General features: G+C 70.1%; 58 protein-coding genes (1 of these 58 running past the window's edge). 34 read left to right on the forward strand and 24 right to left on the reverse strand.

What is annotated here, in order from left to right; translation table 11 throughout:
- The first annotated feature begins 500 nt into the window (after nucleotides 1-500).
- The 4 genes from ASD35_RS09475 to ASD35_RS09490 are packed head-to-tail and all read left to right on the forward strand — an operon-like array spanning nucleotide 501 to nucleotide 4,322.
- Nucleotides 501-1,214, forward strand: a complete 714-nt coding sequence (locus tag ASD35_RS09475) for an ABC transporter ATP-binding protein (protein WP_056874695.1) — start codon at nucleotides 501-503, stop codon at nucleotides 1,212-1,214.
- A 31-nt stretch (nucleotides 1,215-1,245) separates the two neighbouring features.
- A complete protein-coding gene (locus tag ASD35_RS09480; protein ID WP_056874696.1) occupies nucleotides 1,246-2,442 on the forward strand; it encodes an ABC transporter substrate-binding protein in 1,197 nt (398 codons plus the stop codon).
- 18 nt (nucleotides 2,443-2,460) lie between these two features.
- On the forward strand, nucleotides 2,461-3,348 hold the full coding sequence (locus ASD35_RS09485; RefSeq protein ID WP_056874697.1) for a branched-chain amino acid ABC transporter permease: 888 nt from the start codon (nucleotides 2,461-2,463) through the stop codon (nucleotides 3,346-3,348).
- Entirely contained in the window at nucleotides 3,345-4,322 is a 978-nt protein-coding gene (locus tag ASD35_RS09490) for a branched-chain amino acid ABC transporter permease (protein WP_056874698.1), read from the forward strand. Before ASD35_RS09485 ends, ASD35_RS09490 begins: the two co-directional genes overlap by 4 nt.
- Here the strand turns inward: ASD35_RS09490 and ASD35_RS09495 are convergent.
- Nucleotides 4,261-5,166: a DMT family transporter gene (locus ASD35_RS09495; protein ID WP_056874699.1), complete on the reverse strand. Its 906-nt coding sequence runs from the start codon at nucleotides 5,164-5,166 to the stop codon at nucleotides 4,261-4,263. The genes ASD35_RS09490 and ASD35_RS09495 overlap by 62 nt on opposite strands.
- Before the next feature lie 101 nt (nucleotides 5,167-5,267).
- Between ASD35_RS09495 and ASD35_RS09500 the strand changes: the two genes are divergently transcribed.
- The 7 genes from ASD35_RS09500 (at nucleotide 5,268) to ASD35_RS09515 (ending at nucleotide 15,058) form a co-directional block, all read left to right on the forward strand.
- Entirely contained in the window at nucleotides 5,268-6,170 is a 903-nt protein-coding gene (locus tag ASD35_RS09500) for a helix-turn-helix domain-containing protein (RefSeq protein ID WP_056874700.1), read from the forward strand.
- A gap of 74 nt (nucleotides 6,171-6,244) precedes the next feature.
- The gene (locus ASD35_RS27100; protein WP_157275471.1) at nucleotides 6,245-6,397 is read left to right on the forward strand and encodes a hypothetical protein; all 153 of its coding nucleotides are present in this window, start codon (nucleotides 6,245-6,247) and stop codon (nucleotides 6,395-6,397) included.
- A gap of 72 nt (nucleotides 6,398-6,469) precedes the next feature.
- The gene (locus ASD35_RS09505; protein WP_056874701.1) at nucleotides 6,470-11,560 is read left to right on the forward strand and encodes an alpha-2-macroglobulin; all 5,091 of its coding nucleotides are present in this window, start codon (nucleotides 6,470-6,472) and stop codon (nucleotides 11,558-11,560) included.
- A complete protein-coding gene (locus ASD35_RS09510) occupies nucleotides 11,557-12,030 on the forward strand; it encodes an ORF6N domain-containing protein (protein WP_235538299.1) in 474 nt (157 codons plus the stop codon). Before ASD35_RS09505 ends, ASD35_RS09510 begins: the two co-directional genes overlap by 4 nt.
- Complete coding sequence (locus ASD35_RS27985) at nucleotides 11,916-12,176, forward strand: hypothetical protein (RefSeq protein WP_235538301.1); 261 nt, start codon at nucleotides 11,916-11,918, stop codon at nucleotides 12,174-12,176. Before ASD35_RS09510 ends, ASD35_RS27985 begins: the two co-directional genes overlap by 115 nt.
- Before the next feature lie 210 nt (nucleotides 12,177-12,386).
- A complete protein-coding gene (locus ASD35_RS26540) occupies nucleotides 12,387-14,171 on the forward strand; it encodes an AAA family ATPase (protein ID WP_162254441.1) in 1,785 nt (594 codons plus the stop codon).
- A gap of 11 nt (nucleotides 14,172-14,182) precedes the next feature.
- Nucleotides 14,183-15,058, forward strand: a complete 876-nt coding sequence (locus tag ASD35_RS09515; RefSeq protein ID WP_056874702.1) for a DNA adenine methylase — start codon at nucleotides 14,183-14,185, stop codon at nucleotides 15,056-15,058.
- 214 nt (nucleotides 15,059-15,272) lie between these two features.
- Here the strand turns inward: ASD35_RS09515 and ASD35_RS09520 are convergent, their stop codons facing one another.
- Entirely contained in the window at nucleotides 15,273-15,629 is a 357-nt protein-coding gene (locus ASD35_RS09520; RefSeq protein ID WP_082580056.1) for a type II toxin-antitoxin system VapC family toxin, read from the reverse strand.
- Between the two features lie 78 nt (nucleotides 15,630-15,707).
- Between ASD35_RS09520 and ASD35_RS09525 the strand changes: the two genes are divergently transcribed.
- The 9 genes from ASD35_RS09525 (at nucleotide 15,708) to ASD35_RS28390 (ending at nucleotide 23,490) form a co-directional block, all read left to right on the forward strand.
- Nucleotides 15,708-15,950 carry a type II toxin-antitoxin system Phd/YefM family antitoxin gene (locus ASD35_RS09525; protein WP_056874703.1) on the forward strand — a complete coding sequence of 81 codons (243 nt, stop codon included), beginning with the start codon at nucleotides 15,708-15,710 and terminating at the stop codon, nucleotides 15,948-15,950.
- Nucleotides 15,947-16,210: a Txe/YoeB family addiction module toxin gene (locus tag ASD35_RS09530; RefSeq protein WP_056874704.1), complete on the forward strand. Its 264-nt coding sequence runs from the start codon at nucleotides 15,947-15,949 to the stop codon at nucleotides 16,208-16,210. The genes ASD35_RS09525 and ASD35_RS09530 overlap by 4 nt, the downstream gene beginning before the upstream one ends.
- Before the next feature lie 82 nt (nucleotides 16,211-16,292).
- A complete protein-coding gene (locus ASD35_RS09535) occupies nucleotides 16,293-16,706 on the forward strand; it encodes a DUF4259 domain-containing protein (RefSeq protein WP_056874705.1) in 414 nt (137 codons plus the stop codon).
- A gap of 5 nt (nucleotides 16,707-16,711) precedes the next feature.
- Complete coding sequence (locus ASD35_RS09540) at nucleotides 16,712-17,095, forward strand: DUF5329 domain-containing protein (RefSeq protein WP_056874706.1); 384 nt, start codon at nucleotides 16,712-16,714, stop codon at nucleotides 17,093-17,095.
- 57 nt (nucleotides 17,096-17,152) lie between these two features.
- Nucleotides 17,153-17,452, forward strand: a complete 300-nt coding sequence (locus tag ASD35_RS09545) for a type II toxin-antitoxin system RelE/ParE family toxin (protein ID WP_056874707.1) — start codon at nucleotides 17,153-17,155, stop codon at nucleotides 17,450-17,452.
- Between the two features lie 3 nt (nucleotides 17,453-17,455).
- Complete coding sequence (locus ASD35_RS09550) at nucleotides 17,456-17,764, forward strand: addiction module antidote protein (protein WP_056874708.1); 309 nt, start codon at nucleotides 17,456-17,458, stop codon at nucleotides 17,762-17,764.
- 162 nt (nucleotides 17,765-17,926) lie between these two features.
- Nucleotides 17,927-20,377, forward strand: coding sequence for a penicillin-binding protein 1C (gene pbpC, locus ASD35_RS09555; RefSeq protein WP_082580057.1), 2,451 nt, complete (start codon nucleotides 17,927-17,929; stop codon nucleotides 20,375-20,377).
- A 38-nt stretch (nucleotides 20,378-20,415) separates the two neighbouring features.
- Nucleotides 20,416-21,573 carry a PleD family two-component system response regulator gene (locus ASD35_RS09560; RefSeq protein ID WP_056874709.1) on the forward strand — a complete coding sequence of 386 codons (1,158 nt, stop codon included), beginning with the start codon at nucleotides 20,416-20,418 and terminating at the stop codon, nucleotides 21,571-21,573.
- A 357-nt stretch (nucleotides 21,574-21,930) separates the two neighbouring features.
- A complete protein-coding gene (locus ASD35_RS28390) occupies nucleotides 21,931-23,490 on the forward strand; it encodes a methyl-accepting chemotaxis protein (protein WP_369819200.1) in 1,560 nt (519 codons plus the stop codon).
- A gap of 54 nt (nucleotides 23,491-23,544) precedes the next feature.
- Here the strand turns inward: ASD35_RS28390 and ASD35_RS09570 are convergent, their stop codons facing one another.
- Nucleotides 23,545-23,901 (reverse strand): helix-turn-helix domain-containing protein, encoded by a 357-nt coding sequence (locus tag ASD35_RS09570; protein WP_082580058.1) that lies wholly within the window; start codon nucleotides 23,899-23,901, stop codon nucleotides 23,545-23,547.
- A gap of 64 nt (nucleotides 23,902-23,965) precedes the next feature.
- Here ASD35_RS09570 and ASD35_RS09575 point away from each other — a divergent pair, with 64 nt between their 5' ends.
- Entirely contained in the window at nucleotides 23,966-24,526 is a 561-nt protein-coding gene (locus tag ASD35_RS09575) for a carboxymuconolactone decarboxylase family protein (protein ID WP_157275472.1), read from the forward strand.
- Nucleotides 24,527-24,551: 25 nt separating this feature from the next.
- On the opposite strand, the gene ASD35_RS09580 is transcribed toward ASD35_RS09575, so the two are convergent.
- A complete protein-coding gene (locus ASD35_RS09580; RefSeq protein ID WP_056874712.1) occupies nucleotides 24,552-25,403 on the reverse strand; it encodes a hypothetical protein in 852 nt (283 codons plus the stop codon).
- A gap of 72 nt (nucleotides 25,404-25,475) precedes the next feature.
- Here ASD35_RS09580 and ASD35_RS09585 point away from each other — a divergent pair, with 72 nt between their 5' ends.
- Nucleotides 25,476-25,811 carry a hypothetical protein gene (locus ASD35_RS09585; protein WP_056874713.1) on the forward strand — a complete coding sequence of 112 codons (336 nt, stop codon included), beginning with the start codon at nucleotides 25,476-25,478 and terminating at the stop codon, nucleotides 25,809-25,811.
- Nucleotides 25,812-26,272: 461 nt separating this feature from the next.
- On the opposite strand, the gene ASD35_RS09590 is transcribed toward ASD35_RS09585, so the two are convergent.
- The 3 genes from ASD35_RS09590 to ASD35_RS09600 all read right to left on the reverse strand — a co-directional run bounded on the left by ASD35_RS09590 (nucleotide 26,273) and on the right by ASD35_RS09600 (nucleotide 28,909).
- A complete protein-coding gene (locus tag ASD35_RS09590) occupies nucleotides 26,273-27,772 on the reverse strand; it encodes a YdiU family protein (RefSeq protein WP_056874714.1) in 1,500 nt (499 codons plus the stop codon).
- A gap of 64 nt (nucleotides 27,773-27,836) precedes the next feature.
- Nucleotides 27,837-28,502 carry a glutathione S-transferase family protein gene (locus ASD35_RS09595; RefSeq protein ID WP_056874715.1) on the reverse strand — a complete coding sequence of 222 codons (666 nt, stop codon included), beginning with the start codon at nucleotides 28,500-28,502 and terminating at the stop codon, nucleotides 27,837-27,839.
- Complete coding sequence (locus ASD35_RS09600) at nucleotides 28,499-28,909, reverse strand: DoxX family protein (RefSeq protein ID WP_056874716.1); 411 nt, start codon at nucleotides 28,907-28,909, stop codon at nucleotides 28,499-28,501. The genes ASD35_RS09595 and ASD35_RS09600 overlap by 4 nt, the downstream gene beginning before the upstream one ends.
- A gap of 88 nt (nucleotides 28,910-28,997) precedes the next feature.
- Between ASD35_RS09600 and ASD35_RS09605 the strand changes: the two genes are divergently transcribed.
- From ASD35_RS09605 to ASD35_RS09620, 4 genes are all read left to right on the forward strand, one after another.
- Nucleotides 28,998-29,870 (forward strand): LysR family transcriptional regulator, encoded by an 873-nt coding sequence (locus ASD35_RS09605; RefSeq protein WP_056874717.1) that lies wholly within the window; start codon nucleotides 28,998-29,000, stop codon nucleotides 29,868-29,870.
- Between the two features lie 94 nt (nucleotides 29,871-29,964).
- Nucleotides 29,965-32,187, forward strand: coding sequence for a cation-translocating P-type ATPase (locus tag ASD35_RS09610; protein ID WP_056874718.1), 2,223 nt, complete (start codon nucleotides 29,965-29,967; stop codon nucleotides 32,185-32,187).
- 49 nt (nucleotides 32,188-32,236) lie between these two features.
- The gene (locus tag ASD35_RS09615) at nucleotides 32,237-32,665 is read left to right on the forward strand and encodes a hypothetical protein (RefSeq protein ID WP_056874719.1); all 429 of its coding nucleotides are present in this window, start codon (nucleotides 32,237-32,239) and stop codon (nucleotides 32,663-32,665) included.
- On the forward strand, nucleotides 32,662-33,537 hold the full coding sequence (locus ASD35_RS09620; RefSeq protein ID WP_082580059.1) for a DUF2145 domain-containing protein: 876 nt from the start codon (nucleotides 32,662-32,664) through the stop codon (nucleotides 33,535-33,537). The genes ASD35_RS09615 and ASD35_RS09620 overlap by 4 nt, the downstream gene beginning before the upstream one ends.
- A 3-nt stretch (nucleotides 33,538-33,540) precedes the next feature.
- Here ASD35_RS09620 and ASD35_RS09625 read toward each other — a convergent pair whose 3' ends face one another.
- The 5 genes from ASD35_RS09625 to ASD35_RS09645 all read right to left on the reverse strand — a co-directional run bounded on the left by ASD35_RS09625 (nucleotide 33,541) and on the right by ASD35_RS09645 (nucleotide 37,470).
- Complete coding sequence (locus ASD35_RS09625; protein WP_056874721.1) at nucleotides 33,541-34,542, reverse strand: NADP-dependent oxidoreductase; 1,002 nt, start codon at nucleotides 34,540-34,542, stop codon at nucleotides 33,541-33,543.
- Nucleotides 34,539-35,381, reverse strand: a complete 843-nt coding sequence (locus ASD35_RS09630) for an oxidoreductase (protein WP_157275473.1) — start codon at nucleotides 35,379-35,381, stop codon at nucleotides 34,539-34,541. Before ASD35_RS09630 ends, ASD35_RS09625 begins: the two co-directional genes overlap by 4 nt.
- 120 nt (nucleotides 35,382-35,501) lie before the next feature.
- Complete coding sequence (locus tag ASD35_RS09635) at nucleotides 35,502-36,107, reverse strand: TetR/AcrR family transcriptional regulator (protein ID WP_056874723.1); 606 nt, start codon at nucleotides 36,105-36,107, stop codon at nucleotides 35,502-35,504.
- A gap of 56 nt (nucleotides 36,108-36,163) precedes the next feature.
- Nucleotides 36,164-36,553, reverse strand: a complete 390-nt coding sequence (locus ASD35_RS09640; protein WP_056874724.1) for a RidA family protein — start codon at nucleotides 36,551-36,553, stop codon at nucleotides 36,164-36,166.
- A gap of 53 nt (nucleotides 36,554-36,606) precedes the next feature.
- Nucleotides 36,607-37,470 carry a PD40 domain-containing protein gene (locus tag ASD35_RS09645; protein WP_056874725.1) on the reverse strand — a complete coding sequence of 288 codons (864 nt, stop codon included), beginning with the start codon at nucleotides 37,468-37,470 and terminating at the stop codon, nucleotides 36,607-36,609.
- Nucleotides 37,471-37,569: 99 nt separating this feature from the next.
- On the opposite strand from ASD35_RS09645, the gene ASD35_RS09650 reads away from it, so the two are divergent.
- Entirely contained in the window at nucleotides 37,570-38,433 is an 864-nt protein-coding gene (locus tag ASD35_RS09650; RefSeq protein ID WP_157275474.1) for a hypothetical protein, read from the forward strand.
- Between the two features lie 28 nt (nucleotides 38,434-38,461).
- Here the strand turns inward: ASD35_RS09650 and ASD35_RS09655 are convergent, their stop codons facing one another.
- Entirely contained in the window at nucleotides 38,462-39,166 is a 705-nt protein-coding gene (locus ASD35_RS09655; RefSeq protein ID WP_056874727.1) for a glutathione binding-like protein, read from the reverse strand.
- A 110-nt stretch (nucleotides 39,167-39,276) separates the two neighbouring features.
- Nucleotides 39,277-39,750, reverse strand: a complete 474-nt coding sequence (locus tag ASD35_RS09660) for a metal-dependent hydrolase (RefSeq protein ID WP_056874728.1) — start codon at nucleotides 39,748-39,750, stop codon at nucleotides 39,277-39,279.
- 54 nt (nucleotides 39,751-39,804) lie between these two features.
- Here ASD35_RS09660 and ubiA point away from each other — a divergent pair, with 54 nt between their 5' ends.
- Nucleotides 39,805-40,719 (forward strand): 4-hydroxybenzoate octaprenyltransferase, encoded by a 915-nt coding sequence (gene ubiA / locus ASD35_RS09665; RefSeq protein ID WP_056874729.1) that lies wholly within the window; start codon nucleotides 39,805-39,807, stop codon nucleotides 40,717-40,719.
- Nucleotides 40,720-40,846: 127 nt separating this feature from the next.
- Nucleotides 40,847-42,463, forward strand: a complete 1,617-nt coding sequence (locus tag ASD35_RS09670) for a S41 family peptidase (RefSeq protein ID WP_082580060.1) — start codon at nucleotides 40,847-40,849, stop codon at nucleotides 42,461-42,463.
- 42 nt (nucleotides 42,464-42,505) lie between these two features.
- On the opposite strand, the gene ASD35_RS09675 is transcribed toward ASD35_RS09670, so the two are convergent.
- The 5 genes from ASD35_RS09675 to proC all read right to left on the reverse strand — a co-directional run bounded on the left by ASD35_RS09675 (nucleotide 42,506) and on the right by proC (nucleotide 46,807).
- Nucleotides 42,506-43,540, reverse strand: a complete 1,035-nt coding sequence (locus ASD35_RS09675) for a Gfo/Idh/MocA family protein (protein ID WP_056874730.1) — start codon at nucleotides 43,538-43,540, stop codon at nucleotides 42,506-42,508.
- A complete protein-coding gene (locus ASD35_RS09680; RefSeq protein WP_056874731.1) occupies nucleotides 43,530-44,681 on the reverse strand; it encodes an HPP family protein in 1,152 nt (383 codons plus the stop codon). Before ASD35_RS09680 ends, ASD35_RS09675 begins: the two co-directional genes overlap by 11 nt.
- Before the next feature lie 128 nt (nucleotides 44,682-44,809).
- Entirely contained in the window at nucleotides 44,810-45,358 is a 549-nt protein-coding gene (locus ASD35_RS09685; protein WP_056874732.1) for a hypothetical protein, read from the reverse strand.
- 87 nt (nucleotides 45,359-45,445) lie between these two features.
- Complete coding sequence (locus tag ASD35_RS09690; protein ID WP_056874733.1) at nucleotides 45,446-45,976, reverse strand: chorismate lyase; 531 nt, start codon at nucleotides 45,974-45,976, stop codon at nucleotides 45,446-45,448.
- A gap of 9 nt (nucleotides 45,977-45,985) precedes the next feature.
- On the reverse strand, nucleotides 45,986-46,807 hold the full coding sequence (gene proC, locus ASD35_RS09695; RefSeq protein ID WP_056874734.1) for a pyrroline-5-carboxylate reductase: 822 nt from the start codon (nucleotides 46,805-46,807) through the stop codon (nucleotides 45,986-45,988).
- 103 nt (nucleotides 46,808-46,910) lie between these two features.
- Here proC and ASD35_RS09700 point away from each other — a divergent pair, with 103 nt between their 5' ends.
- Together ASD35_RS09700 and ASD35_RS09705 are read left to right on the forward strand one after the other, a co-directional pair.
- Entirely contained in the window at nucleotides 46,911-47,258 is a 348-nt protein-coding gene (locus ASD35_RS09700) for a hypothetical protein (RefSeq protein ID WP_056874735.1), read from the forward strand.
- 2 nt (nucleotides 47,259-47,260) lie between these two features.
- Nucleotides 47,261-48,268, forward strand: a complete 1,008-nt coding sequence (locus ASD35_RS09705; RefSeq protein WP_056874736.1) for a hypothetical protein — start codon at nucleotides 47,261-47,263, stop codon at nucleotides 48,266-48,268.
- On the opposite strand, the gene ASD35_RS09710 is transcribed toward ASD35_RS09705, so the two are convergent.
- Nucleotides 48,265-50,118, reverse strand: a complete 1,854-nt coding sequence (locus ASD35_RS09710) for an ABC transporter ATP-binding protein (protein ID WP_056874737.1) — start codon at nucleotides 50,116-50,118, stop codon at nucleotides 48,265-48,267. The genes ASD35_RS09705 and ASD35_RS09710 overlap by 4 nt on opposite strands.
- A gap of 143 nt (nucleotides 50,119-50,261) precedes the next feature.
- Between ASD35_RS09710 and ASD35_RS09715 the strand changes: the two genes are divergently transcribed.
- Complete coding sequence (locus ASD35_RS09715) at nucleotides 50,262-51,584, forward strand: S9 family peptidase (protein ID WP_082580063.1); 1,323 nt, start codon at nucleotides 50,262-50,264, stop codon at nucleotides 51,582-51,584.
- A gap of 19 nt (nucleotides 51,585-51,603) precedes the next feature.
- On the opposite strand, the gene ASD35_RS09720 is transcribed toward ASD35_RS09715, so the two are convergent.
- Genes ASD35_RS09720 through ASD35_RS26545 form a run of 3 tightly spaced genes read right to left on the reverse strand, consistent with a single transcriptional unit; the run spans nucleotide 51,604 to nucleotide 52,512 of the window.
- Nucleotides 51,604-52,020, reverse strand: coding sequence for a hypothetical protein (locus ASD35_RS09720; RefSeq protein ID WP_056874738.1), 417 nt, complete (start codon nucleotides 52,018-52,020; stop codon nucleotides 51,604-51,606).
- Nucleotides 52,021-52,056: 36 nt separating this feature from the next.
- Nucleotides 52,057-52,326: a DUF2277 domain-containing protein gene (locus ASD35_RS09725; protein ID WP_056874739.1), complete on the reverse strand. Its 270-nt coding sequence runs from the start codon at nucleotides 52,324-52,326 to the stop codon at nucleotides 52,057-52,059.
- Between the two features lie 12 nt (nucleotides 52,327-52,338).
- Nucleotides 52,339-52,512 (reverse strand): oxidoreductase-like domain-containing protein, encoded by a 174-nt coding sequence (locus ASD35_RS26545; protein WP_082580061.1) that lies wholly within the window; start codon nucleotides 52,510-52,512, stop codon nucleotides 52,339-52,341.
- A 34-nt stretch (nucleotides 52,513-52,546) separates the two neighbouring features.
- Here ASD35_RS26545 and ASD35_RS09730 point away from each other — a divergent pair, with 34 nt between their 5' ends.
- Nucleotides 52,547-52,957, forward strand: coding sequence for a hypothetical protein (locus tag ASD35_RS09730; protein ID WP_056874740.1), 411 nt, complete (start codon nucleotides 52,547-52,549; stop codon nucleotides 52,955-52,957).
- A 1-nt stretch (nucleotide 52,958) separates the two neighbouring features.
- On the opposite strand, the gene ASD35_RS27770 is transcribed toward ASD35_RS09730, so the two are convergent.
- A complete protein-coding gene (locus tag ASD35_RS27770) occupies nucleotides 52,959-53,321 on the reverse strand; it encodes a hypothetical protein (RefSeq protein WP_200956026.1) in 363 nt (120 codons plus the stop codon).
- Between the two features lie 87 nt (nucleotides 53,322-53,408).
- Between ASD35_RS27770 and ASD35_RS09740 the strand changes: the two genes are divergently transcribed.
- Nucleotides 53,409-54,148, forward strand: the 5' portion of a protein-coding gene (locus ASD35_RS09740) for a hypothetical protein (RefSeq protein WP_056874742.1). Its footprint extends 487 nt past the window's final position; the window shows 740 of its 1,227 coding nt (coding positions 1-740); the start codon lies at nucleotides 53,409-53,411; the stop codon falls past the right edge of the window.

Consider the following 54,148-nt stretch of genomic DNA (forward strand, 5'->3'; position numbering starts at 1 on the left):
GTGCACGAGCTGCGCCGTGCGACAGCCGAACGGCGAATGGGCAGACGCGACCCGCTGCGCTCTCGCTGCTGTCCTTGTCACCAGCACCATTCATCGCCGCAGCGGGCCGCCTAACGCGCGGCTGCACGCCGTGCTCACGAGAAAACGAAATGCAGCGTCGCTCGGGCGACGCGATCGCTGCCAGCACCTCCGTAGCGTCGCCCCGGCGACGCGGTATTCCTGGTGAGCCCGGCGTGCAGCCGGCGTTAGGCGGCGTGAAGGGGCGCGCCATGGCACTCGTCACAAGGACAGCGGCGAGAGCGCAGCGGTTCGCGTCTGCCCGAAACCGCGCAGAGAGTTTTCGCGCGCCGCTCTTCGCGGCGCCGCGGTCGTGTGCGGTTCAGGGCCTCTTCTTTGGTGACTTTCTTCTGGCCCCGCAGAAGAAAGTTACCNGGCCGCCGGGACGGACTCCCGGCAATGCACCGAGCAAACGCACGCTTCACCGAGCAAGCTGACAAAGCATGGCCACCCCCGCACTGGAAATCCAGAACCTCCACGCCTGGTACGGCGAAAGCCACATCCTCCACGGCATCAACCTGTCCGTGCAGCCCGGCCAGGTCATCACCCTGCTCGGCCGCAACGGCGCCGGCCGCACCACCACGCTGCGCGCCATCCTCGGCCTCACCGGCGCGCGCAAAGGCAGCATCAAGATCCACGGCGAAGAGGCCATCCACCTCGCCACCCACCGCATCGCCCAACTCGGCATCGGCTACTGCCCCGAGGAGCGCGGCATCTTCGCCAGCCTCACCGCGGAAGAGAACCTACGCCTCCCACCGTCGCTGAAAGCCAAGCGCGGCAAGGCCATGAGCGAAGCCGAGATCTACGCCATGTTCCCCAACCTCGCCGAGCGCCGCCAAAGCCCCGGCACGCGCCTGTCCGGTGGCGAGCAGCAGATGCTCGCCGTCGCGCGCATCCTGCGCACCGGCGCCGACATCCTGCTGCTCGACGAGATCTCCGAAGGCCTCGCCCCCGTCATCGTCCAGGCCCTCGCGCGCATGATCCGCACGCTCAAGAGCCAGGGCTTCACCATCGTCATGGTGGAGCAGAACTTCCGCTTCGCCGCGCCGCTGGCCGACCACTTCATCGTCATCGAGCACGGCGAAGTCGTGCTCTCCTTCCCTGCCGCCGAGCTGCCCGCCAAACAGGCGCAGCTCGACGAGCTGCTCAGTGTTTGAACCCACAAAGACTCACACCCAGGAGACATCCGTGAAGAAGACCCTCATCGCTACTGCCATCGCCACCTGCGGCCTCGCCGCCCACGCCCAGGTCTCGGGTGACGTCATCAAGATCGGCTTCCTGACCGACATGTCCAGCGTCTATGCCGACATCGACGGCGCCGGCGGCGTGGAGGCCATCAAGATGGCCATCGCGGACCTGAAGGGCGTGGCCGCCGGCAAGAAGGTCGAGTTCATCTTTGCCGACCACCAGAACAAGGCCGACGTCGCCTCTGCCAAGGCGCGCGAGTGGATGGACACGCAGGGACTGGACCTGCTGATCGGCGGCACCAACTCCGGCGCCAACCTGGCCATGGCCACCGTCGCGGCCGAGAAGAAGAAGCCCTTCATCTCCATCGGCGCCGGCAGCTCGGCGCTGACCAACGCCAACTGCACGCCCTACACCATCCACTACGCGTACGACACCGTGGCACTGGCCAACGGCACCGGCGGCGCGGTGACCAAGGCGGGCGGCAAGAACTGGTACTTCCTGACCGCCGACTACGCCTTCGGCGCCGCGCTGCAGGCCGACACCACGGCCGTCGTGCAGAAGAACGGCGGCACCGTGAAGGGCAGCGTCAAGCACCCGCTGAACGCCAGCGACTTCTCCAGCTTCCTGCTGCAGGCGCAGGGCTCCGGCGCGCAGATCCTGGGCCTGGCCAATGCGGGCGGCGACACCATCAACGCCATCAAGGCCGCCAACGAGTTCGGCGTCACCAAGGGCATGAAGCTGGCCGGCCTGCTGATGTTCATCAACGACGTGCACTCGCTGGGCCTGAAGACCACCGAGGGCATGTACCTGACCGACTCCTGGTACTGGAACCAGACCCCCGAGGCGCGCGCCTGGAGCCGCCGCTTCTTCGACAAGATGAAGCGCATGCCCTCGTCGCTGCAGGCGGCGGACTACTCGGCCGTGACCCACTACCTGAAGGCCGTGGACGCGATCAAGACCGACGACACGGACAAGGTCATCGCCAAGATGAAGGCCACGCCCATCAACGATTTCTACACCAAGGGCACCATCCGCAAGGAAGACGGCCGCGGCATCCACGACATGTTCCTGATGCAGGTGAAGTCGGTGAAGGAATCGACGGAGCCGTGGGACTACTACAAGGTCGTGACCCGCATCCCCGGCGACGAGGCATTTACCAAGCTGGCTGACAGCAAGTGCCCGCTCGTTAAAAAGTGATCTGCTGAGCACGGCGCGATGACCGAGATCTTTGGTATCCCATTGCCGGCCCTCCTGGGCCAGCTGCTGCTCGGCCTGGTGAACGGCTCGTTCTACGCGATGCTGTCGCTGGGCCTGGCGGTCATCTTCGGCATGCTCAACATCATCAATTTCGCCCACGGGGCGCTGTACATGATGGGGGCCTTCTTCGCCTGGATGGGGCTGGAATACCTGGGGCTGAACTACTGGGTCATGCTCGGTCTCGCGCCATTCGTCGTGGGCCTCATCGGCATCGTCATCGAACGCACGATGCTGCAGTGGCTCTACAAGCTGGACCACCTCTACGGCCTGCTGCTGACCTTCGGCATCACCCTCGTCATCGAGGGCGTGTTCCGCTCGGTCTACGGCGTGTCCGGCCAGCCGTACCAGGTGCCTGACGCGCTGCAGGGGGCCACCAACCTTGGCTTCATGGTCCTGCCCAACTACCGGGCCTGGGTCGTGGTCGCGTCGCTGATCGTCTGCTTCGCCGTTTGGGCGCTGATCGAGAAGACGTCGCTGGGCGCCAAGCTGCGCGCCGGCACCGAGAACCCCAAGCTCGTGCAGGCCTTCGGCATCAACGTCCCCGCCATGGTGACGCTGACCTATGCCGGCGGCGTGGCGCTGGCCGCGTTTGCCGGCGTGCTGGCCGCGCCCATCCTGCAGGTGTCGGCGCTGATGGGGTCCAACCTCATCATCGTGGTGTTCGCCGTCGTCGTCATCGGCGGCATGGGCTCCATCCTCGGCTCCATCCTGACGGGGCTGGGGTTGGGCATCGTCGAGGGGCTGACCAAGGTGTTCTATCCCGAAGCGTCCAACACGGTCGTCTTCGTCGTCATGGCCATCGTGCTGCTTGTCCGTCCGGCGGGCTTGTTCGGAAAAGAGAAATGAACAAGAAGCTCCTCGGCTACGCCGCGCTCTTCATCGGCATCGGCCTGCTGCCCCTGCTGGGCGCCTACCCCGTCTTCGTCATGAAGGTGCTGTGCTTCGCGCTGTTCGCCTGCGCCTTCAACCTGCTGGTGGGCTTCACCGGCTTGCTGTCATTCGGCCACGCGGCTTTCCTCGGCACGGCCGCCTACGTGACCGGCCATGCGCTCAAGGTCTGGGGGCTGCCGACGCCGGTCGGCCTCGTCGTCGGCATGCTGGGCGCGGCCGGCGTGGGCCTGCTGTTCGGCCTGCTGGCCATCCGCCGCTCGGGCATCTACTTCTCGATGATCACGCTGGCGCTGGCGCAGATGCTGTACTTCTTCTTCCTGCAGGCGCCGTTCACCGGCGGTGAAGACGGCCTGCAGTCCGTGCCGCGGGGCCATTTCCTGGGGCTGGACCTCACGAGCGACCTGACGCTGTTCTACGTCGTCCTGGCCATCTTCATCGCGGCCTTCTGGCTGATCTACCGCATCGTCCACTCACCGTTCGGCCAGGTGCTCACAAGCATCCGCGAGAACGAGGCGCGCGCCACCTCGCTGGGCTACGACACCGCCCACTTCAAGCTGCTGGCCTTCGTGCTGTCCGCCGGCCTGGCGGGCCTGGCCGGCGCCACCAAGACGCTGGTGTTGGGCTTCGCCACGCTGACCGACGCGATTTGGACGACGTCCGGCCTGGTCATCCTGATGACGCTGGTGGGCGGCATGGGCACGCTGGTCGGCCCCATGGTCGGCGCCCTGGTCATCATCGCGCTGGAGAACAAGATCGGCGACTTCGGCAACTGGCTGGGCGAGCTGACCGGCGTGGCCTGGTTCAACAGCCTGGGCGAATCGGTCAGCCTCGTCACCGGGCTGATCTTCATCGTCTGCGTGCTGGCCTTCAGGCGCGGGCTGGTGGGCGAGGCGATGGCGTTGCTGGAGAAGCGGCGGGCTTCTTCCTGAAGACCAGCACATTGCCCGCCATCACCAGTACCAAGCCCGCGAGCGCGGGCGCCGTCCACACATAGCCCTCCACCCAGGCCGACACGTTCAGCGCGACGACCGGGAACAGCACCGTGCTGTAGGCCGCCCGCTCCGGCCCCAGCCGGCCGACCAGCGTCAGGTAGGCCGTGAAGCCGACGACCGAACCGGGGATGGCCAGGTACAGCAGGGCGCCGACGTAGCGCGCGCTCACGTCGAACGCAAAAGGCACGCCGGCCAGCAACGCGTAGCCGAGCAGGATGGCCGTGCCCACGGCCATGCCCCAGGCGTTGGTCTGCACCGGCTTCAGGCCCTCCTTCTGCAGCGCGGCCGACAGCAGGTTGCCGGTGGAAAAGCACAGCGTGCCGCCCAGCGCCCAGGCCAGGCCGGCCGCCGTCGCATGCCCGCCGCTGATCTCGGGCCAGAACAGCAGCACCAAGCCCGCCAGCCCCAGCGCGCCACCCGCCAGCACCTGTGGCGCGATCGCACGGCCATGGATGACCCGTGCCAGCAGCGCATTCCACAGCGCCGCGCTGGAGAACACGACGGCCACCAGGCCGCTGGCCACCGTCTGGCTGGCGTTCAGGAAGCAGACGAAGTTCAGGCAGAACAGGCACAGCCCCTGCGCCAGCACCCAGCCCAGCGCCTTGCCGCGCGGCACGACCAGCTGGCGCCGCCAGACGAGCCACGCGAACAGCAGCAGCGCCGCCAGCCCGAAGCGGTAGGCGATGGACAGCGCGATGGGCACCGGCCCCAGCTGCCACTTCAGCGCGATCCACGTCGTGCCCCAGATGAGCACGACCAGCAGGTACAGGAAAGCATTCATGGCGCCATCGTGGCGCGCGGCCCGGCCGAGTGATTGCACATTCCTGCGCATCGTCGACCCCGTCACGGCGCACGCCCGGCCGGCGGCCGTAGCATGGCCGCATGGCCCACCTCACCGCCGGCGCGACCGCTGACCAGCCCGTCTTCGACGTGCTGGGCCGCTCCAACGCGCGCCGCGAGCGCGAGCTGGCGCTGGCCGACGGCCTGCGCCTGGTGCAGTGGCGCAACCACGGCGGCCGCATGGACTACCAGCGGCCGGGCCACCACACGCTGTCGGTCTACCTGCAGGGCGGGCACGACACCCACCTGATCGAGACGCCAGGCGAGACCGGCCGCCCCGGCTGCCACTGCATCCTGCCGGCCGAGCACGAGTCGCGCTGGAACGTCGCCGGGCCGCTGCGCTTCGTGCACCTCTACCTCTCCGCCGACGCCTGGGCCGATCGCGTCGTGCGCCTGCTGGATGCCGAGCCACGCGCGATCACGCTGGAGCAGCGCATCTTCGGCGCGGACGCCACGCTGGCGGCCTGGGCCGAGGGCGTCGCGGCGCGCGACTGGCTGGACCCGGCCGAGCGGCTGCGCATCGACGCGCTGAGCCAGGCGGCGCTGGACCACCTGCTGCTGCAGGCGGCCCGCCCCCGGCAGCGCCAGCGGGCCGAGCGGGCGGCGGGCGGGCTTTCGAGTTCGGCGCGGCGCCGCGTGCTGGCCTTCGTCGACGCTCACCTCGACGGCGCCGAGCTCAGCCTGCCGCGGCTGGCCGCCGAGGCGCACCTGTCCGAGTTCCATTTCGCGCGCATGTTTCGCGTCTCCATGGGCTGCACGGTGCACGACTGGGTGGCCGCTCGGCGCCTGGACCGCGCCCGTGCGCTGCTGCGCCAGACCGTGCTGCCGCTCGCCGACATCGCCGCCGCCTGCGGCTACGCCGGCGCCAGCCACCTGAGCCGGCACGTCAAGGCCGGCACCGGCGCCACGCCGGGCCAGCTGCGCCGCGCGCTTGCGGCCGGCTGACGGCCGCAAAACGTCGGCTGCTGCCAACACGCCGTCAGCATTCACTGGTGAGTTAGGGGGCACGCCGAGCGGCCATGTGGCCCACCATTGGCGGCATGTTCAGTTCCGCCCGCAACCGCTTCACCGCCACGCTGCTCGTGTCGGTGCTGGGCTTCGTCATGACGCTGTGCGAGCCGGTCGGCAGCCTGCTCGACGAGCCGCTGGTCATGCAGGTGCCGCAGCGCTGAGCTGGGGAATTTCACCCCCCGACCGCGCCGACATCCCTCCCTACACTCGCCCCGCAGCGAGGGAGAGATCGAATGGCATCCAGGATCGTGCAGGCCGCCGTGGCGGCCGTTTTCGTGGCCGGCGCGGCCGTGTCGGGTTATTTCGCCTGGCAGCATTTCAAGTCGCCCGGCCTGCTCAGCAGCAGCGAGATCGGCGCCGAGGAAGCGGCCTTCGCCTTCAGCGAGTGCAAGGCGCGGCTGCTGGACGGCTCGCCGGCCATCGCCGTCATGTTCACGCAGGCGCTGGACCGCAAGCAGGACTTCGGCACGCTGCTGACCGCCGCCGAAGGCATGCCGGGCCGGAAGGCCGACCCCGACGACCCGTCCTCCAAGGCCACGCCGGCCGATCCGGCGAGCTTCAAGCCGCTGGCCGCCCGCTGGGTGCTGGGCGACAACCCGCGCGTGCTCTACCTGCCCTACGTCACGCCGGACCGCGCCTACCGCATCACGATGAACGCGGGCCTGGCCTCGCACTCCGGCAACAAGCTGGCCACCGCGCAGACCTGCGAGGCCGCCAGCGAGGCCATGCCGGCGAGCTTCTACTTCGCCAGCAAGGGCCTGGTGCTGCCGGCCGGCCAGAACGGCGGGCTGCCCGTCGTCAGCATCAACACGCCCGAGGTGGACGTGCAGTTCCTGCGCGTGAAGCCGGCGTCGCTGCCGGCCTTCCTGGAGCAGGTGGGCGGCCGGCGCGAGCGCGGGCATTCCGGCGGTGAAACCGAAGACGGCGACTACTACTACGACGGCTACGGCGACAACCAGCGCCGCTTGAAGGGCACCGTCGGCGGCTGGGCGCTGGACGAGCTGCGCGCGATGACCGACAGCGTCTACATCACTCGCTTCAAGACCGACGAGCGTGCCAACCGCCGCAACGTCAGCTTCCTGCCGGTCGAGAAGATCAAGGAGCTGCAGGAGCCCGGCATCTACATCGCCGTGATGAGCCAGCCCGGCCGCTTCGGCTGGGACTACCAGGTCACGCACTACTACGTCACCGACATCGGCCTGCACCTGCGCCGCCATGCCGCGCAGCTGGACGTGTTCACCACGTCGCTGAAGAGCGGCAAGGCGCAGGGCGGCATCGAGCTGAGCCTCGTCGACGAAACCGGCAAGGCGCTGGCCCAGGCGCAGACCGACGGGGACGGTCACGCCGTGTTCACCGGCACCAATGCCAAGACCTTCGACAAGGCGCGCGCCGTCATGGCGCGCAAGGGCAACGAGATGTCCGTGCTGTCACTGCGCGACGCGGCGCTGGACCTCAGTGAGTTCGACGCCACCGGCCACCCGTCGCGGTCCAACAAGCTGTTCGTCTACGCCGGCCGCGACCTGTACCGGCCGGGCGAGACGTTCAATGTGTCCGTGCTGTCCCGCGACGCCGACGGCCGCGTGCCCGCCAAGCTCATCCCGCTGACGCTGACGGTCAAGAAGCCCGACGGCAACAAGCTCGTCGAAACGCTGGTGCAACCCGCCAAGGCCGGCCAGGGCTATTTCCAGCAGACCATCACGCTGCCCGCCGACGCACCCACTGGCGGCTGGACGCTGCAGGCCCGGGTCGACCCCGCCGCCAAGCAGCCCGATGCGCAATGGGCCTTCAAGGTCGAGGAGTTCCTGCCCGAGCGCATGAAGCTCACGCTGAGCGCGCCCGACGCGGCGCTGGTGGGCGAGGTCAACCTGCCCGTGCAGGTGCAGGGCGACTACCTCTACGGCGCGCCCGCCGCCGGCAACCGGCTGCAGGCCACCGTGTCCACCGAGCGCCTGGTCAACCCGCTGGCGAGCAAGCTGCCGGGCTTCCTGTTCGGCGACTTCGCGGACGACAAGGCGCGCTCGCGCACCGACGTGCCCGAGCAGGAGCTGGACGCCGAAGGCAAGGCCGAGGTCACGTTGACGGCCAACCTGTCGGAGCGCAGCTCGCCGATGCGCGTGCGCGGCGCGTTCAGCCTGCTGGAGAGCGGCGGCCGGCCGGTGGTGCGCAGCATCGAGCGCACCTGGTGGCCGGCGCCCGAGCTGGTGGCCGTGCGCCCGCTGTTCGACCGCAACGTCGCGCCCGAGGGCGGGCTGGCCGGCTTCGAGGTCGTGCGCGTGGACGCGACCGGTGCCTTCAAGGGTGCCCGCGACCTGAAGCTCACGCTCACCTACGAGGAGCGCCAGTGGTACTGGCGTTATGACGACGGCCGCGGCTGGCACTCCGGCTTCAACACGACCGACGAGCTGGTCGAGGCGCGCAGCCTCAACCTGGCCGCCAAGACCACCGTCAACCTGCCGGTGAAGTGGGGCCGCTACCGCCTGGAGATCGAAGACCCGGCCACGCAGCAGACGCTGCGCTACGGCTTCTACGCCGGCTATGGCGCGCAGGACGCCGACGACATCGGCAACCGCCCCGACCGCGTGCAGCTGCAGCTCAAGGGCTCGCCGTTCAAGCCGGGCGACACCGCCAAGCTGACCATCAAGCCGCCGCACGACGGCGAGGCCGTCGTCACCGTGGAGGGCGACAAGGTGCTGTGGAGCAAGCGCGTGGGCGTGAAGGCCTCGGGCACCGAGCTGGACATTCCCGTCGATGCGAGTTGGGCGCGCAACGACCTCTACGTGACGGTCGCCGCCTTCCGCCCCGGCAGCCAGGGCGACCGCGTGACGCCGGCGCGCGCGCTGGGCCTGGTGCACCTGCCGCTGAACCGCGAGGACCGCAAGCTGAAAGTGGCGCTGGAGGCGCCGGCCAAGACCGTGCCGTCCACGGCCCTGCCCATCAAGGTCAAGGTGCCGCAGCTCGCGGGCAAGCAGGCCATCGTCACGGTGAGCGCCGTGGACGTGGGCATCCTGAACATCACCAACTTCAAGACGCCCGACCCGGCCGACTTCTTCTTTGGCAAGCACCGCTACGGCGCCGACATCCTGGACCTCTACGGCCGCCTCATCGAGAAGATGGACGGCAACGTCGCCCAGCAGCGCTTCGGCGGCGACGCCGGCAAGCGGGACACCCAAAGCATGCCGCGCAAGGTGCTGCTGGTGGACCTGTTCAGCGGACCGGTGGCGCTGGACGCCAAGGGCGAGGCCAGCATCAGCGTGAAGCTGCCGGACTTCAACGGCACGCTGCGGCTGATGGCCGTGGTGAGCAGCGCCGACAGCTACGGCTCGACGCAGACGGACACCGTCGTCGCCGCGCCGCTGGTGGCCGAGCTGAACATGCCGCGCTTCATCGCGCCGGGCGACAAGGCCACGATTGCGCTGGACGTGACCAACCTCAGCGGCGCGCCGCAGAACGTGCGCGTGGCCCTGACGGCCACCGGTCCCGTGCGGATCACCGGCGACGCGGCATCGGTGAAGCTGGCTGACAAGCAACGCCAGATCCTGCGCTTCCAGGCCGAGGCGCTGGACGCCAACGGCCTGGCGCCGATCAAGCTGACCGTCAGCGCCGGCCCGCTGAGCCTCGTGCGCGAGGCGGCGCTGCAGGTGCAGCCGGTGACCCCGCTGGTGCGCGAGAGCCGCCGCATCCGCCTGGAGCCCGGTGCCACGCAGCCCGTGGACAAGGCGCTGCTGGACGCCTACTGGGCCGGCTCCGCGGCGCTCTCCTTGAGCGTCAGCAACACGCCGCCCATCGACATCCGCGAGCAGGTGCGCGGCCTGCTGATGTACCCCTACGGCTGCCTGGAGCAGACGACGTCCAGCGCCTACCCGCTGGTCTTCATCGACGACGAGGCCGCAAAGCGCTGGGGCATGACCCCCGTGCCCCGCGAGGAACGCGCCAAGCGGCTGGAAGGCGCCTTCGCCCGCCTGGCCGGCATGCAGCAGGCGCGCGGCGGCTACGGCCTGTGGGCGGCCAGCAACCCCTACGAGGGCTGGCTGACGGCCTATGTCACCGGCTTCCTGCAGGACGCGCGCGACGCCGGCTTTGCGGTGCCGGAAGGCCAGCTGAAGAAGTCGCTGGAGAACCTCACCGAGCAGTTCCAGCGCAGCCCCGGCCAGCAGATGACGCCGCCCAAGGAGCCGCGCCGCAACGACAGGGGCCAGCTCGCCGACTACCGCGACGCCGAGGCGATGCGCATGGCGCACCAGCGCTTTGCCGAGGCCGCCCACATGGGCTACATCCTCGGCCGCGAGCAGAAGGCGCCGTTGGCCACACTGCGCACGCTGCACGACCAGCACCGCGCCAGCGCCTTGTCGCCGCTGCCGCTGGTGCACCTGTCGCTGGCGCTGAAGGCCATGGGCGACGAAGCCCGCGCCAAGGTCGCCCTGGACGATGCGATGCAGCGCGGCTACGGCTACCAGCCCGACGATGGTTATTGGGGCCAATGGCTGGGCGACTACGGCTCACGCATCCGCGACCGCGCGCTGGCCTATGCGCTGCTGCTGCGCCACAAGGTGCAGCATGACAAGCGCGAGAACCTGCTGTTCGACCTGGCCGACGACTTCCAGAAGCGCAACTACTACTCCACGCAGGAACGCCTGGCGCTGTTCCTCGCCGTGCAGGCCGCGACCAGCGGCGCCAGCAAGGACGACGGCTGGAAGACTACGCTGACCGCCGGCGCCAAGAGCGGCGCCTGGACCGGCAGCGGCACCGGCCAGCAGAGCTTCGACCTGGCCCAGCTGAAAGCGGGCGTCGCGCTAAAGAACGAGGGCACCGCGCCGCTGTACGTCGACGTCACCGCGCAGGGCTACCCCGTCAAGCCGCTGGCCCCGAGCAGCGACCGCATCTCGGTGGAACGCGCGATGTTCACGACCGACGGCAAGCCCGTGACGGCGCGACAGTTCACGACGGGCGAGATGTTCATCGTCCGCCTGCGCGTGAAGGCCGCGCAGCAGATCAAGGACGGCCTGGTGGTGGACCGCATCCCGGCGGGCTTCGAGATTGAGAACCTGAATCTGAGCCAGGGCCCGCAGGCCGGCGAGTTCACGGTGGAGGGGGTCAATGTGGCGCAGGCGAATGCCAACGAGCGCATCGTCCACACCGAGTACCGCGACGACCGGTTTGTGGCGGCGGCGCGGCTGGGTGGGCAGTTGGACTTGTTCTACCTGGTGCGGGTGGTAACGCCGGGCAGGTACGTGGTGCCGGCGACGTTTGCGGAGGATATGTATCGGGCGGAGATTCGGGGGGTCGGGAAGGCGGAAGGGGAGATCACGGTGGCGGACAGGCGATGAGCGATAGCGATCAAGCCCCTCGCGGGCCTGCGTCCGCTCAGCTGCCGCAGGCCGACGCCATCCTGCCGCGCATCCTCACGATCGGAACTCAGCGCGTGATCGTGGATGCGGAGCTGGCTGCGCTTTATGAGGTGCCGACCAAGCGACTGAACGAGGCGGTCAAGCGCAACCTTGGGCGGTTCCCGCAGGACTTCATGTTCACGCTGAGCGCCGAGGAGTTCGCCCTCTTGAGGTCGCAATCTGCGACCTCAAGCGCCAGCCCTGGCCATGGCGGGCGGCGCCATGCACCTCGCGTCTTCACGGAGCACGGCGCCTTGATGGCAGCCACGCTGCTCAACAGCCCCGCGCCGTCGAGGTGTCGATCTACGTGGTGCGGGCTTTTGTGCGGGTGCGCGAGCTGGCGGCAACCCACGCCGACCTGGCCCAGCGTCTGGCCGAACTGGAGGACAAGACCGAGGCGCTGGCCATGAGCCACGACACATTCAGTCGCAACACGCGTGCCCAGCTCAAGCAGGTGTTCGATGCGCTGCGAGAGCTGGTGACGCCGCCCGATCCACCGAAGCGGCCCATCGGATTTGTGACGCATCAGGATCCGGAGAAGAAAGGCCAGAAGTAGCCATGCAGCGCAATGGTGCGAATTGCAAGCTTGGCTCAGGGCGCCGTCTTCGAGCTTCAAGCGAGGGGTTTAGATTTGAGACCTGGCCCCGATCCACGCGCCATCGTCAATGCGCGGGAGGCGTTGGCGCGGTGCCCCGCAATACTTGAGAACCAACCCAGAATTTCGCGAATTTCGAATATCCACAGCCAGCCCCTAGGGAGACATAAATTGCCAGAGAAGAAGAACCTTTCGACAGATGGATCCGCTCAGGCCGGAGGGAAGACTGCGGCACCCACCACTCCACCGCTCCCCATTAGGCTAGAGGAGATCCGCTTTTCTGATATTCCGTTCCGCAGACTTGGGGGATTGACGCTGCCAATCGCCCAGCGGCTAACGCTGATTGCCGGCAGGAACGGCATTGGAAAGTCAACTGTACTAGCGTTGATATCCAATGCTTCTGGACTGTCTCGGAAGGGGAAGAGTCGCAATTCATACTTTGAAAAGCTCCCGCAAGCAAATCTCCATGAGATCATTCAACTCTCTGGTGACCGCGACTTCGTTGAAGATGAGGCCAAGAAGCCGAGCATATTTCTGAAATATCGAGCAGGAAACGACTTCTTCGAGAAGAAGTGCAACGTCACCAAGAGATCCCCGGCCGGTTTCCGCATTGTGCCCCGCAATGAACCCAAAGGGCAAAAGATCGTCGGCCCATACAAAATACTCGCAGACGGCAAGGTCCCCGTTCCAACAATATACTTGGGCATGATTCGAATGCTTCCTATAGGAGAAGCCGAGGAAACGCTAAAAAATGCAAAGTCGACCCCACATCCGGAGGACGCAAAATTTCTCGATGAATTCACCAGAAAGATTATTCACACCGGAGCGCATCACGATTCACCGGAGATTACTGCGCAATGGGTTGCGGATACGAAGAAGATGTCGCTTCACCCGCCATACGGCGGGTACGACAGTACAGGCGTTTCCTTGGGCCAAGATTCACTCAGCGCAATTGCTACTGCGCTCGTTTCATTCCAGAAGCTGAAGCGCGAATTGCCAAATTATCCAGGAGGAATTCTCGTTATCGATGAAATCGATGCAGGCTTCCATCCGCAGGCGCAAGTTAAGCTACTCCAGGAATTGAAGACGCAGGCAAACAGACTGTCACTTCAAATAATCGCTACAACGCATTCGCTGACAATGCTTGCCGAAGCGCACGCTGAAATACATGAGGTGCCGGACCCGAAAAATAGACGAGATGCAATTGTTTATCTTCAAGGGGGCTTGCCGGTTGAACTGCTTGATGTTTCCGACTATCAGGCGATTCATGACGACATGTACCTTAACCTGAGGAAACCACCGGAGCAACCGGTGGTGAAGGTATATGTCGAGGATGATGAGGCGGCACTATTTCTTGGTGCAATCCTTACTCCGGCCAGACTTAGGGCGATTGCGAGCAGGACCCAGAGACGAATCAAGATAATATCTGCGCGCGTCGGGTGCGCAAATCTCGTGGGCTTACTCAGGGCGGACGAATACTTTAAGAGTGTACTGATCGTCTTGGACGCCGACACAACCAGTGTCAAAACGGGCGGCGCGACCAACGTCCTGCGTCTTCCAATTGATCCTCGCGTCACTGTAAAGCAGTCACCTGAGTCTATAATCGAGTCGATGTGTAAGGCCTTGGTTTCTGATTTGGCAACCTATCCAGAAACTCGAAAAATGCTTAGGAAGGCGGGGCATAGTACCGATCACATCCAAAACTCTATTTTGGCGCTGCAGTCAAATGAAACTGAGGCCGAGGTCGAGGTGTCGGCTGACAGGGACTTCGCCAAGAAGTGGTTTACGCGGCGACTTGAGTCTATCGGTACACTGAAAATAATAGAGGGCTGGGTAGCCGATAACGCAGCCGGAGTGGAGCAGTTTCTCTCCGACTTCGAGCGGGCGGTAGTGGATGTTGCTGGCCCCAGCAGTGCAAAGAAGGCAAAGCCAGCTAAAGTGATAAAAAGCTCTTAAAGTCTGACTCGATGTACTCCAATAAGCTATACACGCCACTCCGCTATCCCGGAGGGAAAGCCAAGTTCGCGCCATTCATTGCGGAGGTAATGAAGCGGAATGACTTGTGTGGCGGACATTACCTTGAGCCTTACGCTGGAGGTGCGGGGGTTGCACTCGAATTGCTGTTCCATAAACATGCGAGTCACGTCCACATAAACGACGCCGATCCGGCGGTGTACGCATTTTGGATAGCAGCCACCAAATTTCCGGAGGAGTTGCAGCGATTGCTCCACGACACGCCCGTGACTATGGAGCAATGGTTCTACTGGCGCTCCGTACTGCGAGGCGAAGTAGAGGTTGGGATGGTGGAACAAGGCTTCGCCACCCTATTTATGAACCGCACGAATAGATCTGGAATTCTGAAAGGCGGGGTGATTGGCGGTCAAGCGCAAGAAGGCGTCTACAAAATGGACGCACGCTTGAAAAAGGAAGTGCTTGGCGCTCGCCTACGGAGGATTGCTGAGCATTCCGCTGGCATCAGCGTCTACACAGAGGACGCAAGGTCGCTGCTGGCTCGTGTGCCTAGCTTTCTTCCCCGAAGGTCACTCGTTTACCTTGATCCACCCTACTACGTGAAAGGCAAGGGGCTCTACAGAAACTTCTACGCGCACGACGATCACTTGCGAATTTCCAAGCTGCTGCAGTCTCCTCGGTTCAGTAGACCTTGGGTGGTGTCATATGACAATGCCGCAGAAATTTGCCAAATGTATGAACTGAGCCGAGGGCTAACCTACGGGCTCAACTACACGGCGCAGAAGCGGTACGTCGGCGATGAAGTCATGTTCTTCTCTCACAAGCTGGCGATTCCCGAGGAGCAGTTGCCGTCGACTCTCATCGCCGCTTGACGCACACGCCGTTCGGGGTCACGGTTCGGGGTCAGTTCCAAAATCTAAACGCTTTGCTGAACTTCTGGAGCTCAACCTTGGCTTGCGCTGCCTGTGTTCGGTCGCCGCATGCGGCGTCTCCCCGAGCAACTCCGCCAGCGAAACCAGCATCGTGCGACACCACGGCCATCAACGGTGGCAGGGTGGTTAGCGCCGAAATGCCCGCGCGGCGCCATCACCCCCACGGGTTCAACACCGGCACCTTCGCCCGCTCAAACTCCGACACATCCCGCGTCACCACCGTCAGCCCATGGTGAGCCGCCGTCGCCGCGATGATCAAGTCCGGTTGCGAAAAGGTATGCCCGCCCTTGCGCCCCTCCTCCGCCAGCAGCCGCCAGACGAGCATCACGTCTTCTGACACCGGCAGCACGCGCTGCTCGAACATGGGCCGGACCTTGTTCGTGAGCCAGGCACCCAGTTCCGCGCGCCGGGCGGCGTCGGTGACGCGCTCGATGCCGAAGCGGATTTCGGCCAACGTGACGGTGCTGACGTAGAGCGCCTCCAGCGGCTGCTCCGCCACGAAGGCGAGCACGCGGGGTTCGACCTAAACCCTCGTGACCCCCTTGTGTTTACGTACTTAAATGCGTACGCTTCGAACAAAGAGCCGCCCATGACCACCCTCACCGCCAGCGACGCCCGCGCCAACCTCTACCGCCTGATCGACGAGGCCGCCGAGTCCCACCAGCCCATCACGATTTCCGGCAAGCGCAATGACGCCGTGCTCCTGTCCGCCGAGGACTGGAAGGCCATTCAAGAAACGCTGCACCTCTTGGCCGTGCCGGGCATGCGCGAGTCCATCAAGGAGGGCATGGCCGAACCCCTGGATGACTGCGCCACGGAGCCCGGCTGGTGAGCTGGCGGCTCGTCTACACCAAGCATGCGCAAAAGGACGCTCAGAAGCTCAGCGCCAGCGGCCTCAAGGTCAAGGCGCAGGAGTTGCTCGCGGTGCTCCAGGTCGACCCCTTCCAGAACCCCCCGCCGTTCGAGAAGCTCGTCGGCGATCTGGCCGGCGCCTATTCGCGGCGGATCAACATTCAGCATCGGCTGGTGTACCAAGTGCTGACCGACGAGAAGACTGTGAAGGTGCTGCGGATGTGGACGCATTACGAATGAGGCCTCCATGCTGCCCGCAGCAGGCTGGACCGATCCACAACCGCCGCGCCGCCGATCCATCCAACTCACCAAAGGACCACCCATGGGTGCCTGGTCACACGAACCCTTTGCCAACGACACCGCCAGCGACTGGGCCTATGTGTTGATGGACGCCACCGACCTGTCCCACATCGAGGCCACGCTGGACCGGGTGCTGGATGCGTCGAGCGGCTACCTGGAAGCGCCCGACGCCGAAGAGGCGGTCGCGGCGGTGGCGGTGGTGGCCCAGCTGCTCGGCCGCAGCCCGCCGATCACCGGTGGCCCGGAAGGCCTGCAGGCCTGGATCACCGGCGTGGGCGTGCGGCCATCGCCAGCGTTGCTGGACAAGGCACGCCGCGTCCTGGACCGGGTGGTGGCCGATGACTCCGAGCTGGCCGAGTTGTGGGACGACAGCGAGTCGGCCGCCGACTGGCGCGCCTCGGTGGCGGCGTTGCGGCTGGCGGTCACGCCGGGTTGAGGCCGATGCGCGCCGTCCTTCTCCTGCTCGGGGGTCTGCTCACCGCCAGCGTGGGCGCAGCACCCCTGCCGGCCTCCGCCCGCGCCGAAGTCGACGCCCTGCTGAGCCACCTGCAAGCCTCCGGCTGCGAGTTCAACCGCAACGGCAGCTGGTATGCCGGCGCGGACGCCAAGGCGCATCTGCTGAAGAAGCTCGACTACCTGGAAGGCAAGGACCTGGTGAAGACGGCCGAGCAGTTCATCGAACGCGGCGCGTCCGGCAGCAGCATGAGCGGCAAGCCGTATCTCGTGCGCTGCGCCGGCAAGGTGCCGGTGGAGAGTGCCAAGTGGTTGACGGCGGAGCTGCGGCAGGTGCGGGCTGCGCGGGCGGCGGCATCCAGCCCGCGGTGACCGGGGGCTTCACCGAGCCGGATTGAACCCGTGTAATCGTTCGATTACATTTATGCCATGAGCTTCACCGTCCGCCAGCTCAACGAGTTCTCTGACTGGCTTCAAGGCCTGAAAGACGGCCTCGTTCGGGTGCGCCTCGTCAAAAGGCTGCGCAAGGCGCAGCTGGGCAACCTGGGCGATGTGGAAGCCGTGGGCGACGGCGTGTACGAGATGCGCGAGCACTTCGGCCCCGGCTGGCGCATGTACTACGTCCAGCGCGGCGACGCGCTGATCGTGATGCTGGGGGGCGGCGACAAGTCCACGCAGCAGGCCGACATCCGCAAGGCCATCCGGTTGGCCCAGTCTTTGGAGGATTGAACGATGACCCGCAAGACCCACGTCTCCGAACTGCCTGAGTTCGATGCGGCCGAGTACCTGAACAGCGAGCAGGACGTCGCCGCCTACCTGACCACCGTGCTGGAGGAGGGCGATCCGGCGCTGCTGGCCGCCGCGCTGGGCGACATCGCCCGCGCCCGCGGCATGACGCAAGTGGCGAAGGACTCGGGCATCACACGGGAAGCCCTCTACAAGGCACTGCGCCCCGGCAGCGAGCCACGCTTCGACACGGTGAGCCGCGTCTGCGCGGCCCTGGGCGTGCGGCTGGTGGCCCAGCCTATCCACCCGGCCTGAGAGGTTGAGAGGCTTTCACCCATGCCCGCCCTGCACGCCAAAACGCCGCCGCTCGTCGTTGCAAATGCTCGCCATAGCCCGAGCTATGGTTGTGCTTTGCGCCTAGATCGGCAGCGTTTTGACGCGCCTTTCGGGCACGGCCGAAAACCTCTCAACCTCTGAGTGAACAGCACCGAGTCGGCGCGGGCGCCTGGGGCCTTGCGGTGGCGCCGCTTCGAGCTCGCCCTCGCCGCGCTGCTGCTGGCGGTCCTCATCGCCGATTTCGCCTTCCCCCTCCTCCAGCCCACGGCCACCTCCCCCACGCTGACAGTGCTGGCTGCCGACGGCACGCCGCTGCGCAGCTGGGCCAGCGACGACGGCGCGCAGCGCCACCCGACCACGCCCGAGGCCGTGTCGCCGCGCTACCTGCAGGCGCTGCTGCACTACGAGGACCGCTGGTTCTACTGGCACCCCGGCATCAACCCCGCGGCGCTGGCGCGCGCCGCGTGGCAGTGGGCGCGGCACGGCCGCATCGTGTCGGGCGGGTCCACGTTGACGATGCAGGTCGCGCGCCTCGTCGACGACCGGGCCACGGGCCGCACCCTCCCCGCCAAGCTGCGCCAGATCGCCCGCGCGCTGCAGCTGGAGCTCCACCTCAGCAAGCACGAGATCCTGTCGCTGTACCTGAACCTCGCGCCCATGGGCGGGCCGCTGGAGGGCGTGGAGACGGCCAGCCGCGCCTACCTCGGCAAGGGCGCGGCTGAGCTGTCGCAGGCCGAGGCCGCGCTGCTCGTCGCGCTGCCGCAGTCGCCCACCCGGCTGCGCCCCGACCGCGCCGTGGCCGCCGCGCAGGCCGCACGCGACAAGGTGCTGACGCGCATGCAGACGCTCGGCGTCTGGAGCGCGGCGGACGTGGCCGACGCCAAGCTGGAGCGCGTCTTCGCCCCGCCGCTGCGTGCGCGCTGGCTGGCGCCGCTGGCGGCCGAGCGCCTGCGCCAGCAGGCCCGCCGAGAAGGCCAGAACGAAGCCGTGATCCAGACCACGCTGGACGCCGGCCTGCAGGCCCGGCTGGAGCAGCTGCTGACCGACCGACTGAACACGCTGCCCGATGCCGCCTCCATGGCCGCGCTGGTGGTCGACAACCGCACGCTGGCGGTGCGCGGCTATGCGGGCTCGGCGGACTTCACCGATGCCAAGCGCGGCGCGCATGTGGACATGGTGCGCGCCCACCGCTCGCCGGGCTCCACGCTCAAGCCCTTCCTGTACGCGATGGCGCTGGACGAGGGACTGATCCATTCCGAGAGCCTGCTGATCGACGCGCCGCAGAACTTCGGCGGCTATGCGCCGGGCAACTTCCAGGCCGATTTCTCCGGCCCGGTCAGCGTGGCCGAGGCGCTGCAGCGCTCGCTCAACGTGCCCGCCGTGGACCTGCTGGAGCGCCTGGGCCCCGAGCGCTTCGCCGGCCGGCTGCGCCACGCCGGGCTGCGGCTGCGCATGCCGGCCAACGCGTCGCCCAACCTCAGCCTCATCCTGGGCGGCGGCAGCACGTCGCTGGAGGAACTCGTCGGCGCCTACACGGCGCTGGCCCGCGGCGGCCTGGCGGCCAGGCCGCGGCTCACGCCGGCCGGGCCCGTCACCGAGGCGCGGCTGATGAGCGAAGGCGCCGCCTTCATCGTGCGCGAGATCCTGGAGAACGGCGGCCGCCCCGGCAGCCCCTTCCGCGAGGGCAACCAGCGCATCGCGTGGAAGACCGGCACGTCGTTCGGCTTCCGCGACGCCTGGGCGCTGGGCGTGACGGACCGCTACACCTTCGGCGTGTGGATAGGCCGGCCCGACGGCACGCCCAACCCCGGCCACTTCGGCGCCAACTCGGCCGCGCCGCTGCTGCGCGACCTGGCCGCGGCGCTCGGCCCCGACGAAGCCCGGCAACAGCTGGCCCCACGCCACCAGCCCGCCAGCGTCGGCGCCCAGGCCATCTGCTGGCCGCTGGGCACGGCCGAGGCCGCCACCCCGCCCGCGCACTGCCTGCAGCGCCGCACCGCCTGGACGCTGGACGGCGCCGTGCCGCCGACGCTGCCCGACCGCCTGCGCCCGGGCGGGCTGGTCGAAGCCGCCTGGACCGATGGGCTGCAGCGTGTGCGCCCCGACTGCGCCGCGAGCGCCAGCCGCCACGACATCGCGCGCTGGCCCACGCTGCTGCAGCCCTTCCTCGACCCCGCCCAGCGCGACCCCGTCGACCTGCTGCCCTGGCGCCCCGGCTGCGCGCCGGCGTCGCCGCAGGGCGCGGCGCTGCGCATCGTCGGGCTGGAGCCCGGCAGCGTGCTGCGCCCCACGCCGGGGCAGGCCAGCATCGGCCTGCGGCTGCAGGCCGTCGGCGCGCAGCAGGGCGTGCACTGGCTGCTGGACGGCCAGCTCGTCGGCAGCAGCGAGGCGGGCGGCGCGGTGCAGACGCTGACGCTGCGCCAGGCCGGCGCCCACACGCTGACCGCCATGGACGGCCGCGGCCGCTGGGCCCGCGTGGGCTTCGAGGTGCAGGCGCTGCCGGCGCGCACGCCCGGCGCGGCGGGCGCCCAGGCGAGCAAAACTGCCGCGGCGGCGGCCAAGTCGGGCGCAAGCCCTGCCACTCTTCGTTAAGCTGGGAGCTTCCGGCCCCATGGTGAGCCCCCCTGACGATGAATGAGCAGTTGATCTGGATCCTGGCCGCGGCGGTTGCAGCGGTGGTGGTGTTGCTGTGGCTGAGCCGTCGGCGCCAGCAGCGTGCGCGGGACGCGGTCGCCCACCGCGAGGCCCAGCGCGCGGCGCTGGAGCAGGCCGAGCATGTGGCACGGGCGCAGCGGCTGGCCAACGGCCAGGACGAGCGCGCTGCGCAAGACCCGGTGCTGCGCGAGATTGAGGACGGCCTGGCCCAGCGCCTGGCCGAGCAGCGCGCCGAGGCCGACGCCGTGGAAGCCCAACGCGAGCGCGCCGACCGCGACGAAGCGGCCCAGCGTGAAGCCCGCGCACAGGCCGCCCGCGAGGCTGCCGAAGCCCGCCGGCTGGCCGAGGAACGCGATGCCGCCGAGCGCCTGGCGGCCGAACAACGGGCGCGCGAGGCATCCGCCGCCGCCCAGGCACGCGCCGAAGCCGAACGCCGTGCCCGCGAACAGGCCGAGCGGGAGGCCGCGACCGCGCAACGCCAGGCCGCCGAAGCCGAAGCCGCACGCCTGGCTGCAGAAACCGAGGCCCGCGAACGCGCCGAGCGCGCCGCCGCCGAACTGGCCGAGGCCGCGCGCCGCGCCGAAGCGGCACGGGCCCGCGAGGAGGCCGAACGCCTCGCCCGTGAGCAGGCCGAGCACGAAGCCGCCATCCAGGCCGCCCATGCTGCCGAAGTCGCCCGCCTGGCCGCTGAAGCCCAAGCCCGGGCAGAGGCCGCCGCGCGCGCCGCGCCGCCGCCCACCCGCGAGCTGCGTGCTGACGAGACCCTCATCGTCGTGGCCGACGACTCCAAGATCGTGCGTGTCAAGCTCAGCCGGCTGCTGGCCGCGCAGGGCTACCGCGTCGCGCTGGCCGACAGCGGCGAGCAGGCGCTGGCGCTGATGGCCGCCGAGCAGCCGCACGTGCTGATCACCGACGTCGAAATGCCCGGCATCGACGGCTTCGAGCTGACCCGCCAGGTGCGCGCCGCGCCGGCGACGGCCGCGCTGCCGGTGCTGATGATCACGTCCTCCGACGACAAGCACGAGGCCGCCGCCGCCGCGGGCGTCTCACAGCTGCTGGGCAAGCCGTTCTCGGAGGAGGCATTGCTCGCCGGCATCGAGCGCGCCCGGCTGGCCGTGCGTGTGCCGGCCTGATGAAGCGCTGAGCGCGCTGATGCTGCTGCGCCGCTCGGATCGCTGATAGCCCCGTCGAGACGGCCCTTCACGCCTGCCTGAGGACGCCGCTCCTCGCGCCTTCTCGTGCTCGACCGACGCGAACACCGCCAGGCCCGAACGCCGGGAGGGTTGCGTCCGACGGCAGGCGACGGGGTTCGTCGTCGTTGAAGCCCGGCGTGCAAAGTCCACGGAACCTTGCTGGAGGAAAGGGTTCTTCATCCCGGATGCGTCTGCCACTTCGCTGCCGCAGGCTTAAGCTATTTATTACCGACCCCAGTCATAAATACTTAAATAGGCATGCAAATGGGCGCTTTGACGATCAGAAAGCAGTTGACGATGGCTTTCGGCGCCCTGACGGTGCTGGTGCTGATCGTCACGGGCCTCGGGCTGCGCAGCCTTGGCACGGCCAACGACCGGTTCTCGAACCACATCGCCGGCGCCGCCGAGCGCGAGAGCCTGGCGACCGACGTCCGCGGCATGGCGGACCGGCGCGCCATCGCCGTGCGGGACATGGTGCTCGTCAGCAAGGCTGCCGATCGCGAGGCGGCCAAGACGATGGCCGTGAAGGGCCACGAAGAACTCACCGCCAGCCTCAAGGCGCTCAAGGAGGCGGTTGCACACGGCACCGACGCCACCGAGCGTGACCGGGCGCTGGTGGAAAAGATCGACAAGGTCGAGGCCCAGTACGGCCCGATCGCCGTGGCCATCGTCGAGCTGGCGGCGGCAGGACGGAACGAGGACGCCATCCAGAAGATGAACGCCGAGTGCCGCCCCTTGCTCGCGGCCTTGCTCGCGGCGACGCGGGAGTACATCGGCTACAGCAAGGAGCAGTCCCGGCTGGACGTGCAAGAGGCCGGCACGTCGTATGCAACGCAGCGCGCGACGATGCTGGCGCTCAGCGTGTTCGCGGTCACGGCGGCCGCGGTGCTCGGCTGGTTCATCACGCGCCGCCTGGTGAGGTCGCTCGGCGCTGAACCGGCAGACCTCGGCAACGCCGCACAGCGCGTGGCCGAGGGCGACCTCAGCACCGTGCGCGGTGCCGACCGGGCGCCGGCCGGCAGCGTGCTGGCGTCGATGGGCCGCATGCAGCAGCAGCTCGTCGCCCTGATCACCCAGGTTCGGACTTCCTCGGAGAGCATCGCGACCGCCAGCGCGCAGATCGCCCAGGGCAACGGCGACCTCTCCAGCCGCACCGAAGAACAGGCCTCCGCGCTGGAGGAAACCGCGGCCTCCATGGAAGAACTCAGTTCAACCGTCGGGCAGAACGCCGCCAACGCCCGCGAAGCCAATCAGCTGGCCCAGAGCGCCAGCGCGGTGGCAGTCAAGGGCGGCGACGTGGTGGGCCAGGTCGTCGAGACCATGAAGGGGATCAACGACAGTTCCAGGAAGATCGCCGACATCATCGGCGTCATCGATGGCATCGCCTTCCAGACCAACATCCTTGCGCTGAACGCCGCCGTGGAGGCGGCCCGTGCCGGTGAGCAAGGGCGGGGCTTCGCCGTCGTGGCGTCGGAGGTCCGCAACCTGGCGGGCCGGTCCGCGGAGGCCGCGAAGGAAATCAAGCACCTCATCGGCGCCAGCGTCGAGCGGGTCGAGCAGGGCACCACGCTCGTCGACCAGGCCGGCGCGACGATGTCCGAAGTGGTCGATGCCATCCAGCGCGTGACCGCCATCATGGGCGAGATCAGCGCCGCCAGCGCCGAGCAGAGCGCCGGCGTGAGCCAGGTGGGCGAAGCCGTGACGCAGATGGACAAGGCGACCCAGCAGAACGCCGCCCTCGTCGAGGAAAGCGCGGCCGCCGCCGAAAGCATGAAGGTTCAGGCGCAGCAACTGGTGGAAGCCGTGGCGGCGTTCAAGCTCGCCCGTCGCAGCGGCGACATCGCCAATGCGTTCTGAACCCCCAGCCGCCGACCACATCGGGCGCGTGCGCAGGGCGGCACGCGTGCCGGCTTAAGCCGACGCCTTCTGCACCTCGCGCGCCCAGCGCGGCGCCCATTTCAGCAACGGCTCGATGGCCGCCAGCAGCGCGCGCCCCTGCGGCGCCAGGCGGTAGCCACTGCCGGCGTCGTGCGCCACGAGCAGGGCTTCGCGCAGCTCGGCCAGGCGCTGGTTCAGCACCGAGGCCGACACGTCGCCGCAGGCCGCTTGCAGTGCGCGGAAGTTCAGGCTCGCGTCCTCGCCGCGCAGCTCCCACAGGATGCGCAGCGTCCAGCGGCGGTTGAACAGCTCCAGCGCCGCGTTGAGGGCGTCCTTGCCGGAGGCGGGCGCATCGGCCGCGGCCAGCCGTGCGAGGCGTTTTGTCGTCATGCTTTGATTTTAGAAGCAGTTGGCGCTAGAGTGCGCCCCACCGCAACGCTTCTGAATCCGAAGCATGAACACTGCCCCTTCACCCCGCATCGCGCCGCAATCGCAACCCCTTCCCGCCGACGTGGCCGAACGCATGGACCGGCTGGTGCCGCCGGGCATGCCGCCGCCGCAAATCTTCCTGACCGTGGCCCGCCACGCCGAGCTCTTCAAGGAGATGGTGGACAGCGGCTTCCTCGGCCCCACCGGCTTGGCGGACCACAAGCGCCTGGCGCCTGCGCTGCGCGAGGCCATCGTCCTGCGCACCTGCAGCGCCGCGCGCTGCGACTACGAGTTCAACCTGCACGAGCAGACGATCTCGCGGCGCATGGGCCTGTCCAGCGCGCAGATCGGCGACCTGCGCGAGCCAGCACCCGACGCGGCGCTGTGGGCGCCCGACCTGCTGGCCGTCTTCCGGCTCGTCGACGGCCTCGTCAAGCGGCTGGACGTGGATGACGCGACCTGGACCGCGTTGCGTGAGCACTTCGACGAGACAGCGCTGCTGGAGATCACGCAGCTCGTGGGCCACTACACGGGCGTCGCCATGCTGGCTGCGCTGGCCCGGCCGGCGCTGGACCGGTATCGGTAGGGAACGAACGGCCTGGAAGCGCGTGTCAGAACGGCGCCGGGTCGGGCGACGGCAAGCGCGCGCGAAGCGCCGCCAGCTCCTGCCGCAGCGCCGCGTTCTCGCTCTCGAGCGTCGCAACACGCTGGCGCAGCGCTTCCAACGTGGCCTGCGGTTCGGGCGCCGCGGCGGCCACGGCCCCATCCTCCGCCGTGGCGCCGTCGTCCACGGCCGGGCTGGGCGCCGCCGACTTGCGCCTGGCCTCGCGCACGCGCTTGGCCGCCTGCTTGAGCTCCTGGGCACCGGCGGCCGCGGCGGCGGCCTGCTCCTCGGCGGGCAATGTGGCGACCGCCGCGGCCGCGTTGATCGACACGGCGCCGGCCTTCACCGCCGCCACCAGCCCAGGCGCGCCTTGCTTCTGGATCTTCTCGATCAGCACGACCTGGCTGCTGCTCAGCCGCGCGGCCTTGGCCAGCGCCTCGCGCGTTTGCAGCGCGTCCTGCGCGGCGGCCGCCTGCTTCTCAGCGGGCGCTTCGGCGGCCGGTGCCGGGGCCTGTGCAGCGGTGCCGCGGGCGCGGCGCTCGGCCACGATCTCGCGCTTGCGCAGCGCGAGCACGCCGCGCTGGAAGTCCGAGATGCTGCGCCGGCCGAGGTGCTGGTCGATCATCCACAGGTGCACGTCCTCGATGGACTTGAAGCGCGTGTTCTGCACCGTCTGGAAGCTCAGCCCGTGCTTGCGGCAGATGCCATAGCGGTTGTGCCCGTCCACCAGCACGTTGCCCCACAGCACCAGCGCGTCGCGGCAGCCCTCGGCCAGCAGGCTGCGCTCCAGCGCCTCGTGCTCCTCCACCGTCAGCGGGTCGATGTAGGCCTTGAGTTCTTCGTTGACGACGATGTCCATGAGGCCGGCTGCGCGCGTGCAGGCAAAAAGGGGGCGGATTCTAGAGAAGGCGCCAACCGACAATCGCGCCCCATGCCGCGCCGACAGCCCCGCGACCACTACCACGTCTATGTCGTGCTGCTGTCCGAGCGCGTGTGGAACGAGCCCGCGTTTCGCAAGTGCAACCCCGGCCACGACATCGTCAAGCCCTGCGTGTACGTCGGCATGACCGGGCTGGACCCGGACCTGCGCTTCGACCGCCACATGGCCGGCGTGCAGGCCAACCGCTTCGTGCTGAAGTACGGTGTGCGGTTGATGCCGGAGCTGTACGAGTTCTACAACCCCATGCCCTACGACGCGGCGCGCGACATGGAGGTGGAACTGGCCATCGGCCTGCGCGAGGCGGGCTATGCGGTGTGGCAGGCCTAGGGGCGGCTCAAGGGCTCGCTGACGACGCGGCCCGCGTGGCGGCGGCGCTTGCGGCCGCAGCGCAGAGCGCGGGGCATTGGCCCGGTGCGGCCGTGGCATGGCAGCCGCCGCCCGGTCCGGCGTAGCAGGCACCGCCCGGGCCTGCGTAGGCGGCGCCACCGGGCCCGGCGTACAGCGGCCCGCCGGGCCCTGCGTACAAAGGCCCACCAGGGCCCGCATACCTTGGGCCGCCCGGCCCGGCGTAGCACGCCCCGCCGGGCGCGGCCGGGCAGGTTTCATCCGCCCGCGCCACGACCTCGTCGTCAATGCGCGTGGCGCATCCTGAAATCAGCAGGAGGCTTGCGAGTGTTGCGGCCAACAGGAGTGTTTTCATGGACTGACAACGCACCGGTCCTGGCCGCGCGCCGACAGCCTTCCAATCAAGATGCTGAGCGATTGGACTTCGAAGAGCGGCTCCGGCCTCAAGTGCCGCAGAACGTCCGGTAGCCCGCCGTCACCTCCGTGGGGGCCGGCGCGCCGTAGGGCGTGAGAAGGGCGGCTTCCCGCCAGGGGTCGCGCAGGGCAGCCAGCAGCGCGTCGAACGGCGCGATGTCGCCCTCCGTCGCGGCGGCCAGGGCGGCTTCGACAAGGTGGTTGCGCGGGATGACGGCCGGGCTGGCGCGGCGCATGCGCTCGGCGCGCTCGCCGCTTTGCGGCCCCACATCGCGCGCGCAGCGCTCGCGCCAGCGGGCCAGCCAGGCGTCGAGCGCCGCGCGGTCGGCGAACAGGTCGCGCAGCGGCTCGGGCCGGCCCTCGGCGGCGGATGCCAGGTGGCGCCAGGCGAGCGTGAAGTCCACCGCCTGCGCGTGCAGCAGCGCCAGCCAGTCGGCCACCAGCGCGGTGTCCGCTTCAGTGTCGGCCGGCGCAGCGGAAAGCAAGCCCAGCTTGAGGCGCTGGCCGGCCAGCAGCGCGCTGTCCAACAACGACGGGAAGGCGTCGATGACGGCCGTCGCCTCGGCCACCGCGCGCGCCACGGCCGGCTCGTCGTCCTCATCGACCACCAGCGGCAGCAGCGTTTCGGCAAAGCGGGCCAGGTTCCAGCGGGCGATGCCGGGCTGGTTGGCGTAGGCGTAGCGGCCACCATGGTCGATGCTGCTGAAGACGGCGGCGGGGTCGTAGGCTTCCATGAAGGCACAGGGGCCGTAGTCGATGGTCTCGCCCGACAGCGCCATGTTGTCGGTGTTCATCACGCCGTGGATGAAGCCGACGTTCAGCCACTGCGCCACCAGCCGCGCCTGGCGCCCGGCGACGGCGCGCAGCAGCCCCAGGTAGCGGTCGGGCGCGTCGACGAGTTCGGGGTCGTGGCGCGCGATGGTGTAGTCGGCCAGGCGGCGCAGCGTGTCCAGGTCGCCGCGCGCGGCGAAGAACTGGAAGCTGCCGACGCGCAGGTGGCTGGCGGCCACGCGCGTCAGCACCGCGCCGGGCAGCACCCGGTCGCGCATGACAGGCTCGCCGGTGGCGGCCACCGCCAGCGCGCGTGTGGTGGGGATGCCCAGCGCATGCATGGCCTCGCCGATCAAGACCTCGCGCAGCATCGGGCCGACGGCGGCCTTGCCGTCGCCGCCGCGCGAGAACGGCGTGCGGCCCGAGCCCTTGAAGGCGATGTCGCGGCGGTGGCCATTGCGGTCGATCACCTCGCCCAGCAGCAGCGCGCGGCCGTCGCCCAGCTGCGGCGAGAAGCCGCCGAACTGGTGGCCGGCATAGGCCTGCGCCACCGGCTCGGCGTCTGGCGGCAGCAGGTTGCCGGCAAACAGGGCCGCGGCGTCGGGGCCTTGCAGCGCCTCGGGCGGCAGGCGCAACTCCTCGGCCAGCGCCGCGTTGGCGAAGAGCAGGCGCGGCGCGGGCGCGGCGGCCGGTTGCCAGGCCACGCCGGCGCCGGGCAGCTCGCGGGCGAAGGTGTTGTCGAAGCCAAAACGGTGCATCGGAGCCTTTGCGAGAACGGCCTGCCAGTGTGCCGGCAATCGGCGAGCCACCCGCGCCGGCGGGTCATGCGCCGCCGGCGGCCAGCCGTCGCGACAGCGCCGAGCCGCGTTGGCGCAGGAAGCCGCGCAGCCGCTCGGCATAGCCGGCCGGCGCGGCCTCGCGCACCGAGGGCCGGGCGGCCAGCGCCGTGCGCCAGGCGGCGGTGCGCGGCAGGCCGTCGAACAGGCCCTCGGGCGGGATGACGTCGAAGTAGCGGAACACCGGGCCGAAGGCGGCGTCGACGAGGCCGAAGCGCCCACCGGCGAACCACGGCCCCGTGTCGTCCAGCGCCGCCTCCAACTGCTCGAAGCGCGCGCGCAACGCGGCCCGGGCGCGGCCCAGCGCCGCGTCGTCGGCCGCGTTGTAGAGCGCCGCGATGCCGTTCAGCACGGCCGAGCCGAACTCCACCCAGGCCCGCTCGCGCGCCCGCACCAGCGCGTCGTCGGCATGCAGGCGCGGCGGCCGCGTCTCGTCGAGGTATTCGCAGATGACGGCGGACTCGAACAGCGCTTCGCCGCCGACCTGCAGCACCGGCGTCTTGCCCAGCGGCGACAGGCGCAGGAACCAGTCGGGCTTGGCGGCGAGGTCGACGTCCACGCGCTCGAAGGCCACGCCCTTTTCCTTCAGCACGATGGCCGCGCGCTGCACGTAGGGGCACAGCGCATGGCTCACCAACGCAAGGCCGCTCATGCCGCGCCCCAGGTGAAGCGCCCGCTGCGCTTGACGGCCCCGGCGCCGTCGCCGGCCAGCCATTGCACGACGGACATCGCGGCCAGGAAGACCGGGTACTCCCAGCCGCCGCCCGGCGCAGTGAAGACCCAACCGTTGGGCGCGTGCACCCAGGCCGCGCCGAGCAGGATGGGCGTCAGCGCCAGCGCGACCTGGCGCGGCCAGACGCCGAGCAACAGCAGCACGCCGCCCACGGCCTCGGCCGCGAAGACGGCGTAGGCCAGCACGCCCGGCAGGCCTTGCCCGGCGAAGAACTGCGCCGTGCCCGGCAGCGTGAAGACGAAGAGCTTGAGCCCGGCATGCGCCAGGTACATCAGGCCGAGGGACAGGCGCAGCAGCAGCAGGCCAAGGGAGGTTGAAGGTGTCATGGGTGTCTCCGGACGTGAGGGATGCAGCCAATGTAGGCAGGCATCACGCGCAGGAAAATACGCAATCCAGCCAACTGAGATTGCAGCCATGCAATATGAACTTGCTCCCGCCGACCTCGCCCTGGTGCTGGCGCTGCACCGCGCCGGCACGCTGGCGGCGGCCGGCGAGCGGCTGGGCGTCAATGCGTCCACCGTGTTCCGCATGCTGCAGCGGCTGGAACGCGGCCTGGGGCAGGCGCTGTTCGAGCGCGGCCGGCGCGGCTACCGGGCGCTGGAGCTGGCGCGCACGCTGGCCGCCCAGGCCGAGCAGGTGGAAGCCGCGGTGGAGGCCGCCCGCGCCGCCGCTCAGGCGCAACCCGGCCAGGCCGCCGGCACCGTGCGCATCACGACGACCGACACGCTGCTGCACGGCCTGCTCGCGCCGGCGCTGGCGGCGCTGCACCGCGCGCAGCCGGGGCTGCAGTTCGAGCTGCACACCGGCAACGAGCTGGCCAGCCTGACGCGGCGCGATGCCGACATCGCGCTGCGCGCCACGGCCAAGCCGCCGCCGCACCTGGTCGGCCGCCGCGTGGGGCCCATCCGCGTGGCGCTGTACGCGGCGCGCGGCAGCGCCATCCGGCACTGGGATCAGGTCGAGGCCGGCGAGGCGGCCTGGGTGGCGCCCGACGACGGCCTGCCGGAGCACCCCTCGGTGCGCTGGCGGCAGAAGCACTTCCCGACGCTGCAGCCGGCCTTTCGCACCGGCAGCGTGCAGAGCGTGGCCGAGCTGGTCGCGGCCGGCCTGGGCGTGGGCGTGCTGCCGCTGTTCCTGGCCGAGCCGCGGCGCGAGCTGCGCCGGCTGACCGAGCCGCTGGACGGCGCCGAGACCGATCTCTGGCTGCTGACCCACCCCGAGACCCGCCACCTGCAGCGCGTGCACGCCGTCTACAGCCACCTCGCTCAGGCGCTGACGCTGGACTGAAACCCTGCCCACGCGAGGCCATGCACACCGCGCTTGACCTTGCCATGATGGGAAGCCTCACGATGGCGCCACTTTCCCAGATGCCGAGGTTCCGATGAACACCGCCACCGCCCGCTCTCCGGCCCTGACAGACGTGACGCTGCAAGTCAGCGGCATGACCTGCGCGTCCTGCGTGCGCCGCGTCGAGAAGGCCTTGCAGGCCGTGCCCGGCGTGCAGGCGGCCAGCGTCAACCTCGCGACCGAGCAGGCCGCCGTCAAGGCGCTGCCGAATGTGCGGGTCGAGGCGTTGACGGCCGCACTGGACAAGGCCGGCTACCCGGCCAGCGCCCTCCCGCCTGCCGGAGCGCCCGCCGCCGCGCCGGCGGTGGGCGGCCTGCCGGTGTGGTGGCCGGTCGCGGCCGCTGCGGCGCTGACGCTGCCGCTCGTGCTGCCCATGCTGCTGGGCCTGTTCGGCATCGCCTGGATGCTGCCCGGCGGGCTGCAACTGCTGCTGGCCACACCGGTGCAGTTCGTCCTCGGCGCGCGCTTCTACCGTGCCGGCTGGGCCGCGCTGCGCGCCGGCAGCGGCAACATGGACCTGCTGGTGGCGCTGGGCACGTCGGCCGCCTACGGGCTGTCGGTCTACCTGCTGCTGCGCCACCCCGGCCACGCGCACCTGTACTTCGAGGCCTCGGCCGCCGTCATCACGCTGGTGCTGCTGGGCAAGTGGCTGGAGCAGCGCGCCAAGCGCCACACGACCGAGGCCATCCGCGCGCTGAATGCGCTGCGGCCGGCGACGGCGCGCGTGCTGCGCGACGGCGTGGAAGTCGAGCTGCCGGTGGCCGAGGTGCGCGTGGGGGACATGATCGCCGTGCGCCCCGGCGACCGCATCCCGGTGGACGGCGAGATCACGCTGGGCCACAGCCACGTGGACGAATCGCTGATCACCGGCGAGAGCCTGCCGGTGGCCAAGTCGCCGGGCGACCGCGTGACCGGCGGCGCCATCAATGCCGAGGGTGCGCTGACGCTGCGCACGACGGCCGTCGGCGCGGAGACGGCGCTGGCGCGCATCATCCGCATGGTCGAGTCGGCCCAGGCGGCCAAGGCGCCCATCCAGCGCGTCGTCGACCGCGTCAGCGCCGTCTTCGTGCCGGTCGTGCTGGCCATCGCGGCGCTGACGCTGGCCGGCTGGCTGCTGCACACCGGCGACGCCGAGCAGGCCGTCGTCAACGCGGTGGCCGTGCTCGTCATCGCCTGCCCCTGCGCGCTGGGGCTGGCCACGCCGACGACGCTGATGGCCGGCACCGGCGTCGCGGCCCGCCAGGGCATCCTCATCAAGGACGCCGAGGCGCTGGAGCTGGCCCATGCGGTCAGCGTCGTCGCCTTCGACAAGACCGGCACGCTGACCGCGGGCCGGCCCGCGCTGGTGGCCGCTGAGCCGGTGAAGGGCGGCACGCGCGACGGACTGCTGCAACTCGCCGCCGCGCTGCAACGCAGCAGCAGCCACCCGCTGGCCGTCGCCGTGCTCGCCGCGGCGAAGGACCTGCCCGCGCTGCCGGCCGAGCAGGCCCGCGCGCTGCCGGGCCGCGGGGTGCAAGGCGTCGTGAATGGGCGCACGCTGTCGCTGGGCAGCGCGCGGCTGGCGCAGGAGCTCGGTGTCGATGCCGGCGCGCTGGCTGCAAGAGCGCAGCAATTGGAGGCCGACGGCCACACCGTGTCTTGGCTGATGGACGGTGCACAACCGCTGGGCCTGCTGGCCTTCGGCGACCACGTGAAGGACACGGCCACCGAGGCCGTCGCGCAATTGCAGGCACGCGGCATCCGCACCGTCATGCTGACCGGCGACAGCCGGGGCGCAGCAGCGGGCGTGGCGCGGGCGCTGGGCATCACCGAGGTCCATGCCGAGGTGCTGCCGGGCGACAAGGCCGCCATCGTGCAGCGGCTCCGCACAGACGGCGCGGTGGTCGCCTTCGTCGGCGACGGCCTCAACGACGGGCCGGCGCTGGCGGCCGCATCGGTGGGCTTCGCGATGGCTGGCGGCGCCGACGTGGCCACCGAGACGGCCGGCGTGACGCTGATGCGCGGCGACCCGCGCCTGGTGGCGGACGCGCTGGACGTGTCGCGCCGCACCTACGCCAAGATCCGCCAGGGCCTGTTCTGGGCCTTTGCGTACAACGTCGTGGGCATCCCGCTCGCGGCCTTCGGGCTGCTGAACCCGGTCATCGCCGGCGCGGCGATGGCCTTCAGCAGCGTCAGCGTCGTCGCCAATGCGCTGATGTTGAGAAGCTGGCGCGGTACGGCCATGCAGGCGGGCCCGGCCCTCGTTAACAAAGCCTGAGCGCTTCCGCGCTATCGTCGGCCATCCGCAGTTTCCAAAGCGAGCCCCCATGCGCCTCGTCCTCCTCGCCGCCCTCGCCCTGGCCACGTCCGTCGCCCAGGCCGACTCCTTCACCTCGTCCGCCGCGGGTGCCGGCTCGGCCTCGTCGGGCAGCGTGTCCGACTCGCTGAAGGCTTCGTCCGGCAGCAGCACCGGCGGCGACAAGCGCGCCGAGGGGCGCTACCGCGTCACCGAGGTGGCCCAGGCCGAAGCCGGCAAGCTGCGCCTGACGCTGGCGCGCGACGGCGCCGAGCCGGTGGCGCTGACGCTGCCTCAGCAGGCGCTGGCCGCGCGCGCCGTCCAGGTGGGCGACGAGGTGCAGGCCACGCCGCAGCCCTACGGCGTGGCCTTCGCGCATGCCGACACCGGCCGGGCCTTCTTCCTCGTGCTCGAAGACGCCTGGCACCGCGAGCTGGCCGCGCGCGTCGTCACGCCTTGAAGTGGCTCGCCGCGGCGCTGCTGGCAGCCGGCGGCGCGGCCCAGGCCGGTTCACCGCCACGCGGCTGCGACCGACCCATCGAGGTGACGGCCACGCAGCAGGACCGCCTGCTACGCTTCACCGCCGTCGTGCGCGAGGCGCTGGCGGCCTCCGGTGCCGAGGCGGCGCTGGTGGCGCGTTCGGGCACCGACCTGTCGCGTTTCGGCCTGCGCTACTCGCATGCCGGCGTGGCGCTGGCCAGCGGCCTGGATATGCCCTGGGCCGTGCGCCAGCTCTATTACGCCTGCGCCGAAGGCCAGCCCCGTTTGTTCGACCAGGGCCTGGCCGGCTTCGTGTCGGGCAGCGACGACCCCGGCGTCGGTTATGTGCGCCTGTTGCTGCCGCCGCCCGAGGCCGCCGCGCAGTGGGCCGCCGCCGCGCGCGACAAGCCGCTGGCGCTGGGGCTGCTGAACGCGCGCTACAGCGCCAATGCCTACGCCTTCAGCACGCGCTACCAGAACTGCAACCAGTGGGTCGCCGAGCTGCTCGCCGCGGCGACCGCAGGCACGACGGCGCGCGAGGATGCGCAAGCCTGGCTGCAGCGCGAGGGTTATGCGCCGCAGCCGGTGCACGCGTCGCCGTGGCTGATGCTGGCGGGGCGCTTCGTGCCCTGGGTGCACTTCGACGACCATCCGCCCGAGCAGCTCGATGCCGGCGCTGTGCAGACCAGCCTGCCCGACAGCCTGGAGGCCTTTGCGCTGCGGCGCTGGCCCACCGCGCGGCGCATCGAGCTGTGCCACGGGCCGCACGGCGTCGTGCAGCGCGAGGGCGGCGCGCCGCTGGCGGCGGGCTGCGTGCCGCAGGCGGGCGACACGGTCACCGCGTTGGACTAGGCCTCACTTGATCTTGATCACGACCTTGCCCTTGGCCCGACCCGCTTCGACATAGGCCAGCGCCTCGTGGGTGGACGCGAACGGGAAGACCTTGTCGACCACCGGCCGGATGGCGCCGTCCTCGATCAGGCGGGTGATCTGCTGCAGCTGGGTGCCACTCGCCTTCATGAAGAGGAACGAGTAGCGCACGCCGAGCCGGCGCGCGCTGCGCCTGACGCCCCAGCTCAGCAGCCGCATCACCAGCCTCACGAAGCCCGGTGCGCCGATCTCCTTGCCGAAGTCGGGGTCCGGCGGGCCGGAGATGGAGATGAGCCGGCCACCGCGCTTGAGCACGCGCAGGGACTTGGCCAGCGTCTTGCCGTCCTGGCTGTTCAACACCACGTCGTAGCCGTGCAGCACGGTCTCGAAATCCTGCGTGCGGTAGTCGACCGTGACGTCGGCGCCCAGGCGCTTCACGAGTGCGGCATTGGCGGCACTCGTCGTCGTGGCCACGCTGGCGCCCAGGTGCTTGGCCAGCTGGATGGCGAAGGTGCCCACGCCGCCGGAGCCGGCCTGGATGAAGACGCGCTGGCCCTGTGTGAGGCCGGCCTTCTCGACCAGCGCCTGCCAGGCCGTCAGGCCCACCAGCGGGATGGAGGCCGCTTCCTCCATCGTCAGGTTGCGCGGCTTGTGCGCCAGCGAGGACTCCTTGACCGGCACGAATTCGGCGAACGTGCCGATGCGGAAGTCGTCGACACGCGCATAGACGGCGTCACCCGGCTTGAACTGCCGCACGCGCGCACCCGCCTTGACGACCACGCCCGCGACGTCGTGGCCCAGGATGAGCGGCAGGCGATAGGGCAGGATGAGCTTGAACTCGCCGCTGCGGATCTTGGCGTCCAGCAGGTTCACGCCCGCGGCGTGAACCTCGACCAGCACCTCGTCGTCACGGAGTTCCGGCGTCGGCATGTCGGCCAGACGTAGCGGGGCTTGCTTCTGATAGCGATCGACGACGAAGGCCTTCATGATTGCACCGCCTGCGCTGCGTCCAGGCGCAGGTCCCGTCGGATGCCGGCATCCATCACGCCGGCCGGCGCGAACCTGCGCAGCCAGCTCAGCCGGGCGGCAAGCCCGCCGGCGGTGTACCGCAGCCGTGGGTGGGCCGCGCTGGCGGCCTTCAGCACGGTCTCGGCCACGACGCCCGGCTGGTCGGCCGTGGCCATCACCTCCTTCACGCGGCGGCTGACGGCGGCGCGCGCCTCGCGGTAGGCATCGAGCTGGGCGTCGGGCTGCAGGAAGTTCGCATCGAACGGCGTGTTCGTGTAGGCCGGCTCGATGACCGAGACGCGGATGCCCCGGGTGCGCAGCTCATGGTCGAGCGACTCGGAATAGCCTTCGACCGCGTGCTTGGTCGCGGCATAGAGCGCGCCATAAGGCATGGGCAGCAGTCCCAGCACCGAACCGATGTTGATGATGCGTCCGGCGCGCTGCTCGCGCATGTGCGGCAGGACGGCGCGCGTCATGCGGACGATGCCGAAGAAGTTGGTGTCGAAGATGGCCTGGGCCTGCTCGATCGAGCTTTCTTCCGCCCCTGCCGGAGCGACACCGAAGCCGGCGTTGTTGACCAGCAGGTCGATGCGCCCTTCGCGCTGCATCACCTGCGACACCGCCTCGGCCACGGACGCATCCTGGGTCACGTCCAGCGCCAGCATCTCGAACGATCGCCCGCCCGCAGCGCTGCCGCGCCGGCTGGTGCCGTAGACGATGTAGCCGGCGCTGGCCAGGCGCTCTGCGGTGGCTTGCCCGATGCCCGACGAGGCGCCGGTCACGAGGGCGATCTTCTGGCCCTGCTTCTTCATGTTCATGACGCTTCTCCGTCAGGTGGTGGGGATGGTGAAAGTCGGATCGACGGGCGCTGCGCCGCAAATTCGCATGATGATCATCATGTGTTGAGGCGAGCAAAAAGGGCGCTGCGCGGCCAAGGCTCAGCGCCCGATGGACGTCAGATGCTGGAGTGCCGCTTCGCGCAGGCTGTCCGAGAGCCCAGGCTCATCGACCGCGCGCGCCAGCATGAGGGCGCCCACCATCGTGGACAGCATCACGAGCGCCTTCTCGTGCGCACCCTGCTGCCCCCAGTCCGGGAGCTGGCGGGCGAGCAGGTCGATGGTGGCCTTGATATGGCGTGTCGCGACCCGACGCACCTCGGGGGCCTGCCGCGAGGTCTCGGAACCCAGCGCCGCCAGCGGGCAGCCGGCTTCCAGCTGCTCGACGTGCCCTTTGGAGAGGTAGGTGGCGAGCATGGTGTGGAGCGCCATGCCGGGCGGCGCGTCGGCCGCCACCTGGGTGGCGCCGGCGGCCGATTCCGCGCATGCCTTCGCTGCCGCCTCGGCCAGCATGGCCTCGCGCGAAGCGAAGTGCGAGTAGAAGGCGCCGTGTGTCAGGCCGGCCTCCTTCATGATGTCCGCCACGCCCGTGCCGCCGTAGCCGCTGCGGCGGATGGCCCGCGCCGCCACGGACACGATGCGCTCGTGCGTGGCGTCCTTGGCTGCAGCGCGGGCATTGGCAGTTGTTTTTCGCATGACGATCATCATACGATGTATGCCGGCGGCGCGCCAGCCCCACACGCGCGCCGTCGCGGCGCCTGAAGTCAGTCGGCCGCGATGGCCTCGATCTCCAGCAGCCAGTCGCTGTCGTAGATGCCGGCGATGAGGACCGTCAACGCCGGGCTGCGCGCGCCCAGCACCTCGCGTCGGATGGCTGAGTTCTGCAGCGCGTGCTGGCGGTCGCCCAGGTAGGTGGTCACCTTGACGAGATGGTCCAGCGTCATGCCGGCCGCGCGCAGCTGCGCCTCGACGTGGGCCCAGACGAGCCGGCATTGCGCGGCGAAGTCCTTGGGCACGCCGCCCGCACGGTCGACCGGGATCTGCCCGCTGATGAAGAGCAGGCGCGACGGGGCCCTGAGCTCCAGCGCCTGCGCATAGCCGCCTGAGGGCGCCGGTGCGTTGGCGGCATTGACGGGGCGGGTCTTGGCGGCCATGGCGGCTCCTGTCGTTGGGGTGAGGGCGAGGGCCGCCGTGCGGCGCGTCACGGTCATCGCGGCGGGCTGCCCGCGCATGCCGGCGGCCAGCTGGCGTCGGCAGCGGCCTGCAGGTCGACGAGGAACAGTTCGCCCGAGCGCGCGCCGTCGGCTTGCGCGAACAGCAGGCGGTCCGCCTTGGGCGACAGCAGCGGGCCGACCTGGAAGACCTCCTCGCGGGCGGGCACACGGCCCAACGGCCGCCAGCCGTCGGCCGCACGCGCATAGCGGTAGAGGTGCGAGCGCCCCTCGCGGTCGGACACGACGACGGCCTGCCGCCCGTCGCGCGACACCTCGACTTCGTAGTCGTTGCGCGCCGTGTTCAGCGGCGCGCCGAGGTTGGCCACGCGCCAGCCGCCATCGGCTTGCGGCGTGGCGACATAGACGTCGTTGCCGCCCAGGCCGCCAGGGCGGTCGGAGCCGAAGAAGAGGCGACCGTCCGGCAACCGGCGCGGCAGCAGCTCGGACTGCGGCGAGTTGACGGGCTCGGGCAGGCGCCGCGCCGCGCCCCAGCCGCCGCGGCCGTCGCTGTCGGCCACCCAGATGTCGAGGTCGTCGCCACGCTTGCCGGGGAAGGGGCGGCTGGACACGAACCAGAGCTGGCGGCCATCGGCGGTGATGAAGGGGTCGGCATCGCTGGCCGGCGGCGGCACCGAGACGGCCACGGGCACCGCCTCCTTCCAGCCCGTGGGGCCGCAGTCCGACTGCAGCAGGCGGTAAACCGAGAACTGCGGATCGGCGCGCATGAAGACCATGGTGCGGCCGTCGGGCGAGAAGCTCGGCGAGGACTCGTACTGGTCGGTCGCGACGCGCTCGGGCGTCCAGCGCGAGGGCGAACTTGCGGCAGCGGCAAGGGCAAGGGCCAGCAAGGCCTTCATCGCAATCCTTCCAGGGCAGGGAAGCGCCGGCTTCGTGAGGCGAGACACCGGATTCTCGGCGTTAGCATGCGCGCTTGGAAGCACTCGGGAGGTGAGACGATGCTCAAACGACTATGGGCTCTGGCCGTGATCGTGCTGCCTTTGGCCGCGCCGGCTCAGGAGGCGGCCCAACGTCCGCAGACCATCGCGCTCATCTCCACGCTCGGCGACCAACTCAGCATCGTCAAGCAGCGTGGCAAGCGCGCCAGCAGCCTGGACGACTTCTCACGCCGCACCGTGCAGGTAGACCCGCAATTGCTGAACATGGCGGTCCTGCGCGGGCTGGACAGCGCCCTGGCCGCCGAGGAGCCCGCCTCGCAACGCATCATGCTGCGCTGGAGCGCCAACCCCGGGCTCGTGGAGCAGCTCAGGAACGCGTCGTTCGAAACCCGCGATGCGCTGGTGCTCGATGCGCTGCGGGAACGCCTGATCCAGATACCGCAGCGCGCCGAGTGGGATCGCATCGAGGCCATCCTGCCGCGCTACGCGTGGGAGTCGCGCGAGGGCATGCCCAGCCGGCTCGGCGGCATCGGCATCTACGTCAAACCCACCGGCAACCAGTGGGAGCTGCTCGACGAGGACGGCATAGACCGCAAGCAGGAGCAGGCCGACCAGGACCAGACCACCACCGACCCGCGCACCGGCGAGCAGCACAAGAGCAAGGCCTACGTCGCACCCTTCATCTCTTTCGAGCGGGTGACCCTGGACGCCAAGACCTTGACCGTCGTTGCGCGCAAGCCGCAGTTCACGCACACCAAGTACAGCGACCCGAAGTCCAACGCCATCGACGTCATCGAACAGGTCTCGCCGGCCGAGATCGTCACGCAGCTCAACAAGCTGGTGGAGCAGGCCGCCTACCGCTCGGTGCGGGGCACGGTGGAGGTCGGCCCGGTCAAGCCAACGGCATCGGACGCCGGCCAGTAGAGCCGGCACTGAACCTCGGCACGGCGAATCAGTCGCGCGCCGGGATCTTCAGCCCCCGCTGCACCGCCGGCCGCGCCAGGAACGCCTGCAGCACGCGGTCGACCTCGCGGAAGTCGGCATAACCCACCAGCTCACCGGCACCGTAGAAGCCGATCAGGTTGTTGATCCAAGGGAAGGTGGCGATGTCGGCCACCGTGTACTCGTCGCCGACGAGCCAGGACTTGCCCTTGAGGTGGCCGTCCAGCACGCCGAGCAGGCGGCGCGCTTCGGCGAGGTAGCGGTCGCGCGGGCGCTTGTCGTCGTAGTCCTTGCCGGCGAACTTGTGGAAGAAGCCGACCTGGCCAAACATCGGCCCGACGCCGCCCATCTGGAACATCAGCCACTGGATGGCCTCGTAGCGGCGCGCCGGGTCCTTGGGCAGCAGCTGCCCGGTCTTCTCCGCCAGGTAGATGAGGATGGCGCCGCTCTCGAACAGCGGCAGCGGCCGCCCGCCCGGGCCGTTGGGGTCGATGATGGCGGGGATCTTGTTGTTCGGGTTCAGCGACAGGAACTCGGGGCTGAGCTGGTCGTTGGTGTCGAACTTGACGAGGTGCGGCTCGTACGCGAGGCCGATCTCCTCCAGCATGATGGCCACCTTCACACCGTTGGGCGTGGGCAGCGAGTAGAGCTGCAGCCGCCCGGGATGGGCGGCGGGCCACTTCTTGGTGATGGGGAACTGGCTGAGGTCGGTCATGGCGGTCGGTGCAATCGGGGCGATGTGAAAAGGGGCTGAGCCACTTTAGTAGCGCGCCGAATGGGCCGACACCGGCCAAGGATTTGGCCGCCGGTGCAGCGTTGCACGGGTCAGGGCGACCGCAGCAGCTTGCGCACGCCCATCCACGCGAGCGCGAACAGCGCCGATGCCAGGCAAGCCCCGTGCAGCACCGGCAGCGACACCCAGTCCTGCAGCGCATTGCCGGTGCTGAAGGGCCACAGAGGCTGGATGTCGCGGTGCATGACGCTGTCCAGCAGCACATGGCTCCACGCGCCCAGCGCCGCGCCGATCGCGACCGGGCGCAGCGTCAACCGCCCGCACAGACGCTTCAGCGGCGAGCGGTCCAGCAGCCAGAACAGGCCGGCCAGGCCCAGCACCACCAGCGTCGCGCCGACATAGGTGTGGAAGGACGCATGCGCCGGCTCGCGCCGGTTGACGAGGTTGTAGAGCGACTCGATGTCGATCAACACGTTGGCCGCGCAGAAGGCCAGGAAGCTCACGTGGCGCGGCGCGATCGCATGCAACGCAGCGCCGGGGCCGAAGTGGAAGGGGGTGATGGGCATGGACGCCGACTATGCCCACGCCGCCGCTGCCCGTGCCGCGTGAAAATGCCCGCCATGACGACCGCCGCCCCCGCCGCCCCCGGCCCCGCCCAGCCATCGCGGCTTGCGCTCTACCTGCAGCTGATCCGCTGGGACCGCCCTGCCGGGTGGCTGCTGCTGCTGTGGCCCACGCTGTCGGCGCTGTGGATTGCCGCGGACGGCTGGCCGGGCTGGCACCTGCTGGCCGTCTTCACGCTGGGCACGGTGCTGATGCGCTCGGCCGGCTGCTGCGTCAACGACGTGGCCGACCGCGAGTTCGACCGCCATGTGCAGCGCACCGCGCAGCGGCCGGTGACGACGGGCGCCGTGTCGGTGAAGGAGGCGCTGCTGCTCGGCGCGGCGCTGTCGCTCGTCTCGTTCGGCCTGGTGCTCACCACCAACCCGCCGGCCATCCTGCTGAGCTTCGCGGCGCTGGCCGTGGCCATCGCCTATCCGTTCGCCAAGCGCGTGCTGGCCATGCCGCAGGCGGTGCTGGGTATCGCGTTTTCCTTCGGCATCCCGATGGCCTTTGCCGCCGCGCTGGGCGGGGCGGAATGGAACCTGCGCGCGGTACCGCTGTCGGCCTGGGCGCTGCTGGTGGCCAACCTGTTCTGGGTGCTGGCCTACGACACCGAGTACGCGATGGTTGACCGCGACGACGACCTGCGCATCGGCGTGCGTTCGTCGGCGATCGCGCTGGGCCGCTGGGATGTCGCCGGCATCATGCTCTTCTACGCCGCCTATCTGGCGGCGTGGGGCGGGCTGGGGCTGCGGCTGGGCCTGGGGCGCTGGTTCCTGGCCGGCATGGCGTGCGCCGCCGCGCAGGCGCTGTGGCACTTCACGCTGATCCGCCGGCGCAGCCGCGCAGAGTGCTTCAAGGCCTTCCGCGCCAACCACTGGCTGGGCTTCGCGGTGTTTGTGGGCACCGTTGCCGACCTGGCGCTGCGCTGATGGACAGAACTCGGTCAGAGTGCCGCGTCCGCATGTAACAGCGCCTCGGGCGGCATGAAATTGCAACTACATTTCCCGCCCGAGGCGGCGCCGACCGCCTGATCAGAGTTTTCAGGGAGTGGAAGTGATGTCGATTGTGAGCCGCAGCGCTTGGGCGCTGACCTTGTCGCTAATTCTTTCATTGAGCGGCTGCGGCGGTGGTGGGGGCGGGGGCACACCGCTGGTGGGCGGCACGCCCACGCCGAACCCGCCCACGACGCCTACGCCGACGCCCGGCACGGGCAGCCTCACCCCCGACCCGGCCGGCCCGTCGTCCAGCTTCGCCCAGCAGTGCGCTGCCAGCAACACGCTGGCCGCCAGCAACCTGCGCACCTCGACGCTGGACAGCGAGAAAAAGTGGCTGCGCGCCTACTTCGACGAGGCCTACCTGTGGCGCGACGAGGTGCCGCGCATCGACCCCAACGGTGCCGGCTACAGCGGCAGCGATGCCTACGCGGCGCTGGACAATTACTTCGAGGCGCTGAAGAGCACGCGGACGACGGACTCGGGCGCCAAGCGCGATCGCTTCAGCTTCACCTACCCGACGGACAAGTGGAAGGCGATGTCCGAGAACGCCGTCGAGGCCGGCTACGGCATCGAATGGAGCATGGCCAGCCCGACGCCGCCGCGGCGCCTGCGCATCGCGTTCGTGGAGGCCGGCACGCCGGCCGCCAATGCCGGCCTGATGCGCGGTGACGAGCTGGTCAGCGTGGACGGCACGGCCGCCGACACGACCACCGATGCCGGCGTCGACGTGCTCAACGAGGGCCTGTACCCCAGCACCACCGGCACCTCGCATGCCTTCGTGTTCCAGCGCGGCGGCGTGCAGCTGTCGCGCAGCCTGGCCAGCGCCAGCATCACCAAGAACCCGGTGCCGCAGGCCAGCGTGCTGACGCTGCCCAGCGGCGCGCGCGCCGGCTACCTGCTGTTCAACGACCACAACCTGCCGGCCGAGAACCTGCTGATCAATGCGGTCAACGACTTCCGCACCCAGGGCGTGACCGAGCTGGTGCTGGACCTGCGCTACAACGGCGGCGGCTACCTGTTCATCGCCAGCGAACTGGCGACCATGATCGCCGGCACGACGCGCACCGCCGGCCAGCCTTTCGAGACGCTGCGCTACAGCGCCAAGCGCAGCGCCGAGAACGAGGTCACGCCGTTCTTCGCCGACTCCTGCATCGCCGAGGGCGGCCGCTGCACCCGCGTGCAGCCGCTGCCGACGCTGAACCTCAGCCGCGTCTACGTGCTGGCGCAGTCGGGCACCTGCTCGGCCAGCGAGTCGGTCATCAACGGCCTGCGCGGCGTCAACGTCGACGTCGTGCTGATCGGCGGCAAGACCTGCGGCAAGCCCTATGGCTTCACGGCCAAGGACAACTGCGGCATCAGCTACTTCCCGATCGAGTTCGCCGGCGTCAACGCCAAGGGCTTCGGCGACTACTCGGACGGCTTCGTGCCGGGCAGTGGCCCGACGGCGCGCTACGTGCCCGGCTGCACGGTGGAGGACGACCTCGGCCGCCCGCTCGGCGACACGCAGGAAGCCATGCTGGCCGCCGCCATGACCCACGCGTCCACCGGCCAATGCCCCATCGGCACCGGCCTGTCGGCCAGCGTGCGCGCGCAAAGCAGCAAGGCCGTGGAAGGCGCCGCCGCGCTGCACCTGCAGCGCAACCCGGCGCGCAGCAACCGCCTGCTGCTTCCGCGCTGAACAGGCCCTTCGTCCAGGCTGCCCCGCTGGGCGCGGCGCGCCTTACTTCTTGTTCACGCCACCGGGGAAGCGCTCGCGGATGGCGTCCATCCAGGACAGCAGCCCGAGCGTCTCGCTGTGCGGCATGCGCGGGCTCTCCAGCAGCCCGGCGCGGATGCAGGTCTGCGCCTCGGCGATCTCGCCCTCGAAGCCGTTGAGGACGTAGGGCGCCTCCGTGCGCTGCGCCGGCTCCTTGCGGGTGACCAGCTCGATCGCCTCGGAGCCCCAGAAGTCCATCGGGAAGCGCAGGCCGGCCTTGGAGCCCAGCATCTCGAAGGCGTTGACGGACGCGGCGTCGAAGCCGCAGCGGAATTGCGACGTGATGCCGTCGGGGAAGTGCAGCATCACGTTGACGGCGTCGTCCACGCCGGTGGGCGCCAGCTTGGCGGCGACGTCGATGGCCACCGGCTCGGGGCACTCGCCGTCGTTCATCTGCTGCAGCGCCCAGCGCGTCACGGCGAGGTTGTAGATGCCGATGTCCCACAGCGAGCCGCCGGCCAGCGCCGGGTTCCAGTTGCGGTGCTTGGGGTCGTAGGTGGCGGCGAAGCAGAACGTCGAGTGCATCGCGCGCAGCTCGCCGATGGCGCCCTCGCGCAGCATGCGGCCGGCCAGCTCGTAGGCGGGCAGGAAGCGCGTCCACAGCGCCTCCATCAGGAAGACGCCCTTTTCCTTGGCCAGGTCGATGAGGACCCGGCCTTCTTCCAGCGACGTCACCAGCGGCTTCTCGCACAGCACCGGCTTGCCCGCCAGCAGCGCGGCGCGGACGTACTCGCCGTGGTGGGAGTGCGGCGTGGCGATGTAGACGGCGTCCACCGCGGGGTCGGCCAGCAGGTCGGCGAGGTCGGTGGTCACGCGCGCCGGTGCGCCGTCGCGCTGCCACTGCTCGGCATAGGCCTGGCCCTTGGCCGCATCGCGTGCGAACACGGCGGCCAGGCGCGCGCCCGGCACGGCGGCGAGTGCGCCCGCAAAGCGGTTGGCGATGCCACCGGGGCCGATCACGCCCCAGCGGAAGGTTTGGTCATTGCGGTCATGGGCCATGGCTGAGCGCTTTCACGAGGTCGGATTGCGTGAGGATGCCGACGAGCCTGGCTTGCTCGCCGACGATGGGAAGGTGGTGGTGGCCGGTGGCCGAGAACAGCGGCACCAGCTCGGCGATCGGCCGGTCGGCGCTGGCCACGCGCACCTGGCGCGTCATGATCTGGCCGACCACCTCCGGCTTGGTGGAATGCGTGGATGGCGAAGGGCGCAGCAGTGCCTGCAGGCGGCCGCTCAGGCCCTCGCGCTGGTCGGCTTCCGCGGCGCGCATGAAGTCGGCGCGCGTGACGATGCCGACGACGCGCTGCACGCGGTCCACCACCGGCAGCGCCTTGATGCGGTGCTGCTGCAGCAGCGCCCAGGCCTCGGCCAGCGGCGTGCCGAACTCGACGGTGATGACGGGGGTGGACATGATGTCCGCGCAGCGCAAGCCACCCAGGCGGTTGCGGTAGCTCAGCAGCTCGGCCTCGTGCAGCAGGTCGGCGAGGTCGTCGCGCGGCACGTCCAGCACCTGGTTGTAGCGGGCCAGCACGGCGTCCAGCTCGGCATCGCCGAAGCGCGGCGGCGCGACGGTCGCCCCGGTGGCTGGCGGCGGCGCGGTCACGTGCTGCGCGTGCGGATAGCGGCGGCCGGTGGCGCTGTTGTAGGCCACGCCGGCGAGCACGAGCAGCAGCGAGTTCAGCGCCACCGGCACGAACGCGAAATGCCAGTCCTGCGTGGCGGTTATCACCATCAGCAGGCTGGCCGCGCCGCCCGGCGGGTGCAGGCAGCGCAGCAGGAACATCATGCCGATGGCCAGCGCCACGGCCACGGCGGCGACCGCCAGTGGCGGCAGCGGCAGCCAGGCCATGCAGGCGATGCCCACCAGCGCCGACACCGTGTTGCCGCCCACGACGGCCCACGGCTGGGCCAGCGGGCTGGCCGGCAGGCCGAAGACGAGCACCGCGCTTGCGCCCAGCGGCGCGACCAGCCACGGCAGGCCTGGCGCCATGACGGCCTGGCTGAGCGCACCCGCCAACGCGATGCCGAGGCCCGCGCCGAACAGCACGCGCAGGCGCTCACGCGCATTGACGGCCTGCGGCGCGGGCCGCAGCGCGTTCAGCAGGGCAAAGACACGATCGGGCAGGGAGGCGGCGGTGGACATGGGCGGCAGCTGGGCGTCAAAGCCAAGGCCGCCGATTGTGTCTGTCGCCGGCGCGGGCGCCGGATCAAGCGGGTTTCATACGCCCGCCGATCGCCGCCTGCCGGGCAAACCCCGCGAAATGACCGCGCTCAGCCCTTGCCGAGCAGGCTGCTCATCTGCACCTTCAGCGTCAGCGCCTGGGCGCGGCGCTCCTTGGTCGCGGCGCGCTGGTAGGCGAGCTCGGCCTTCTCGCGCAGCGCGACGGCGCGTTCGAGCGCCTCCTGGTAACGCTCCACCGTGTACGTGTTCTCGGTGCCGATGTAGACGCTGCGCGCCAGCGGCGTGTCACCGAAGCGGGGTAGGGTTACCGCGAAGCTGCAATCACGGACACGACTTCCCGCACGTTGGCGAACGATGGGGCCGGAAATGCCGGACGGCAGGTCGCTCTGCTTCTTGCGGCTGGGCGTGCGGCGCAGGCGCGAAGGCGCCGGCATCGTCGCGATGCGCTTGAGCAGCTCTTTCGTCGCCAGCGCCAGCGCGCGCCGGGCGCCGCTGCCGTCCTGGCTGTGGTCCGAGAACAGCTTGGTGCCGCCGTAGCGCAGCTGCCATCCGTGGGTCGACAAATGGTCGATCCGTTGGATGCACTGCGGCACGACAAAACGCTCGCCGCTGAAGATCACGACATCTCTGGTATTCATAACGCCCCCAGTCATTGAGCCCGTCTGCGTCTTGGCGCGGCGGGTCTGTACTAACGCCCCTCTGGTACGGACTGAGTTTATGGGGGTTTATGGGCGGGTCGCGAATTTATGACTTCGTGAAAACACTTCCATGACACGCAAGTCAGCTCCCCGACAGCTAAAGACCGAGTTGCGCGACCACAGCATCTGCGGCGGTGGCCTTTCGCCGGTGGCCTGCAGCCATTGGCGCTCGATCTGGCGGCGCGTCACGCCATAACGCGCCAGCCGCCGGGGTTGCAGCGCGCTGCGGTGGATGCGCGGGTCGTCGTAGAGCAGATGCGCCAGCGGCTGGTTGCCCAGGCCGCGCACGGCCTTCCACGGGCCGCGCGTCGCATGCTGGTGCACGGCCGAGCGCGCCCAGACCAGCGGCTCGCCGTCCACGCGAAGGATGACTTCGCGCACCAGCGCGAGGCCGTAGTGCGGCTGGCCCAGCGCGATGCGCTCGTGCTTGCGCAGCGGCGCGACGGTCTGGCGCAGCACCTGCACCTCGAAGCGCTCGCCCAGCCTGGCCAGGCGGCGGCTCAGCGAACCCGGCGCCCGCAGCCAGTCGCGCAAGCTGTTGCGGGTGGCGATGCCCATCAGCCGCCTTCAGCCAAACTCGCGGCCCAGCTCCGCCGCGCGTTTCTGCGCAGCCAGCACCGCGCGGCGGATGGCCGCGTCCACGGTGTCGGCCTGCAGCGACGTGATGGCCGCATGCGTCGTGCCGCCCTTGCTGGTGACGCGCTCGCGCAGCGTGGTGGGCGACTCGTCCGACGCCAGCCCCAGCGCCGCCGCGCCGGCACAGGTGGCCAGCGCCAGCCGGCGTCCCTGCTCGGCGCTCAGGCCCATGTCGACGGCCGCGGCCATCATGGCCTCGACGAAGAAGAAGAAATAGGCCGGGCCGGAGCCCGACAACGCGGTCACGGCATCGAGGTCGTCCTCGCGTTCGACCCACAGCGTCTGGCCGGTCGGCGCCAGCAGCCGCTCGACGAGGGCGCGCCCGTCGGCCGACACGGCCGGCCGCGCATACAGGCCGGCGATGCCCTGGCCGATCAGCGCCGGCGTGTTGGGCATGGACCGCACGACGCGCTCGGCACCAGTGGCAGCCGCCAGCGCATCGGAGCGGATGCCGGCCATCACCGACAGCTGCAGCGCGCCGCTCACCCAGGCCTTCAGCGGCGCGGCCGCCTCGGCGAAGAGCTGCGGCTTGACGGCCCAGACGACGGTGGTGGCGCGGGCCAGGCCGGCGTCACCGGCGGGCAGGGCCTGCACGCCGAACTCGCCGGCCAGCTTCTGGCGCTGCGCGGCCACCGGCTCGACGACGATGAACTGCGCGGCCGACATGCCGGCGCGCAGCAGCCCCCCGAGGATGGCGCTGGCCATGTTGCCGCCGCCGATGAAGGCGATCACTTCTGCACGTTCTGCACTCATGGGGCGGAAGTCTAAGGGCGCGTTTTCCCGCAAGCCTCGGGACACAAAGCAGCGGCGCGGCGCGGCTATCGTTGCGCGCATCCTCACCAGCCTCCGCCTTGCCATGCCCGCACCGCGCTTCGCCGCAGCCCTGCTGCTCAGCCTCGCCCTCGCCGCCTGCCAGACGGCACCGCCCGCGCCGCCGGTCGTGGCGCCGCCGGGCATCACCTACGCCGGCAGCGACGGCAGCAGCCTGGCGAATGCCGTGGTCATCCAGACCGAGCTCAAGGGCGTTGCCGGCGTGCGCTCCGAATACATGTGGCTGTCACAGCGCTATCCCGGCTACAAGCGCACGCGCCAGGCCCTTCTCCACCAGGGCGACAAGTCCTACGACCGCCTCGACATCACCACGGCGGACGGCCGCGAGCTGTCGGTCTACTTCGACATCACGGCCTTCTTCGGCAAGTTCTGACGATGCAACCCGACCGCCGCACGCTGCTGACGCTGGCTGTGCTGGCCGTGGCCGGCTGCGCCGGCGCGCCCGCGCCGCGCCCCTGGGCCGAGACGGCCACGCGTGAACTGAACCTGGCGCTGGCCAGCTTCGAACTGCAGGGCCGGCGGGTCGGCATCACGCGCAGCGCCGCTGCGAGCGGCAACCTGCCGGTCGTCGTCTACCTGCCGGGCATCGGCCAGGACAGCGACGCCGGCCAACGCTGGGTGGCCGCGTGGGCACAGGCGGGTTATGCCGTGCTGACGGTGCAGCCGCTGGAAGACGACGCGGCCGCCTGGCGCTCCACGCTGGCGCGCACCGGAGAATTCCGCGCGCTGGGCGAGCTGCACTATGGCGAGGCCATGCGCGCTCAACGCCTGGCCGCGCTGCGCCGTCTGCTGACCGCGCTGCAGGCGCAGCCGGCCGCGGCCGGCGTGACGCTGGACTGGCAACGCGCCGCCGTTGCCGGCTACGAGACCGGTGCGCAGGCCGCGCTGGACCTCGGCGCCGACGCCGGCGCGTGGCAGCCGCGCGCCGTCATCGCGATCAGCCCGCCACCGATGGACGCCCCCGCCGCGGCACCGCCGCTGCTGCTGATCAGCGGCGACGACGACGGCGATGCGCTGGGCCTTTTCACGCGGCCCGCCGAGCGCCGCCGCGCCTTCGAGACCCAGCGCCCCGGTGCCGGCTGGCTGCTGAACCTGCCGGGCCTCTCGCACACGGCACTGGCGGGCACGCTGGCGCCCGACGGCTGGCATGCACAGGATCAGCACCGCGGCGGCGAAGCCCTGGGCCGCCGCGGCGGCATGGGTGGCGGGCAGGGCGGCAGCCACGGCCCGGCCGGCGGCGCGCCGCGCGGCCCCCGCAGCGGCAGCGCCACCGAGGCGGCCCATGCCGACCTGGGCGAGGCACAGCGGCTCAGCGCGGCCTTCCTGGACAGCCAGCTGCGCGGCGCGGCGCTGCCATCCAACCCCCGCTTGCAGGCGCGTTAGTCGTCCAGCCCGAGGAAGCCGCCGCTCTGGTGCGCCCACAGGCGCGCATAGATGCCACCCTTGGCCAGCAGCTCCGCATGCGTGCCCTGCTCGACGATGCGGCCGGCGTCCATGACGACCAGGCGGTCCAGCGCCGCGATCGTTGAGAGGCGGTGCGCGATGGCGACCACCGTCTTGCCCTCCATCAGCGTGTAGAGCGACTGCTGGATGGCCGCCTCGACCTCGCTGTCGAGTGCGCTGGTCGCCTCATCCAGCAGCAGGATGGGCGCGTCCTTCAGCATCACGCGGGCGATGGCGATGCGCTGGCGCTGGCCGCCAGAGAGCTTGACGCCGCGTTCGCCCACATGCGCCTCGAAGCCGGTGCGGCCCTTGGGGTCGGAGAGCTGCGCGATGAACTCGTCGGCGTGCGCGCGCGTGGCGGCGCGCTCCAGGTCGGCGGGCGTCGCGTCGGGCCGGCCGTACAGGATGTTGTCGGCCACCGAGCGGTGCAGCAGCGAGGTGTCCTGCGTGACCATGCCGATGTGGCGGCGCAGCGAGTCCTGCGTGACGGTCGCGATGTCCTGGCCGTCGATGGTGATGCGGCCGCCGCCGGCCGGCAGGTCGTACAGGCGCAGCAGCAGGTTCACGAGCGTGCTCTTGCCCGCGCCGCTGCGGCCCACCAGGCCGATCTTCTCGCCGGGGCGGATGCGCAGGTCCAGGCCGTCGACGACCACCTTGCCGTTCGGGTAGGCGAAGTGCAGGTTCTCGAAGTGCACCTCGCCGCGCGGCACGGTCAGCTCGGCGGCGCCGTTCGCATCGGCGATGGCCTGCGGCTTGGACAGCGTCGCCAGGCCGTCCTGCACGGTGCCGATGTGCTCGAACAGCGAGGCCATCTCCCACATCACCCAGTGCGAGATGCCGTTCAGACGCATCGCCATCGCGGTGGCGGCCGCGACGGCGCCGACGCCGATGGCCGACACGCCCCACAGCCACAGCGCCAGCAGCGCCGTGCTGCCGACCAACAGCGCGGACAGCACCGAGTTGACAACCTCGAAGCCGGTGACCAGGCGCATCTGCCCGTAGGCCGTGACCATGAAGTCCTGCATCGCCGACTTGGCATAGCTGGCCTCGCGCCGGCCGTGGGCGAACAGCTTGACGGTGGCGATGTTGGTGTAGGCGTCGGTGATACGGCCGGTCATCAGGCTGCGCGCATCGGCCTGGGCGTGGGCGATCCTGCCCAGCCGCGGCACGAAGAAGCGCAACGCAACGACGTAGAGCGCCAGCCACACGCCGAACGGCGCGATCAGCCAGGGGTCGAAGCTGGCGACGATGGCCACCATGGTGCCGAAATACACGGCGACGTAGACCAGGATGTCGACGACGATGAGCCAGGTGTCGCGCACGGCCAGGGCCGTCTGCATCACCTTGGTGGCGATGCGGCCGGCGAACTCGTCGCCGAAGAAGGCCAGGCTCTGGCCCAGCATGCGGCGGTGGAAGAGCCAGCGCAGCCGCATCGGGAAGTTGCCGAACACGCCCTGGTACTTCAGCAGCGCCTGCACCGCCGCCAGCGCGACGCTGGTGCCCAGCACGGCCAGCAGCGCAACGATGACGGGCTGGGGCCGGGTCCACAGCTCGGCCGGCTTGACGCCGGCCAGCCAGTCCACCAGCGACGCCATCAGGCTGAACAGCAGCGCCTCGGCCGCCGCGATGCCGGCCGTGAACAGCGTGACCGCCGCCAGGTGCGGCCGTACGCCATCGGCGCAGCGCCACAGGAAGGCGAAGAAGCCGGTGGGCGGCGCGTGGCCGGCGGTTTCGGGATAGGGGTCGACGAGGCGCTCGAAGCGCGCGGCGAGCGGTTGGAAAAAGGCCATCCGCATAGTTTCGCCGGACACCGCTGTCAGGTCGTGGCATCAGCGTGCGAGGCCGTCCAACGCGCGGGTGGAGACTTCGTCCCGCACGTCGTCCACTTGCCGTGACAGCGCCACAGAAAGGATGCAACGCGATGAACCTGAGGATGAAAGACGCCTGCGCGCTGTGCGCCCTGGCCTTTGTGCGGGCTGGTGCGTTCGCCGCGCCGACGGATGCCGCGGCGCCATGCCGGCCCGGTGTGTATGGCGAGGGCCGTGAGGCTTTCGTGGTGATCGGCTCGGCCCTGCCGCCACCCGGATCGGGCCAGCGATATCTGTTTCGCGACGGACGACGGGGCAGCACCGGGGCCGCGGGATCCCCCATCGCCTGCGATGCCGACGTGGCGACGGTCACGGTGCCAGGCGGTGAGGTGCGCCGCTGGACCCGCAGCACCACCCGCGAGACCGACACGAGCTTCGTCAGCGCGGCCACCCGGCTGGCGGGCCGGCTGGTCGAACCGCCGGGCGAGCCGGCCGCCGATCGACCGCTGGTCGTGATGGTGCACGGCTCCGAGAAGACCGCGGCGATCGGCAGCGTCTATGCCTACATGCTGGCCGCGCAAGGGGTCTCCGTCTTCGTCTACGACAAGCGCGGCACCGGCGCCTCCGCGGGCGACTACACGCAGAACTTCGAGCTGCTCGCCGACGATGCGGCGGCGGCCCTGCAGGAGGCTCGCCGCCTGGCCGCCGGCCGCTTCGGGCGTGCCGGCTTCTTCGGCGGCAGCCAGGGCGGCTGGGTCGCACCGTTGGCGAGCACGCGGTCTCCCGCCGATTTCGTGGCCGTGGGTTTCGGGCTGGTCGTCTCTCCGACGGAGGAAGACCGCGAGCAGCTCCTCGACGAGGCCCGGCAGATGAAGCTCGGCGCCGCCGAGGTGGCCCAGGTGGAACGGCTGGCGCGTGCGACGGCCACGCTGGTGCGCTCGCACTTCACGCAGGGGTACGCGTCACTGGCCAAAGTCCGGCGCGACATCGGCAGCGCACCCTGGGCCGCGACGATCCAGGGCGAATACAGCGGCGACATGCTGCGCATGAGCGACGCCGACCTGCGAAGGATAGGCCGGGCCCGCTTCGACAACCTGGAGCTCATCTGGGACTACGACGCCGCTGCGGTGCTGAGGCGGCTGAAGGTGCCGCTGCTCTGGGTGCTGGCTGAAGAGGACCGGGAGGCACCGATCCAAGCCACGCGCGCCGTCCTGCTGAAGCTGATCGCGGCGGGCCGCCCGATCGACGCCCATGTCTTTCCCGACACCGATCACGGCATGGTGGAGTTCAGCGTGAAGGCCGACGGCTCTCGCACGCCGACCCGCATCACCGACGGCTACTTGAAGCTGCTGGCGGACTGGATCAAGGGCGACGTGCACGGCAGCTACGGCCGCGCTTCGGCGCTTCGCCTGAGCGCACCGGCTGCGTCGCAGCGAGAGAAGCAGTGATGCCCCGCCGACCGCCGCCTTACTGGCTGGCCGCCGAAGCCGGCGGCACCGGCACCACGATGCCGGGCGACAGCGAGATCTCGTCGACCAGCGTGACGCCGGTGACGAAGTAGCGCGTCTCGCCGAAGCAAGCGCCCGGCAGGCCGACCTTCTCTTCGTAGTGCAGGTTGACGCGCCGGCCCATGACCTTGTTGATGGCCGCGGCCGTGGCCTCGTCGTGCACGGTGAAGTAGAACTTCTCGACCGAGGCCGTGCCCGGCAGTGACACCAGCGCCTGCTCGCCTTCCCAGGTCTTGCAGACCCAGCCCTTGCGCGAGAGCTTCTGCACCCAGCCGGCGCGCTCGCCTTCCGAATAGCTCCAGTGCCAGGCGAACACGAACCAGGCCGTGATGAGCAGCAGCAGGGCGACGACGGACAGGGCGATCTTCAGGCGCATGGCGGGCAGCGGAGAGGCGGGCGCGGCGATTGTGCGTCAGCGCGCGAAGCGCTCCGCCGAGCGCGCCTTCGCTTTCGCGGCCTCGACCTCGCGGTTCTTGGGCTCGGCCGTCGTCTGGAGCGACGCGATCAGCGTGCGGGCCTCGGCCGCGATGGCCTGCACGGCATGGTCGAACGCCGCCGCGTTGGCTTGCGACGGCACGTTGAAGCCGCTGAGCTTGCGCACGAACTGCAAGGCAGCGTCGCGGATCTCGACCTCTGTCGCCGGCGGCTCGAAGTTGAAGAGGGTGCGGATGTTGCGGCACATGGCGGAGTCCTTTCAACCGGCCTCGGGATGCCGCTGCCGCCATTCACGCAGCGCGCGGCGGTAGTCGTCCATCGCCAGGTCGTACAGGTCGAAGATGCAGGGGTCGCAGCCGTTGCCGCAGCAGGCGTCCAGGTCGGGCTGCGGGGGCGGCTGGGGCATGGGGTCCGGGTCGGGCACGTCGGTCATCGACAGGCATTCTGAAGCAGCGAAGATGGGCCCCATGACGTTCGCCATCAAGGCCGAGATCCGCGACCCGCAGGCCGCGCGGTTCGACTTCCCCGCGCAGAAGACGATGTACGGCGGCAAGCGCATCGCCGCCGGCGACGTCGTCTACCTTTTCGCCAGCGAGAACGAAGGCGGCGCAGGGCTGGTGGCGCGCGGCGTCGTCACGGCGGCCGAGGCCACGCCGCGCCAGCCCGGCATCGAGCGCCAGACGCCGCGGGTCAGCGTCCGCGTCCAGCGCACCGCGCTCGCCACGCGCCGGCTGGGCCGTGCCGAGCTCAAGCCGTTTGCGGACTGGGGCGACGGCCGGCCCGAGACCGAGCTGAACTTCAAGTTCTATCGGCAGGCGACGGACAAGATCGTCGGCCTGTCGCCAGCGGCAGCCGCCTTCCTCGACAACTTCTTCTGACTCAGCCGCGCCGCTCGCGCAGCTGCCGCACGCGCGCCTCCAGCGTGGCCAGCTCGCGCTCGCGTTCGGCGTCCTTGATGGCCTGGATGCGGCGGTGGATCTCGCGCAGCTCCTGCAGCGGCGCGGACCCGGCCTGCAAGTCGGCCGGCAGGCGCTCGGCCCACTCGAGGAGCAGCTCGGTGATGACGCCCAACTGGTCACCGTAACTCGCCACGTCGAAGGCCCGGGCTTCGATGCGCGCGTTGCCGGCCTGGGGTTTGATGCCGGCGAAGAACCAGTCCAGGCGCGGCTCGATGTCCTGCGCCACGTCGCCGCTGAAAGGCAGGCGCAGCTGCGGCGCCCAGAGCCAGAACCAAGGAAACATCTCGTCCTCCCTTGCGCCCATGACTGCGGGCGCGTACGAGGCATGGTGGCGGAGCACCGTGACGCGGACAGGCCCTAACCTTTGGGGATGGACTCGCTGATCTCCGCCGCCGCCCGGGCGCTCGCCGCCGGCGACGCCTTGCAGGCGCTCAAGCGCGTGGCGCTGCGCAGCGACCCGCCGGCGCTGGCGCTGCGCGGCATCGCGATGGCGCAGCTGGGCGAGCTGGTGCGCTCGCGCGAGTTGCTGCGGCAGGCGGCGCGCGGCTTCGGCGCGCACGAGGCGCTGGCGCGCGCCCGCTGCGTCGTGGCCGAGGCTGAGGTGGCGCTGGCCTTGCGCGACTTCGGCGCGCCACCGCGCGCGCTGGAGGCCGCGCGCGACACGCTGGCGGCGCGCGGCGACCACGCCAATGCGCTGCAGGCCGGCCTGATCGCCGCGCGGCGCTGGCTGCTGCTGGGGCAGTTGGACGCGGCCGCGGCGCTGCTGGACATCGACACCGCCGGCCTGCCGCCGCTGCCCGCCGCCGTCGCGGCGCTGGCGCGCGCCGAGCTGGCATTGCGCCGCCTGCGCATCGCGGACGCCGAGGCGGCGCTGGCGCAGGCCGACGAAGCGGCCGGGCGTGCCGGCATCCCGGCCCTGCAGGCCGAGGCGCGGCAGGCGCGCGCGGTGCTGGCCCAGCCGGCCGCGCGGCGCCTGGCGGGCGGCGAGGCGCAGCCGCTGCGCCTGCATGAGGTGGCGGCCTTGCTGGGCTCGGGCGCGCTGGTCGTGGATGCCTGCCGCCACGGCCTGCGCGCCGGCGACGCCTCGCTGGCGCTGGCTCGCCGGCCCAT

It is taken from the genome of Pelomonas sp. Root1444, from assembly GCF_001426885.1.
GTDB lineage: Bacteria > Pseudomonadota > Gammaproteobacteria > Burkholderiales > Burkholderiaceae_C > Pelomonas.

Coding starts and splice junctions, on each gene's coding strand:
- ASD35_RS09475 (WP_056874695.1), top strand. CDS start 501: ATGGCCACCCCCGCACTGGAAATCCAGAACCTCCACGCCTGGTACGGC.
- ASD35_RS09485 (WP_056874697.1), top strand. CDS start 2,461: ATGACCGAGATCTTTGGTATCCCATTGCCGGCCCTCCTGGGCCAGCTG.
- ASD35_RS09490 (WP_056874698.1), top strand. CDS start 3,345: ATGAACAAGAAGCTCCTCGGCTACGCCGCGCTCTTCATCGGCATCGGC.
- ASD35_RS09495 (WP_056874699.1), bottom strand. CDS start 5,166: ATGAATGCTTTCCTGTACCTGCTGGTCGTGCTCATCTGGGGCACGACG.
- ASD35_RS09500 (WP_056874700.1), top strand. CDS start 5,268: ATGGCCCACCTCACCGCCGGCGCGACCGCTGACCAGCCCGTCTTCGAC.
- ASD35_RS27100 (WP_157275471.1), top strand. CDS start 6,245: ATGTGGCCCACCATTGGCGGCATGTTCAGTTCCGCCCGCAACCGCTTC.
- ASD35_RS09505 (WP_056874701.1), top strand. CDS start 6,470: ATGGCATCCAGGATCGTGCAGGCCGCCGTGGCGGCCGTTTTCGTGGCC.
- ASD35_RS09510 (WP_235538299.1), top strand. CDS start 11,557: ATGAGCGATAGCGATCAAGCCCCTCGCGGGCCTGCGTCCGCTCAGCTG.
- ASD35_RS09515 (WP_056874702.1), top strand. CDS start 14,183: ATGTACTCCAATAAGCTATACACGCCACTCCGCTATCCCGGAGGGAAA.
- ASD35_RS09525 (WP_056874703.1), top strand. CDS start 15,708: ATGACCACCCTCACCGCCAGCGACGCCCGCGCCAACCTCTACCGCCTG.
- ASD35_RS09535 (WP_056874705.1), top strand. CDS start 16,293: ATGGGTGCCTGGTCACACGAACCCTTTGCCAACGACACCGCCAGCGAC.
- ASD35_RS09540 (WP_056874706.1), top strand. CDS start 16,712: ATGCGCGCCGTCCTTCTCCTGCTCGGGGGTCTGCTCACCGCCAGCGTG.
- ASD35_RS09545 (WP_056874707.1), top strand. CDS start 17,153: ATGAGCTTCACCGTCCGCCAGCTCAACGAGTTCTCTGACTGGCTTCAA.
- ASD35_RS09550 (WP_056874708.1), top strand. CDS start 17,456: ATGACCCGCAAGACCCACGTCTCCGAACTGCCTGAGTTCGATGCGGCC.
- ASD35_RS09560 (WP_056874709.1), top strand. CDS start 20,416: ATGAATGAGCAGTTGATCTGGATCCTGGCCGCGGCGGTTGCAGCGGTG.
- ASD35_RS28390 (WP_369819200.1), top strand. CDS start 21,931: ATGGCTTTCGGCGCCCTGACGGTGCTGGTGCTGATCGTCACGGGCCTC.
- ASD35_RS09570 (WP_082580058.1), bottom strand. CDS start 23,901: ATGACGACAAAACGCCTCGCACGGCTGGCCGCGGCCGATGCGCCCGCC.
- ASD35_RS09575 (WP_157275472.1), top strand. CDS start 23,966: ATGAACACTGCCCCTTCACCCCGCATCGCGCCGCAATCGCAACCCCTT.
- ASD35_RS09580 (WP_056874712.1), bottom strand. CDS start 25,403: ATGGACATCGTCGTCAACGAAGAACTCAAGGCCTACATCGACCCGCTG.
- ASD35_RS09585 (WP_056874713.1), top strand. CDS start 25,476: ATGCCGCGCCGACAGCCCCGCGACCACTACCACGTCTATGTCGTGCTG.
- ASD35_RS09590 (WP_056874714.1), bottom strand. CDS start 27,772: ATGCACCGTTTTGGCTTCGACAACACCTTCGCCCGCGAGCTGCCCGGC.
- ASD35_RS09595 (WP_056874715.1), bottom strand. CDS start 28,502: ATGAGCGGCCTTGCGTTGGTGAGCCATGCGCTGTGCCCCTACGTGCAG.
- ASD35_RS09600 (WP_056874716.1), bottom strand. CDS start 28,909: ATGACACCTTCAACCTCCCTTGGCCTGCTGCTGCTGCGCCTGTCCCTC.
- ASD35_RS09605 (WP_056874717.1), top strand. CDS start 28,998: ATGCAATATGAACTTGCTCCCGCCGACCTCGCCCTGGTGCTGGCGCTG.
- ASD35_RS09610 (WP_056874718.1), top strand. CDS start 29,965: ATGAACACCGCCACCGCCCGCTCTCCGGCCCTGACAGACGTGACGCTG.
- ASD35_RS09615 (WP_056874719.1), top strand. CDS start 32,237: ATGCGCCTCGTCCTCCTCGCCGCCCTCGCCCTGGCCACGTCCGTCGCC.
- ASD35_RS09625 (WP_056874721.1), bottom strand. CDS start 34,542: ATGAAGGCCTTCGTCGTCGATCGCTATCAGAAGCAAGCCCCGCTACGT.
- ASD35_RS09630 (WP_157275473.1), bottom strand. CDS start 35,381: ATGAACATGAAGAAGCAGGGCCAGAAGATCGCCCTCGTGACCGGCGCC.
- ASD35_RS09635 (WP_056874723.1), bottom strand. CDS start 36,107: ATGATGATCGTCATGCGAAAAACAACTGCCAATGCCCGCGCTGCAGCC.
- ASD35_RS09640 (WP_056874724.1), bottom strand. CDS start 36,553: ATGGCCGCCAAGACCCGCCCCGTCAATGCCGCCAACGCACCGGCGCCC.
- ASD35_RS09645 (WP_056874725.1), bottom strand. CDS start 37,470: ATGAAGGCCTTGCTGGCCCTTGCCCTTGCCGCTGCCGCAAGTTCGCCC.
- ASD35_RS09650 (WP_157275474.1), top strand. CDS start 37,570: ATGCTCAAACGACTATGGGCTCTGGCCGTGATCGTGCTGCCTTTGGCC.
- ASD35_RS09655 (WP_056874727.1), bottom strand. CDS start 39,166: ATGACCGACCTCAGCCAGTTCCCCATCACCAAGAAGTGGCCCGCCGCC.
- ASD35_RS09660 (WP_056874728.1), bottom strand. CDS start 39,750: ATGCCCATCACCCCCTTCCACTTCGGCCCCGGCGCTGCGTTGCATGCG.
- ubiA (WP_056874729.1), top strand. CDS start 39,805: ATGACGACCGCCGCCCCCGCCGCCCCCGGCCCCGCCCAGCCATCGCGG.
- ASD35_RS09670 (WP_082580060.1), top strand. CDS start 40,847: ATGTCGATTGTGAGCCGCAGCGCTTGGGCGCTGACCTTGTCGCTAATT.
- ASD35_RS09675 (WP_056874730.1), bottom strand. CDS start 43,540: ATGGCCCATGACCGCAATGACCAAACCTTCCGCTGGGGCGTGATCGGC.
- ASD35_RS09680 (WP_056874731.1), bottom strand. CDS start 44,681: ATGTCCACCGCCGCCTCCCTGCCCGATCGTGTCTTTGCCCTGCTGAAC.
- ASD35_RS09685 (WP_056874732.1), bottom strand. CDS start 45,358: ATGAATACCAGAGATGTCGTGATCTTCAGCGGCGAGCGTTTTGTCGTG.
- ASD35_RS09690 (WP_056874733.1), bottom strand. CDS start 45,976: ATGGGCATCGCCACCCGCAACAGCTTGCGCGACTGGCTGCGGGCGCCG.
- proC (WP_056874734.1), bottom strand. CDS start 46,807: ATGAGTGCAGAACGTGCAGAAGTGATCGCCTTCATCGGCGGCGGCAAC.
- ASD35_RS09700 (WP_056874735.1), top strand. CDS start 46,911: ATGCCCGCACCGCGCTTCGCCGCAGCCCTGCTGCTCAGCCTCGCCCTC.
- ASD35_RS09705 (WP_056874736.1), top strand. CDS start 47,261: ATGCAACCCGACCGCCGCACGCTGCTGACGCTGGCTGTGCTGGCCGTG.
- ASD35_RS09710 (WP_056874737.1), bottom strand. CDS start 50,118: ATGGCCTTTTTCCAACCGCTCGCCGCGCGCTTCGAGCGCCTCGTCGAC.
- ASD35_RS09715 (WP_082580063.1), top strand. CDS start 50,262: ATGAAAGACGCCTGCGCGCTGTGCGCCCTGGCCTTTGTGCGGGCTGGT.
- ASD35_RS09720 (WP_056874738.1), bottom strand. CDS start 52,020: ATGCGCCTGAAGATCGCCCTGTCCGTCGTCGCCCTGCTGCTGCTCATC.
- ASD35_RS09725 (WP_056874739.1), bottom strand. CDS start 52,326: ATGTGCCGCAACATCCGCACCCTCTTCAACTTCGAGCCGCCGGCGACA.
- ASD35_RS26545 (WP_082580061.1), bottom strand. CDS start 52,512: ATGACCGACGTGCCCGACCCGGACCCCATGCCCCAGCCGCCCCCGCAG.
- ASD35_RS09730 (WP_056874740.1), top strand. CDS start 52,547: ATGACGTTCGCCATCAAGGCCGAGATCCGCGACCCGCAGGCCGCGCGG.
- ASD35_RS27770 (WP_200956026.1), bottom strand. CDS start 53,321: ATGTTTCCTTGGTTCTGGCTCTGGGCGCCGCAGCTGCGCCTGCCTTTC.